Consider the following 44,257-nt stretch of genomic DNA (forward strand, 5'->3'; position numbering starts at 1 on the left):
CGGGGGATTTTGATTTAGTCTTCGGTTTCGGGCACGGCTGTCCAGTCGGCCTCCAGCAGGGAGGCGAGGTTGTCCGCCGTGGAATTACTGAGGGCGTGGACCATGTCCGAGCCCTCCTCCATGGCGTAGACGCTCTCGCTCTCCTCCCCGGTGAGGATGCCGCACAGCAGCTTCAGGGTCTGACCGTCGCCGTAGGTCACATTGAGGGTGAGGGTGTCCGTCCCGGCGAGGCCCATGGCCTCCAGCTCCTCCTGGGCGGACTGGTAGGCCAGGCACTCCGTAAAGCTCAGCTGGGCCAGGGCGGAGAGCAGATCATCCACCGCCTGGCTGTCCTGGGGCAGCTCGGCCCCGTCCAGATACCAGGTGTACTCGGTGACCTCCTCGGTGACCGGGTTGCCCTCCTCGTCGTTCTCGCCGGTCTCGATGGTCTCGGTGCGGGCGCTCTTGGTGAGGGACACCGTCTGCTCCCCCTTGGTGAGGGTCACCGCCTCCACATTCTCCTCCTTCAAAGAGGGGAGCTGCTGGGGCTCGCCCAGCTGGAGCAGGGTGCAGTCGGTTTTGTCAAAGAGGTCCGAGGGAATGGTGTACACCCTTCCTTCCTCCCCCTCCACCATGGCGTAGGTGTAGCTGTCCACCGTGTCGCCCAGCAGGATGGTCACGCTGCCGCTCTCACCCTCCGCCGTCACGGTGCGCTGGGGCTCATCCAGGCCGTAGGAGGACAGCTCCTCGGGCTCGTCAATGACCTTCTGGGCCTCCAGGCTCTCAAAGAGCTGGGCAATGGCGTCCAGGTCGTCCCCGTCCACGGGGAAGGCCCCGTCTCCGTCGTAGGTCCAGGTGTCCGTCCCGTCCCAGGTGAAGGCCAGGGCCTGGCCGTCCTTGTCGAAGGCAATGTGGTTCACGTCGGCGATTTGAGCCAGGTAGGTGTGCTCCGCCTCCTCCTGGGCCTGGTTCCAGCCCTTCAGGGCAAAGTAGCCCCCCAGGCAGACCACCACCAGGACGGCCAGCACCACCAGGGTTCTGGTCTGTTTGTTCATCAGCGGCGCCTCCTTTTCAGCCAGATGGCAAGGCCCAGAATCAGGGTGCCCACCGGCAGCACAATGACAAAGAGGAAGCTGAGGGGGCCGTTAAAGGGAATGGTGTTATAGGTCTCCTCCAGACTCTTGGAGGGGATGGAGAAGGTGCTGGACTGGTCCATGTGGGCGGTGACGGCGTTGACAAAGAGCTGCTCGTTGCCCATGCTGGGGTAGTAGGTGAGGACCGCCTCGTTCACCAGGGCGGCAGAGAAGACGGTCAGGGTGCCCTGGTTGTCCCCCAGGGTGGAGACGGCGCCCAGCAGATACTGTCCCTGGGTCTGCTCCTCCTGGGTGACGGCGTAGGCCTCCTCCGAGGTGGTGAGCACCGTCTCCACGGTGACGTCGTCCCGCAGGGTCTCCAGCTGGACAAAGCCACGGGTGTTGAGGATCATGAACTGGCTGTCAGAGGACAGGCTGCCCGCCAGCGAGCCCACGGTGAAGTTGGGAGCCAGGCTATAATAGCTGTCCTGGCCCTGGAGGCTGCGGTAGCAGCGCTGGGGGTCGGCGATGTAGCCGGAGGCCATGCCCAGGCCCGCCCGCTCCATGAGACCCTCCAGGTTGGGCAGGGCGCCCTTGTCCTGGTCCACCAGCAGCAGGATGTGGCCGCCGCCGGTGACGTAGTCCTCCAGCATCTGGGCCTCCTCGGTGGCCAGGTCGGAGGTGGGGACGTTCACCAGCACCAGGGAGGCGTCCTCGGGGACGGTCCCCTCCATAAGGAGGCTCAGCTCACTGACGGTGAGGTTGGCCTTCTCCAGGTCCTCCGACAGCACAGAGGGCAGGTCGCTCTCCCCGTGGCCGGTGAGGGTGTAGACGGTCTGGGTGCTCTCGCTGGTGACGTAGCTCACCGCGGAGGTGAGCTGGCCCTCGGCATCGAAGGCGCTCTCATAGCTGTACCAGTAGTTGTAGTCCATCTCATAGACGATGAGGTCATTCTGGGAAAGGGTGCGGGAGCGGCCGGTGTCCTCACAGGTGACCACCAGGCTGCCCGACTCGGCCTGGTACTCCGCGGCGGCAGCGGGGCTGGCCACCGGGTCAATGTAGGTGACGGTGAGGTGGTCGCTGAGGGCCTCATAGAGCTCCAGGAACTTGGTGATCCGGCCGTCCATGGAGCTCTCCTCGGCCAGCACCACAATCTCCACATCCTTGTCCAGGGAGGACAGGAAGTCCCGGGAGGTGTCGGTAATGTCATAGAGGCTGTTGTCGGTCAAATCCTTCTCGGTGACCGAGGAGGGCAGCTGGCCCACCATCAGATTGAGGGCCACCACCAGGGCCACCGCCAGAGCGGTGGCTCCCGCCAGATAGCCCCCCCGGGCCCAGGAACGGAAGTGTTTTTTCATGATACGCCTCCTTCTCTCAGGCCCAGCGGCGCTTTTGCAGCGTCTGGACGGTCAAAAACAGGAACAGTCCCGCCATGGACAGGTAGAGCACCACGCCCCCCAGATCAAAGAGGCTGTAATTGACAATATTGTCCATGGGGGCGGTGAAGGAGAAGCCGGCGGCCAGCTCCCCCAGCACGCCGGGGAGGAATTCGGCCACGTTGTCCCACAGGTACAAAATGAGCAGGGTGGCGAAGGTACCCACAGCGGCGATGACCTGGCTCTCGGTGAGGGAGGAGAGGAACAGGCCCACCGCGGCAAAGACGCAGGCCAGCAGGAAGAAGGTAAAGAGGGCGGCGTAGTCGGCCCCCAGGTGGGCGGTGCCGCACATGGCCAGAATCATGGGGCACAGGGCGCTCACCGCCATGGGGACGGCCAGCACGGTGACCATGGCCAGATACTTGCCCCACACGATACCCCAGAGGGTGACGGGGCTGGTGAGCAGCAGCTGGTCAGTGCGGCTGCGGCGCTCCTCGGCCATGCTGCGCATGGTGAGGATGGGCACGGCCAGCAGCAGAACCACCACCTGGCTGTAAAGAGCATAGGAGTAGTGGGTGTAGCCGTAATTGAGATTGTAGGCCATGAAGTAAAAGCCGTTGAAGAACAGCAGCACGGCCATATACACATAGCCGATCATGGAGTGGAAGTAGGCCCCCACCTCCCGGCGGTAAATGGCGCTCATTCTTCCTCTCCTCCTTTCTCCCTGTCCTGGGCCCCTTCGTCGGGCACCTCCTCAGCCGCCTCAGGCTGGTCGTCGGTGAGCCGCAGGAACACGTCCTCCAGGCTCATGGCGTCATAGTGCATGTCCAAAAGGGGCAGATCGGCCCCGGCGCAGGCCCGGAAAATGGCCTCCCGGGGGTCGCTGCCCGGGGTGGGCTCCACCCGGAAGGCGCTCTCCGCCCCGTCGCCCGCCAGGTGGATGACCCGTCCCCCGGGGACGGCCCCCTCCAGCAGGGTCTGGGCCTTCCCCGCCTCGCCCCGCACCGTCACCAGCAGGGCGGAGGCCCCGGTAAGCATGGCGGTGAGTTGGGCGGGGGTGCCGTCGGCCACCTTTTTGCCGTGGTTGATGATGAGCACGTGGTCGCACACCTCCTGCACCTCGGAGAGGATGTGGGAGGAGAGGAGAATGGTGTGGTCCTTGGCCAGCTGGCGGATGAGGGTGCGCATCTCCAGAATCTGCTTGGGGTCCAGGCCCACGGTGGGCTCGTCCAGAATGAGCAGTTTGGGGAAGCCCAGCAGGGCCTGGGCCAGCCCCACCCGCTGCTTATAGCCCTTGGACAGGTGGGCGATGAGCCGGTCGGCCACCGCGGCGGTGTCCGTCATCTCCATCACCCGGTCCACCTGGCTCTCCCACTCCCCCTTGGGGACCCGCTTGAGCCGGGCGCAGAAAAACAGGTATTCCTCCACTCCCATGTCGGGGTAGAGGGGGGCAGCTCGGGCAGATAGCCGATGGACCGCTTGGCCCGCTCCGGGTCCTCGGTCACGCTCACTCCGTCCACCAGCACCTGGCCCGACGTGGGGCCCAGATAACCCGTCATCAAATTCATGGTGGTGGATTTTCCCGCGCCGTTGGGCCCCAAAAAGCCGTAGACCTGACCCGCTTCCACCCGGAAGCTCAAATGGTCCACCGCCAGGTGATTTCCATACCGCTTTACAAGGTCGTTTACCTCAACCAAGGCTCGCGCCTCCTTTTCCAAACATGTTCCGTCCCATCTTACCTCCCGGTGCTGAAGGTAATCTGAATTATTTCTAAATTCTTTGTAAACTTGCCCTTCTACATCTCCAAACGCACCATAGGAAATAGCAATAAAAAAGATGCGCCCTATCCGGGCGCATCTTTTTCTATTCCTCTTTCTCAGAGATATTAAAATCAAAAATATATTCTTCCAGCTCTTCATTCCAATCACCGGAGTCGCCCTCCATAATGATTTGGAATGGAGCCTCTTTAATAGCGGGAAATACAACAACACCCTCTGAAGTTATTCCTGGACGTATATCTGTTTGCAGTTCCGGATAATCTGCCATAAAATTCCACGTATATTCGTATTGCGTTCCGTCCTGAATCAAAAGCATGTTGAATTCATACAAGCTAAACGTACTGCTTCCATTATTGGTCACAGAAATGTATGCCCGTGTTTCCTCTTCTGCCAATTCCACCGTTTGGACGGTTACGGAATACCCCCGTTGTTCAATGGTTTTTGTCGTCGCCTCAGCCACAGCAATGGTCGGCATAACTGCCTCTTTATATGTCAATACCGCAAGTTCATCTGCGCGGATTAAGGGAGCCGTAACCGTTGCTCCCATCATATTTTCGCCTACCAGTACATCCGCAACCGTTCCCTTTACGCGAACATACTGATTATCTTCCACTGTAAAAGAAGGGTCCAGGTAGGCAACAACCGTATTGTTATTAAAATTTTCAGCGTCAGCCCACATCTGGAAATACACGCCGTCCTCGTCATAGTCAACACCGGCAAACACTTGCCCTACAAGTTCCACGGTTCGTCCAATATAGTCTTCCGGAGAGGAGTACATCCTCTTTATTTCATCTTCGGTTAGCGGCGCTATCTGCGGTTCTTCTACGCTTTCACTGGGTCTGCGTGCTGGCTCCTGGCTGCCTGATTCTGTGTTTCCAGAACAGCCTGCTAACAGAATTGCCACTGCGATCGCAAGAAATAGCTTTTTCAATCTTACCATCTCCCTTGTCTATAATTGGGACAGCAAATTTCCTTAATTTTTCCTTGAATTTATTGTACCTGCTTTTATTTTGCGCCGCAACCAAAATTTATTTCGGAATGTCCTATAATCTACACCTTACCAACCGCTCAGGTCGGGTGCGGCGCTTTTCGGTTGCGCGGGGCTGGAAAATCCAGTATAATGAGATGTTAAGGCGCCCCGGAGGGGGCGCGGAGAGAGGAGCTTTTGCCTATGCTGCTGAACATACTGGCGGTTGGCGACGTGGTGGGCGAGGGGGGCCAGGACATTCTGGCCCGCCGGCTCATGGAGCTGCGGGAGGAGACCGGCGCCCACTTCGTGGTGGTCAACGGAGAGAACGCCTCCGGCGTGGGCATCACCCCCGCCCAGGCCCGGCGGATGCTGGACGCGGGGGCGGACGTCATCACCCTGGGCAACCACACCTGGAACCGCATTCAGATCGGGGACTTTCTGGACAAGGAGCCCCGCATTCTCCGTCCCGCCAACTACGCCGGACGGGTCCCCGGCCGGGGAATGGGCATTTACCCCTGCAAGGGGTTCCGCATCGCCGTTTTGAACCTGATGGGCCGGGTGGAGCTAAACCCCAATCTGGACAGCCCCTTCAAGGGGGCAAACCGCCTTCTGCGGGAGGAGGGGTATGACCTGGCGGTGGTGGATTTCCACGCCGAGGCCACCAGCGAGAAGGGGGCCATGGGCTGGTACCTGGACGGCAAGGTCCAGGCCCTGTGGGGCACCCACACCCATGTGCCCACCGCCGACTGCCAGATTCTCCCCAAGGGCACCGGCTTTGTCACCGACCTGGGGATGACCGGCCCCAGCCGGTCCGTGCTGGGCATACGCCCCGAGCACTCCATCAACCTCTTCCTGGGGGGCCTGCCCCGCCGGTACGAGGAGGCGGAGGGCCCCTGCAAGCTCAACGCCTGCCTCTTCACCATCGACACGGACAAAAAGCGCTGCACGGCGGTGCGCCGGGCGGACATCCAGGAATAATCCACCCACTTTTACCCTAGGAAAGGCAGGCTTTGCCCATGCTTCGAATCTTACATGCCGCCGACTTCCATCTGGACAGCCCCTTTGCCGGCCTCACCCCGGAGCAGGCCCAGCGCCGACGGGGGGAGCAGCGGGAGCTGCTGGAGGACCTGGCCGCCCTGGCCCGGGCCGAGCAGGCGGAGCTGGTGCTGCTGCCCGGCGACCTTCTGGACGGGGACCGCTTCTACCCGGAGACCGCCCAGGCCCTCACCCGGGCGCTGGGCTCCATCCCCTGTCCCGTCCTTCTTTCCCCGGGCAACCACGACTTCTTTTCTCCCCAGAGCGTGTACGCCGCCCTCACCTGGCCGGAGAACGTCCACGTCTTTTCCTCCGGAGAGCTGGAGCGCTTCGACCTGCCGGAGTTAAACTGCGCCGTGTGGGGCCGTGCCTTCACCGCCCCCCGGGAGGACACGTCCCCTCTGGCGGGCTTCTCTGCCCCCAGGGACGGAGCGCTCCACATCGGCTGTCTCCACGGGGACACCACGGGCGGCACCGACTACGCCCCCATTTCCCCGGAGGACATGGCCCAGAGCGGCCTTACTTACCTGGCCCTTGGCCACATCCACCAGTACTCCGGCCTTCAGAAGGCGGGGGGCACCTATTGGGCCTACCCGGGCTGTCCCCAGGGCCGGGGCTTTGACGAGACGGGGGAGAAGGGCGTGCTCCTTGTGGACGTGGACGAGGGGTCGGTCAGCACCCGCTTTGTCCCCCTGGCCCGGCGGCGGTACGAGATTCTCTCCGTGGACCTGACCGGGGAGGAGAGCGCCCTCGGGGCCATTGAGGCCGCCCTGCCCCCGAACACCCAGGACCACATCTACCGCATCTTGCTCACCGGAGAGGGGGAGACCCCCGACCTGGCCTCCCTGGAGCGGGCCCTGTCCGGCCGGTTTTACGGCCTCACCCTCCGGGACCACACCCGCCTGCCCCGGGACCTGTGGCGGCGGCGGGAGGAGGACACCCTGACGGGGCTCTTCCTCCGGGAGATGCAGTCCCTCTGTGAGCAGGAGCCGGACAACGAAGTCTATCAGCTGGCGGTGCGCTTTGGCCTGGCCGCCCTGGAGGGAGGGGAGGACGCCGCCCTATGAGAATCAAATCCATGACCGCCACCTTCGGCAAGCTGGAAAAGGCCCGGCTGGAGCTGGGGGAGGGGCTAAACCTCATCGAGGCCCCCAACGAGGGGGGCAAATCCACCTGGTGCGCCTTCTGGCGTGCCATGCTCTACGGCATCGACACCCGGGACCGGGACAAGAAGGGCCATCTGGCGGACAAGAACCGTTATCAGCCCTGGTCGGGCGCCCCCATGGAGGGGGAGGTGGAGCTGGAGTGGCAGGGGAGGGCCGTCACCCTCCGCCGGGGTCCCCGGGGAAACACCCCTTTCGGCTCCTTCTCCGCCGTCTACACCGGGACGGAGGAGCCGGTGCCCGGCCTCACCGCCCAGACCTGCGGGGAGCTTTTAACCGGGGTGGGCCGGGAGGTCTTTGAGCGCTCCGCGTTCATCGGCTCCGGGGGCAATCTCACCGTCACCGCCGCCCCGGAGCTGGAAAAGCGCATCGCCGCCCTGGTGTCCTCGGGGGAGGAGGACGTGTCCTACTCCCAGACGGAGGGGCGGCTCAAAGAGTGGCTCAACCGCCGGAGGGTGAATAAGAGCGTGGGTCTCATTCCCCGGCTCACCCAGGAGCTGGAGGAGGTGGAGGAGGCCCTCGCCCAGGTGGAGGAGACCGCCGGGCAGATTGCCTCCCTGGAGGCCCGCCGCGCCGCCCTGGAGGAGGCGCTGGGCCAGCTGGAGGGGGAGCGGGCCATCCACCAGCGCCTTGCCCGGCGGGACTTGGACCGCCGCTGCGCCCAGGCGGGGGAGGAGCTCCGGAAGGCTCAGGAGCAGCTGGACGCCCTCACCGCCGAGCAGGCCAAGTACGGCCCCATCCCCGATGCCGAGCACCTGAAAAAGGCCCAGGGGGAGCTTCAGTACCTGAAGGTGCTGGACGATGAGATCCGCCAGGGCACCGACGCCCTGAAGGAGGCCGAGGAGGCCTATGTCCAGGCCCAGATTGCCGCCCAGGATGAGCACTTCCAGGGCCTTTCCGCCGAGGAGGCCGTCCAGCAGGTCCAGCGCCAGCTTCACTCCGCCCAGCAGAGCCGGGACAAGGCCCGCCGCTGGAAGGTGACCGGGGGCGCTCTGCTGGCGGGGGCAGTTTTGCTGGTGGTGCTCTATCAGCTTCTCTTCTCCGGCGCCTATCCCAGCTGGGTGGCGTTTCTGGGGCCCTGCGCCGTCCTGCTGTTTCTGTCGGGCCTCTTCTGTCTGTTCCGGGGACGGAAAACCGCCGTTTCGGAGGAGACGGTCTGCGCCCGCTATCACGTCCAGAGCCGGGAGCAGCTGGACCAGCTGCTGCGGGATTACGCCCAGCGCTGTCAGGCCGCCCAGATTGCCGCCCAGCACTCCAAAGAGATTCGGGGCACCCTCAACGACCGGAAGGCGCGGCGGGACAACAGCTGGGCGGATATTACCGCCTTTGTCCGCACCTTCGCCCCGGAGGTGCAAAATGAATTTGGCGTCTCCGCGGCCCTGTCCCGGGCCCTGAACCTGGGACACGAGCTGGCCATGGCCAAGGATCGGGTGGAGGAGCGCCGCCGCCGGCGGGAGGACCTGCTGGCCCAGGGGGGAAAGGACTTTGACACCCTGGAGGCCATCGTACCCCCGGAGCGCTCCCCGGAGCAGACCCTCCGGGCCCTGGAGGAGGTGTCAGGGCGGCTGGAGCAGGTGCGTCAGGCCCTCAACCAGGCCCTGGGCCGTCAGAAGGCGGTGGGCGACCCCGCCGCCCTGGCCGCCCGGAAGGAGGAGCTGCAGGAGGCTCTCCGCCGCCGGGAGGAGGAGTATGACGCCCTCACCCTGGCCATGGACGCCCTGAAACGGGCCAACACCCACCTGCAGGAGCGTTTCTCCCCCGAGCTGAACCGGCTGGCCGGGCAGTATTTAAGCCGCCTCACCGGCCAGCGGTACGCCTCGGTCACCCTCAACCGGGAGCTGGAGGGGGCCGCCGCCCGTGCGGGCGACGTGCTGCCCCGCAGCGCCCTGTACCTGTCCCGGGGCACGGCGGACCAGCTCTATCTGGCGGTGCGGCTGGCGGTGTGCCGGCTGTGCCTGCCCGAAAAGCCGCCCCTGGTGCTGGATGACGCGCTGGCCGCCTTTGACGATGAGCGGCTGGGGCTGGCCCTGGAGCTTCTGGAGGAGCTGGCCGGGGAGCAGCAGGTACTGCTCTTCACCTGCCAGAGCCGGGAGGGTGCCCTTCTGGCGGGCCGTCCCGGGGTCACCCGGCTGGCTCTGCCGGTATAAGAGTTGCATTTCCCGGAAAAAAAGCATATAATGCTCCCATTCCATCATTGGTCCGTCCCCGGTTGGGACGAAGGAGGAGATCCCCTTGTCTGAAGAATTTGAATCCAACATCCCTCCCCAGGAGGAGATTGTCCCGGAGGACGCCGCCCCCGACGGGGAGGAGCGTAAACCCGGCCGGGAGCTTTTCGAGTGGCTCCAGATGATCATGGGCTGCGTCCTGGTGGCGGTGGTGCTCTTTAACTGCTTTGCCCGGCTCACCCGGGTGGACGGCGACTCCATGAACAACACCCTGGAAAACGGCGAGCTCATGCTGGTTTGGTCCCTGGGCTACACCCCCAAGCAGGGGGACATTGTAGTTCTGAACAAGACCACCGCTGATTTCCTGGGTAACCGGGCCATTGTCAAGCGGGTCATTGCCACTGGCGGCCAGACGGTGGACATCGACTACAACACCGGCACCGTCTATGTGGACGGGGAGCCTCTGGACGAGCCTTATATCCGGGAGGAGATGTACCTGCCCTATGTCTCCACCATGCAGCAGACCCACTGGGAGGTGCCGGAGGGGTCCATCTTTGTCATGGGCGACAACCGCAACGCCTCCACCGACAGCCGGGATGACCGGCTGGGCACCATTGATGAGGACTATGTCCTTGGTAAAGTGGTGCTGGGGCTGTGGCCCCTGTCCCGGGTTGGGGCCATGTAAGCGGCCTGCTGCCTCTCTGCGTTTGGAACAAACGATTTTACGCGAAGTCCGGACCTGTTTTGCCGGCCGCCCGTTGGGCGGCCGGTTTTTTGTTGTGACCCATATTAGGTTTGCAGGGACAAAAACGGGATGTGGGGATTTTTCCTGCGGGTGGGGAGGGGATGGTTTCGCCTGCGGGCGAGTAACTTTCTGTACGGACAGAAAGTTACCAAAGAACCGTCAAAGGGGAGAGGGATTTCGATTTCCCCCCTGATAGAAATTCCATCCCCTTGAAACGACCAATCTCGTCCTCGCGGACTTCATATCCTTCGCCTCGTCCTAAAGGACAAGGCTCACTCATTTCGTCGCTCGTCCTCTCCCAATGGAACCCGCTTCGCTGGGCTTCCATTGGGTCCCCATTGCGGCCCCCTATTGGATGTACCCCCCGGGGGCTGGCGGTGCCCTAAACCATTCAGCGGTGAACCGTCCGAGCAGGCAACGAGACCCGCTGACGGGTGCGGCACCGGAATGTGGGTGCGTCTCACAGTGCGTTTCCGCCAATCCGGAGTACTTTCCAGCGGCGAAGCGTCCACCCAAGCCCTTCCGCGAGAGCTGGAAAGCAGGCGCGATACCTCTTGTAGAAGTAGGTGGTCATTCAACCAAACCTTAGCGGCAGCGATTGGCGCACAGACACGCATCCTGGGCTTTTCCCGCGCCGGTTGGGTATGTTCCACTTTCTTGGTGGCTCCCCCGTAAAATATATGGGGGTCCGGGGGCAGGCGGCATAAAAACACGGAGTGTTTTTCGAGACGCCATCCCCCGGTGGCGTTTTGCCTACTTTGCCGACATGGGCAAAGTAGGTCGCCCCGCAGGGCGAAATTTCCCCTACCCCGCCCGCAGGCAAAGCATCCCGTCTATTCCGTCCATCAAGTGAGACAGTCGAACAGGCAAGTCACATTCTCCCGCAGATTTTTCTTGACAAGGCCTCTCCGGTATGGTATTTTGTCATTGGTTAGCAAGCGCTAACTAATGACAACCAACATCTACCGCCTGCCCCTTGGGCAGTTTCTTTTCCCCATATAGTTAGCTATAACTAACTAAAAGGAGGCCTCACCATGGAATCTCATTCTCCCAATTTTGAACGCACCCTGGCCTGGCTGTGCGCTCCCTCCCTGGCGGGCATCAAGCCGGCGGATCTCATCTCCTACCGCCCGGAGGAGGGGGAGCCGGCGGACCTCCCCGCCCGATACGACGCCATGCTGGCCCCCCGGGGCATCCGGGTGCGGGCGCTGTGCCGCTGTCCCCGGGGCTGTCTCCTGCTGGTGTACCGGCCGGAGCGGCTGGAGCGCTCCCTGTCCGACCCCCGGGTGCGGGAGCTGCTGGTGGAGGCGGGCTACCCGGCCCAGGGCGACCTGGAGACCATGCTGTCGGTGCTGTCCGGGCGGCTGGGGCAGGGGGGCCCCTTCCCCCACGAGGTGGGGCTCTTCCTGGGCTATCCCCCGGAGGACGTGGAGGGCTTCTGCCGCAATGGCGGCCGCAACTATAAGCTCAGCGGCCCCTGGAAGGTGTACGGCCATGTGGAGGAGGCCAAGGTCCGGTTTGAGACCTTCCGCCGCTGCCGGGACACCCTGTACCGCCGTGTGGAGGAGGGCCGCACCCTGGCCCAGATCTTCCCGGCGGCCTGACGCCTGTAACCGCTCCGGCGGATTGCAGATATACCACTTCAACAAACCGAATTGGAGGTTCTGATTATGAGTAAAATGGCTGTTATCTACTGGTCCATGTCCGGCAACACGGAGGCCATGGCCAGCGCCATCGCCGAGGGCGCCCGGGGCGCTGGGGCCGAGGTGGACCTGATGCAGGTGAGCGAGGTGTCAGTGGACCAGGCCCTCAGCTATCCGCTGCTGGCTCTGGGCTGCCCGGCCATGGGGGCCGAAGTGCTGGAGGAGTCGGAGTTTGAGCCCTTCTTCGCCCAGCTGGAGGGCCGGCTCAGCGGCAAGAAGGTGGCCCTGTTCGGCTCCTACGGCTGGGGCGACGGCCAGTGGATGCGGGACTGGCAGGCCCGCACCGAGGGGGCCAACGCCAATCTCTACCAGGAGGGCCTCATGGTCAACGAGACCCCGGACGACGCCGCTCTGGAGCAGTGCCGCGCCTTCGGCGCCGGTTTCGCCGCTTTTTGATTTGGATTTTCTCCTCTCTTTGGGTCCGCGCTTTTGCAGCGCGGGCCCCTTTTTATTGCATTTGGGCCCGCTTTGGTGTAAAATAGGGGTACCCTGAATTTGGAAACACGGAAAGGAGCCTCTTTATGGACGATAAGGTAAAGGAACTGATGGACCGAATCCGCGGCACCGCGTCGGTGGCGGCCGACGCCTGCGCCGACACTGCCCGGGTGGCCGGGAAGAAGGCCGGGCAGATGGTGGACGTGGCCAAGCTGAACGTGCAGCTCTTTGACCTGAACGGGGAGTTCAACGACATCCTGCGCCAGCTGGGCCAGGTGATGTACAACACCCACAAGGGCCAGACGCCCGAGGAGGACCCCCTGCCCCAGCTGCTGGCCCAGGCGGACGAGACCGCCGGCAAGATCGCCGACATCAAGGCCCGCATCGCCGACCTGCGTCAGGCCCAGACCTGCCCCGGCTGCGGCGCGCCCTGCGGCAAGGAGGACCAGTTCTGCCGCCGCTGCGGCACCAAGCTTTCCTGAAGGAGCACATTCTATGACCCATACAATGGAACACTACCACCAGAGTGCCGGGGCCATCCGGTCCCGGCTGGGTGGTTTTACGCCTAAAATTGCCCTGATTCTGGGCTCCGGCCTGGGCTTTTTGGGGGACGAGGTGGAAAACCCCATCGCCGTGGACTACAAGGACATCCCCCACTTCAAAACCTCCACCGCCCCCGGCCACAAGGGCCGCCTGGTCTTCGGCACCCTGGAGGGGCAGAATGTGGCGGTGATGCAGGGCCGGATGCACCACTACGAGGGCTACTCCTACGAGGAGGTGGCCTACGCCGTGCGGGTGCTGCGGCTGCTGGGCTGCGACACCCTCATCGTCACCAACGCCGCCGGCTGCGTGCGCACCGACTGGCAGGCGGGGGACCTGATGCTCATCACCGACCACATCAAGATGTTCTCCGAGTCCCCCCTCCGTGGGGAAAACCTGCCCGAGTTCGGTCCCCGCTTCCCCGACGCCTCCCATCTCTACACCCCGCGACTGCGCCAGCTGGCCCATGAGGCCGCCGGCGAGCTGGGCATTCCCCTGCGGGAGGGCGTCTACTTCTACTGCTACGGCCCCCAGTACGAAACCCCGGCGGAGATCCGGGCCGCCCGGATTCTGGGCGGGGACGCGGTGGGCATGTCCACCGCCCCGGAGGTCATTGTGGCCGGCCACTGCGGCATGGAGGTGCTGGGCTTCACCCTGCTCTCCAACATGGCCGCCGGCATTCTGGACCAGCCCCTCAGCGAGCAGGAGGTGCTGGACGCCGCCGAGGCCGCCCGGGAGAAGTTCTCCGGCCTCATTCGGGCCTGCCTGCGGAAGCTGTAACCCTCCCATTTCGCGCCAAAGGAGCTGTTGAATATGATTACCCCCTTTAACCGCGCGGAATTGCTCATCACTTATGACTTCAACCGCCTCAGCCAGGTGCGGGACGCCCTGGCCGGGGCGGGGATTGATTATGCCTACCGCTTCAAGGATCTGGGCAGCCCCACCTTCGGCGGGACCCGAAGCCGCAGCGGTACCTTCGGCATGAACCAGGAAGTACGGACCGAATACAAGCTGTACGTCCACAAAAGGGACCTGGCGCATGCCCAGGCAGTAATACGAGGAGTTTAATATGGCTATTTTATTCCAATCCGTCACCGTTCTTCCCATGGACGGCGAGCGGAAGGTCCTTCGGGACGCCTTTGTGGCGGTGGAGGGGGAGCGCATCACCCACGTGGGCCCCACCCGTCCCGCGGGGGACTTTGAGCGGGTCATCGACTGCGCCGGGCTTGTGATGCTGCCCGGCTTTGTCAATGCCCACACCCACCTGCCCATGACCCTCATGCGGGGGTACGGAGGCGGGTGCGATCTCCACACCTGGCTCAACGACTATATCTTCCCCGCCGAGGCCCGGCTGGACGATAAGTCGGTGGCGGCAGGCACCGCCCTGGGGCTGGCGGAGATGATCGCCTCGGGCGTCACCTGCGTGGCCGACATGTACGACCACTGCGACGCCATCATCGGGGAAATTCTGAAGGCGGGACTCTCGGCTAACATTGCCCGGGGCGTCACCCTCTTTACCGACGACTACTCCTTTGACTCCTTCCCCGGCTGTGTGGAGACCCAGGAGCTCACCCGCCGGTGGAACGGCTACAACAACGGACAGATCAAGGTGGACGCCTGCGTCCACGGGGAGTACACCTCCCGACCCGCCCTGTGGAAGGACATGGGGGCCTGGGCCAGGGAGAACAACCTGGGCATGCACGTCCACGTGTCCGAGACCCGCTCGGAGCACCGGGAGTGTCAGGAGCGCTGGGGCAAGACTCCCATTCAGGTACTGGACGAGTACGGGGTATGGGACTGCGGCCGGGCTCTGGCCGCCCACTGCGTGTATACCACCCCGGAGGACTGGGTTATCATGAAGGAGAAGCACATCTCCTGCGTCCACAACCCCTGGTCCAACCTGAAGCTGGGCTCCGGCGTGGCCCCCATCCCCGCCATGGTGAAGGCTGGGGTCAATGTGGCTCTGGGCACCGACGGCATGTCCTCCCACAACAGCGCCGACTTCTTCTCGGACATCAAGCTGGCCGCCGTTCTTCACAACGGCGTGGGGAAGGACCCCTCCGCCCTCTCCGCCTGGGACGCCCTGGAGATGTCCACCGTCCGCGGAGCCGCCGCCCTGGGCCGGACGGACACCGGAGTCATCGCCCCGGGGAAGATCGCCGACCTCATTCTGGTGGACTTCACCGCCCCCAACCTCACTCCCTGCCATGACGAGGCGGAGAATCTGGTCTTTGCCGCCCACGGCTCCAACGTGGCCATGAATATGTGCCGGGGCCGCGTCATATATGAAAAAGGCGAGTTTTTGACCCTGGACCTGGAGCAGATCCGCGCCCAGGTGAAGGAGTCCGCCCTGCCCCTGGTCTTTGGGGCGTAACCGCCAAATCCGTTTTTTATAGGAGGAGCCCTATGCCCTCATACGGTCATGCCCCCCGCCGGGTGGCAAAACAGAAACAGAATACCTTCTTCGGCGGCGCCGCTGTTCTGGCTGCCGGCATTCTGATTGTCAAGCTCATCGGAATGTTCTATAAAATCCCTCTGGTGTGGGTCATCGGGGACCAGGGCAGCGCCGACTTTTATAACGCCTACAACATCTACGCCGTGCTGCTCACCATCTCCACGGCGGGCCTGCCCGTGGCCGTGTCCAAGCTGGTGAGCGAGGCCAGCGCCACCGGCCGCCACAACCAGGTGCGTCGGGTCTTCCGATTGTCCCTGGCCCTCTTTTTGGTGCTGGGCGTGCTGTCCTTTACGGTGATGTTCTTCCGGGCCGACTGGCTGGCCGGGCTGATGCACGACACCAAGGCCGCCCCGGGCATCCGCGCCCTGGCCCCTGCTGTTATCTGCGTGGGCTGTCTGTCCGCCTTCCGGGGCTACTCCCAGGGCCACAGCAACATGACCCCCACCGCCGTCTCCCAGATCATCGAGGCCCTGTGCAAGCTGGTGGTGGGCCTGGGCCTGGCCTACTGGCTCATCAAGGGGGGCCAGGATGAGAGCGTGGCCGCCGCCGGTGCCATCACCGGCGTCACCGTGGGTACCATCGTGGCCCTGGCCTACATGGTGCTGGCCTTCTTCTCCGGCCGGGGCAACGAGCCCCTCAGCCGGGACGTGCCCGACGCCCCCCGGAGCATTCTCACCGACATCCTGCGCATCGCCATCCCCATTACCATCAGCTCCTCCATGGTGGGCATCGTCACCGTCATTGACTCCTCCCTGGTCCAGGGCCAGCTGCAGCGGGTGCTGCTGGAGAATCAGGACAGCTGGAAGCTGTACACCGACTTCGTGGACTTCTCCACCCTAAAGGAGGCCTTTACCGCCTGGACCGCCTCTCTGCCCTCCGGCGGAGTGGTCACCCTGTCTGCCCTCAGCCAGCAGGTGCAGGAGGAGCTGGCCGCCGGCACCGCCCAGAGCGCCGCTCAGACCCTCTACACCACTCTGGAGGATGTGAGCCGCTCCCTCTACGGCAACTACTCCGGCGCGCTGAACATCTATAACCTGCCCACTTCCCTCATGGCGGCCATCACCTCCGCCGTCATTCCCGCTGTCTCCGCCACCCTGGCCCGGCGGGACCGCCGGGGCACCGCCCGGATCACCGGCTCCGCCCTGCGCATCACTGCCCTTCTGGCCTTCCCCATGGGGGTGGGGCTCTTTGTCCTGGGCGAGCCCATTATGCAGCTGCTCTTTGCGGGCAAGCTGGAGGTGGGTCTGGCCGGTCCTCTGCTGTCCACCCTGGGCCTTGCCACCGTGTTCGTGTGCATGATGCTGGTGTGCAACTCCATCCTCCAGGCCCACGGCTTTGTGAACCTGCCGGTGTTTATCATGGTCATCGGCGGCGCGGTGAAGATTTTTGCCAACTACAACGTGGTGGCTCTGCCCGGCGTAGGCATCTATGGTGCCCCCCTGGGCAACATCCTGTGCTTCGGCCTGTGCCTCATTCTGGACCTGGTGGTCATCTCCCGGGTCATCCCCGGCCGACCCCGGTACCTGCCCATCTTCCTGAAGCCCCTTGCAGCCTCCGCCCTCATGGGCGGCTCCGCCTGGGCGGTGTACGGACTGCTGTCCCGGCTGCTGCGCAAGACGGTGGAGACCGAGGGCGTGGTCACCTACGTCCTCAGCTGGAAGGGCAATGCCATTGCCTCCATGGCGGCCATCGTGGTGGCCATCGGTGTGTACGGCGTACTGGTGGTGGCCCTGCGGTGCCTGTCCCGGGACGATCTGGCCCTGATGCCCAAGGGCGACAAGATTGCCCGGCTGCTCCACCTGGATTAAGGTTGCCATTTCTCCAAAATTTGCCTCTTTTTTCCGGTATGTTTCCCCCGTAACGGGTAAATATTGAAATTTAACTTGATAAGGACGACAAACTGTGGTAGATTTTCATTACGCGAATTCTTACAAGATGGAGGATCTCCTCCGGATCATGGAGCTGCTCCGGGCCCCCGACGGCTGTCCCTGGGACCGGGAGCAGACCCACCAGTCCATCCGGCGCAACATGCTGGAGGAGGCCTATGAGGTGGCCGAGGCCATCGATCAGCAGGACCCCGCCCACCTGAAGGAGGAGCTGGGGGACGTGCTACTCCAGGTGGTCTTCCACGCCCGCATGGCCGAGGAGGCCGGCCAGTTCACCTTTGACGACGTGGTGGACGGCATCTGCAAGAAGCTGGTCTTCCGCCATCCCCATGTGTTCGGCGGGGTGGACGCCCGGGACTCGGACAAGGCCCTCACCACCTGGGAGGAGCAGAAGAAGGCCGAGAAGGGCCAGAAGACCGCCGGGGACACCCTGGACGCGGTGGCCCGGTCCCTGCCCGCCCTGATGCGGGCGGAGAAGCTCCAGGACAAGGCCCGGAAGGCGGGCTTTGACTGGAAGGAGACAGGCCCCGCCCTGGACAAGCTGTCCGAGGAGGTGGGCGAGCTCCGTCAGGCCGTGGAGCAGGGCACCAATCCCCAGGAGGAGCTGGGGGACGTGCTCTTTGCCGCGGTGAAGGTGGGGCGCTTCTTGGGTGTGGACAGCGAGCTGACCCTCCACGCCGCCTGTGAAAAGTTCATCGGCCGCTTCCGGAACATGGAGGCGCTGGCCGGCGGCTCTCTGGAGGGCCTGGACCTGCCCCGGCTGGAGGAGCTGTGGTGCCAGGCCAAGGAGCAGGAGCACGCCCAGACAAGGACTTAAAGTTCCCGCTGTGGGAATTTAAGTATATTCTTTCGACAGTCGCCCCGGCGGCACTGTCCATTTACAGGAGGAAAACAAGCATGAACAAAACCGAGCTCATCGCGGCTGTCGCCGAGAAGGCCGAGCTGTCCAAGAAGGATGCTGAGGCCGCCATTACCGCCACCGTTGACGCCATCACCGAGGCTCTGAAGCAGGGTGAGAAGGTGCAGCTGGTCGGCTTTGGCTCCTTTGAGGTGAAGTCCCGCGCCGCCCGTACCGGCCGCAACCCCAAGACCATGGAGACCATTCAGATCCCCGCCTCCAAGACCCCCGTGTTCAAGGCTGGCAAGGCTCTGAAGGACATCGTGGCCGAGTAAATCAACTTTACCTGACGGGGGCGCTTTTCGGCGCCCCCGTTTTCTCAATTTTCCGAAAAAGGAGCGTACCCTATGCGTCTGGATAAATGGCTGAAAGTCTCCCGCCTCATCAAGCGCCGCACCGTGGCCAACGAGGCCTGCGACAACCAGCGGGTCACCGCCAACGGCCGCCCCGTGCGGGCCAGCTATGAGGTGAAGGAGGGCGACCTGCTGGAGCTGCGCTTCGGCGAGCGCACCGTGAAGGTGGAGGTGCTGGTGGTGGCGGACAACGTGGGCAAAAACGACGCCGCCGCCATGTACCGGGAGGTGCTGTAAGGTGCTCCGGCGTTGTTTGGCCCTGGGGGCGGCCCTGATCCTGATGGCGGGTCTGCTCACCGGCTGTCAGGCCAAGGCCGCGGAGAGCACTGTCTTTGCCATGGACACCGTGATGTCCCTCACCGTCTACGGCGGAAAGGGAGAGGAGGCGGTGGCGGAGGCTACGGAGCTTATCTATGACCTTCAAAACCTGCTGACGGCCACCGACGAGAATAGTCCTCTCTACGCCCTCAACCACGCCGGCGGGGCCTGGACCACGCTGGACGGGGACCTGCTGGCCCTGCTCTCGGACAGCCAGGCGCTGTGTGAGAAAACCGGGGGCGCTCTGGATATCACCGCCTACCCGGCGGTGCAGGCCTGGGGCTTTATCTCCAAGGACTACCGGGTACCCGGCGAGGAAGAGCTTACCGACCTGGCCTCCCGCATTGACTATGCCGCCCTGGAGCTGGACTTGAAGGGCAGCCGGGCCCGCCTGCCCGAGGGCATGGAGGTGGAGCTGGGGGCCGTGGCCAAGGGTTACACCGGCGACCGCCTGGCCCAGCTCATGGCCGAATTGGGGGTAGAGAGTGCCATTTTCAGTCTGGGGGGCAACGTCCAGGCGGTGGGAAGTAAGCCCGACGGCTCCCCCTGGCGGGTGGCCATCCAGGACCCGGACGGCCAGGGGAATCTGGCCATTGTGGAGGTCACCGACAAGGCCGTGGTCACCTCCGGGGGCTACCAGCGGTACTTTGAGCAGGACGGCGTGACTTACTGGCACATTCTGGACCCGGTCACCGCCGCCCCCGCCCGCACGGGGCTTCAGTCGGTCACCGTCATCGGCCCGGAGGGCCTGGTGTGCGACGGACTGTCCACCGCCCTGTTCGTCCTGGGGGAGGAGCAGGGGATGGCGTTCTGGCGGGACCACCCGGAGCTGGGGGTGGAGCTGGTCTTTGTCCGGGAGGACGGCTCGGTGGCCATCACCGCCGGGCTGGAGGACTCCTTCACCCTGGGGGACGGGTTTACGGACCGGGAAGTGCAGGTGCTGTCATGAGCCGCAACGCCAAACTGATTCTCCTGCTGCTGGTGCTGGTGGGGGCGGCCTGCGCTGCCTTTGTGCTGCTGCGCCCGGCAGGGGAGGGGACCGTCGCCCGCATCACCCTGGACGGGAAGCTGGTGGAGGAAATTGACCTGTCCGCCGTCACCGAGCCCTATACCTTTACGGTGGAGGGCCCCGGCGGCTTTACCAACACCATCGAGGTGGAGCCCGGCCGCATCCGGGTGCGGGAGGCAGGCTGTCCGGACCAGGTGTGCGTCAACCAGGGGTATATCTCCGACGGCACCGTACCCATCGTGTGCCTGCCCAACAAGCTGGTCATTGAGATTACGGGGGGAGGGGACAGCCTTGACGCCGCCACCGGCTAAGGGGGCAAGGCGGCTCACCCGCCTGGCTCTGCTCACCGCCATCGCCCTCACCATCTTCCTGGTGGAGGCCCAGCTGCCTCCCCTCACCGCTGTGCCCGGCATCAAGCTGGGCCTTGCCAACATCGTCACCGTGTACGCCATGTTTACCCTGGGGCCCGGGGACGCCCTGCTCATCCTGTGCGCCCGGGTGTTTCTGGGGGCGGTCTTTTCCGGGCAGATGATGACCCTCATCTACTCGGCCGCCGGGGGGCTTTTGAGCTGGTGCGTGCTGCTTTTGCTGCGGCGGCTTCTCACCCGGGAGCAGATCTGGCTGTGCAGCCCGGTGGCAGGCGTGTTCCACAATCTGGGCCAGCTGCTGGCCGCCGCCGGGGTGATGAAGACCTGGGCGGTGCTGGCCTACCTGCCCTATCTGGTGCCCGCGGGCATCCTGGCCGGACTGTTTACCGGCCTGTGTGCCCAGTTTCTCATGGCCCGGCTGGACAAGCTGGGGCCGTGAACCTTTTGTTCCAACATAAAACAGCGTCTGTACCAGGTATGGTACAGACGCTGTTCTTTTGTATCCCGCATTCCGTAGGGGCGGATGTCCTCATCCGCCCGCTTTGCCAGGGCACAAATGGGTGCGTGAGGATTTCGCCTGCGGGCGAGTTCCTTTTGCAGCGGTGCAAAAGGAACCAAAAGACCGCCGGGGGCGGCTCACGGGCATTTACAATGCCCTATCCCGCCTGCCCCCGGACCCCCATTTGTTTTACGGGGGAGCCACCAAGGGGCGAGGTTGTATCCATCCAGCGCGGGAAAAGCCCAGGATTGGTGTCTGTACGCCAACCGCTGCCGCTAAGAGGCGGTTGAATGACCACCCACTTCTACAAGAGGCATCGCGCCTGCCTTTCCGCCCTCGCGGAAGGGCTCAGGCGGACGGCTCCGTCACCGGAACGTGCGCGGTATTAGCAAAAACGTGTCGTAAGACGTACCGGGTTCCGATACTGTGCCCGGCCGCGAGTGTCGGTGCCTGCTCCGTTGCTCCACCGCTGGTCCTTTTAGGGCACCGCCACCCCCCGGGGGTACATCCAATAGGGGGGACCGCAGTCCCCCCTGATTGGTCGTTTCAAGGGGATGGGGTATCTAGGGGAAGGGGGAAATCGAAATCCCCCTTCCCCTAGACAGTTCTTTGGTAACTTTCTGTCTGCACAGAAAGTTACTCGCCCGCAGGCGAAATATCTTTTTTACGTTTCGTTCAGCAACAGACTCCGGCGGGCGGATGAGGACATCCGCCCCTACGGAGTATCTATACCCTATCCTCGGGCCGGTCTGGGACCGGTTCCAACATCCATCGGAATATCCAAGCGGAAATCGGGGCGGCAAACATGCAGTGGCGCATCTTCCTGCCATCCGGTCAGGGATTGCCCCACAGTGTCTGTACCTGCTCCGTTTCCCCCCCCATCCCGGAGAGCTTTGCCACAGGCTGGGTATAGCTCCTGCCCAATCCGTCCCGAACCAGGGCGCTTACCGTCGCATTCCCTCCGGCCGGGTATCTCATCTCCAGTTCGCCCCGGTAGACCGCCCCGCTCACCAGCTCCATGGTCAGGGTATACACCTCGCCGTTTCGGTCCACTGCCTCCAGTTCCAGCTCCATGCCCTCCGTCTGCCGGGCGGCGGTGACGGTAAAGGTATAGCAGATGAGGGCCTCATCCCGCTGCATCAAATAATAGTCCACATCAAACCCAACCACCAGAGGCTGCTCCGGGTCCAGGCTCTCCTCCGCCTCCACCAGCTGCCGCTCCAGCTCTCCGTTCCGCAGCCCCAGCCACACATTCCCGCCCAAGGACAGGGCACACACCAGGGTCAGCACCAGCACCCCCAGCCTCCAGCCTCGTCCGGTGGACGGAGCAGTCTGCCTCTCGGCTGTTTTTTCTCCCCCCTCCACCTGGAGCAGGTCATTGAGACTAACCCCAAACACCCGGCTCATGGCCACCAGTTTGTCCACCTCGGGCACCGCGCCGTCCATCTCCCAGCGGGACACCGCCTGGCGGGATACCCCCAGCTTTTCGCCCAGTCCCTCTTGGGAGAGATTGCGCTGCTTCCGTAATTCCTGAATCCGCTGTCCCAGCGTCATGGCTGCTCTCTCCTTTGCGTTTTTGTGTCCCCAGAATAGCACAAAGGGACGGATGGAGGCTACCATCCGTCCCTGACAGCATGTCAATCAGCAGTTGCGTCCCACTCGTCCCAGGGGAATTCCTCCCCCAGCTCCAGAGCCACCCCCGAGCGGGGGGGCACAGTGAGGGACAAGCCCTCCCACCGGTGCTCCACATGGGCACGGCCCAGCAGCGCCCGGGCAGGGCACCACAGCTCCAGCGTCTTTTCCACCGGCTCCTCCCCGGCGTTGAAGGCGCACAGGATGCGCTCCCCCTCAAACTCCCGCAGGAAGATAAGGAGCGCCCCCTGTCCGGCCAGATACCGGATGGACCCCCGGCGCAGGGCGGGGTGGCTCCCCCGCAGGCCGCCCAGGGCCCGGTACCAGTCCAGCAGTTCCCGGTCCTCGTGGCCCCAGGGGTAGGTCTGGCGGTTGAAGGGGTCCTCGAAGCCCTCCATGCCCGCCTCGTCCCCGTAGTAGACCGTGGGGGAGCCGGGGAAGCAGAAGAGGAGCAGGCTGGCCGCCCGCAGCAGGTCCTTGCCCCTCCGCCGCTGCTTGGGGGAGAGGCGGAAGGAGGCCCGCCAGTCCCGGGACTGGTCCCGGCACTCGCTGCCCGTCCCCAGCAGGGTGAGGATGCGGGGGGTGTCGTGGGTGCCCAGGGAGTTCATGGCGGAGTAGAAGGCGAAGGGGGGATAGTTCTCCTGTATGGTCTCCATGGCCTCCACAAAGTGCTCGCCGCCGCCCCCCAGGAAGAAGGAGAGGATGGCATTGCGGAGGGGATAGTTCATCAGGCCGTCGCAGTGGCCCCCCAGGATGTGCTTGCGGCGCACGCCGTAGGCAATTTTGGTGGAGCCGTCCTCCCACACCTCACCGATGACCACCGCTTCGGGCTTCTCCGCCCGGGCGGCCTCGTGGATGCCGTGGACAAAGTCGTCGGGCAGCTCGTCGGCCACGTCCAGCCGCCAGCCGTCCGCCCCCGCCCGCAGCCAGCGGCGGACCACGCTGTCCGCGCCGCCGAAGATGAAGTTGCGGTAGTCGGGGTTCCCCTCATTGACGGCGGGCAGGGAGTAGATGCCCCACCAGCTCTCGTACTTCTTGGGCCACTCGATGAAGTTGAACCAGGGGCGGTAGGGGGAGTCCCAGCTCTGGCTGGCTCCCACGGTGGGGTAGAAGCCGTCCCCGTTGAAGTAGCGGCTCACGTAGCCGGTGTGGTTAAAGACCCCGTCCAGCATCACCCGCATGCCCCGCTTGTGGGCCTCGTCGCACAGGCGGGTAAAGTCCTCGTTGGTGCCCAACATGGGGTCAATGCGGTCATAGTCGGCGGTGCCGTAGCGGTGGTTCTCGGCGGCTTCGAAGATGGGGTTGAAGTAGAGGGTGTCCACCCCCAGCCCCTTCAGGTAGTCCAGCTTCTCCAGCACGCCCTTGAAGTCCCCGCCGAAGAAGTCCCGGTTGCGGATCTCCCCCTTGTGGTCGGGGCGGTACTCGGGCATCTCCTCCCAGCTCTGGTGGACGGTGCGGCCGCCCACCATGCCGGCGGGGTTGGGGATACGGCTGCGGCGGAAGCGGTCGGGGAAAATCTGGTAGGTGACTCCCTCCCCGAACCAAGTGGGAACGGCCTCCGCGCCGTCATAGACGGTGAGCTGGTGGTGGCCCAGCTCCCGCTTGCGCCCGTCGATGCCCTCCAGCACAAAGGAATACCACACCAGGCCCACATAGTCCCCGGTGTCCAGAGTAGCCCGGAACAGGTCCCGGTCCAGCTCCACGCCCACCCAGGGCATGGGCAGCTTGACCACCTGGCCGTCCCGGCTCTCAAAGCGGGCGGTGAGGGTGGCCCGGGAGAAGCCCTCCGCCCGTGGGGGCCGGAGGGTGAAGGTGACGGCAGTCCCGGAGGGCACCGCCCCGTAGGGGCTTTTATACCGGATGTCGCGGGAATCATAGGTTGGTTGGTACATGGAATCACTCCGCGTTTTCTAGGATAAAAAAGGTCTCAGGGCCCTCAGTGGTACTTGTAGCTGCCGCCGCCGATGAACTCCCGCAGCAGGGAGTCCTTGGGCACCAGGGCGGGATCGATGGGCTCAAAGAACTGGAAGGCGTCAATGAGCTGCAGCAGCTCGTCGTGGCGGTCATTCTCCTCGGGTACGGACTGGAGAATGGGGACGGCGTAATTGCGCATTACAGACACCTCATAGGGCAGGGAGGAGTCGAAAATGATGTCCGCCCGGGTCTTGTAGGGGGAGATATAGAGCTTCTCGCCCCGGCGGACGTTGGCCCACATCTCCAAAGTCTCGGCCACGCCGGTGCCCCGGAAGTTATGGTCCCGGACGGCTCGGCGGGTCAGCCGCATCCAGGTCCCCTTGAAGCGCAGGGTGGAGCCCTCGTTCACATTGGACCGGGCGGAGATATAGAGCTTGGTGGCCTCGGGATGGCGGCCGGCGATGTCGTCGTTGAGGGCGTGGATGCCCTCGAAGATGGCGATCTCGTTTTTCTCCAGCTTCATGGGGGTGCCCAGGGAGTCGTTGCGCATCTGCCGGGCAAACTCAAACTTGGGGATGATGATCTCCTCGCCCCGGGCCAGAGCGGCGAAGTGTTTGTCCAGCAGCTCCATGTCCAGGCACAGGGGGGACTCGTAGTCGATGCTGCCCTCGGGGGTGCGGGGGGCGATCTTGGGGTTCATGGTCTTGAAGTAGTTGTCCATGGCCACCGCCCGGGATTCCACGCCTCGGCGGCGCAGCTCCTCGGCAATCTTCATGGCCGTGGTGGTCTTGCCCGAGCCGGAGGGGCCGGAGAGCAGCACAATGGGGCTCTTGTCCAGGTTGGCCAGAATCTTGTCCGCCGCCAGGGACACCCGCTGGGCGTAGCTCTCGTCGCACTCGGCCAGGAAGGCCTCCACGTCCGTCTGAATCCGTCGGTTGATTTCCTGCAGTTGATAAGCCATAAAAGCTCCTTTCCATCGGGGCCGCCGCGCCCCGGCAGGGGTTTATCGGGGCCGGGCCCCGGCGTAAAACCGGACCAGCTCCTCCTTCTGGGAGAGAACCTTGTCCAGAGAGGCGAGATAGTCCTGGGGATATTTGGGGTTGGGCAGGCGGACAATCTGTCCTTTCTCCGGGTCCACCAGCTTGGTGACGCCCCCGCCGCCGATGGAGACCACGGTGTGCAGCTCCTCCATCATGGCGATGTTGTAGACGCTGTCCAGGCTGGGCAGGGTCCAGCCCACGTTTTCCAGGGAGCCGGACATGTACTTCTGCCGGTAGAGGTAATAGGGGCGGTAGCCCCCGCCCCCCAGGGCGTCCAGGGAGTACTCCAGCATCCGGGCGGTCTCCTCGCCGGAGGGGATGGCCCCACCTTTTTCCATCAGGGTAGATCCCTTTTTCAGGGCCAGAGTGTGGACGGTGATGTTCTCCGGAGCCATGGCCAGCACCCCGTCCAGGGTGCGGCAGAAGCCCTCATAGCTGTCCCGGGGCAGTCCGGCGATGAGGTCCATGTTGATGGAGTCAAAGCCCACCTCCCGGGCCAGGGCGTAGGCCTCCCGGATGTCCTGGGCCGTGTGCCGCCGGCCGATGGCCCGCAGCACCTCATCCTCCAGGGTCTGGGGGTTGATGGACACCCGGCCGATGCCGTGGGCCTTGAGCACCTCCAGCTTTTCCCGGGTAATGGTGTCCGGCCGTCCGGCCTCCACCGTGTATTCCACGCAATTCTCCACGGGCAGATGGGCCTTACAGGCGGCAAGCACCCGGTCCATCTGTCCGGCGGACAGGGTGGTGGGGGTGCCGCCTCCCATGTAGAGGGTGCGCACGGTGAGGCCCGCCTGGTTCAGAGCCTTTCCGGTGGCCTCAATCTCGCTCAGAAGGGCCTCCACATAGGGGTCCACCAGCTTCATGGTCCGGCCCACATCGGCAGAGACGAAAGAGCAGTAGGCGCAGCGGGTGGGGCAGAAGGGGATGCCCACATACACCGACACCGTGCCCGTGCCCAGCACCTGCTGGGCCGCCAGGCTGGCTTTGGCACAGTCCAGGGCCAGCTGGGCCCGGCGGGGGGACACCCGGTACTCCTCTTCCAGCTCTTTTCGAGCCTCTTCGGGGGAGGCGCCCTCCTTCATGGCCCGGGTGGGCAGCTTCACCGGGCGCACGCCGGTGAGGGCGCCCCAGGGGGGCTCGTGGCCCAGCAGGGCGGTGCCCGCCTGGTAGAAGGCCAGCTTCAAGGCGTGCTGCACCACGTGGTAGACCGCGTGGGGGTCCTGGTCAAGATCCGCAGCGGGGAAGGTGCGCTTCCCCTGGGCGGTTTTGCCCTCCCAGGCCACCTGGGCGTTGAGAACGGCGGTGTCTTCCTGTGTCTCCAGGGAGAAGAGAGCGGCAGCGGGCTCTCCCTCCAGTGTACGGGGGAGGTCCTCCGGGTATTCCGGCCGTTCCCCAGGGAAGAGGGTGAGCATCATTTGCTCGGCGGAGTAGCGGTAGCGCTCCGGCTGCCAGGGGGTGGTGGTTTCCTGAAAATAGAGCTTCATGCTTCACCTTCTCAATGGTTTCGGCCTGTGGGCCGGTGGTTCGTGGGGAAAAATCGAAACGATGGATGCCCCCGTCTTATGGCGGCTCACTCGCAGGGGCGGATATGATCTACCCGTCCCATCACGGCATTTTTGTAGGGGCGGATGTCCCATCCGCCCGCTTTGACCGGCTGGATGTGGGGATTTCGCCTGCGGGCGAGTTCCTTTTGCAGCGGTGCAAAAGGAACCAAAAACCCGCCGGGGGCGGCTCACGGGCATTTACAATGCCCTATCCCGCCTCCCCGGGACCCCCCTGATATGTTTACGGGAGAGCCATCAAGAACGCAGCAAATATCCAACCGGCGCGGGAAAAGCCCAGAATGGGTGTCTCAGCGCCAACCGCTGCCGCTAAGAAGCGGTTGAATAATCACCTACTTCTACAAGGGACATCGCGCCTAACTTTCTCCCCTCGCGGGAGGGCTCCGGTGGACGGTTCCGTCGCCGGGACGTGCGCGGGATTGCCGGAACGGTGCGGTGAAACACCCCCGCGTTCCGGTACTGCACCCGGCTGCGGGTTTCGTCGCCTGCTTCGGTGGTTTTCCGCTGAACCTTCCAAGGCCCCACCAGCCCCCGGGGGGGTACATCCAATAGGGGGGACCGCAGTCCCCCCCTGTGTTGGTCGTTTTAAGGAGGGGGGATTTCAAAGGGGGGAGGGAAATCGAAATCCCTCCCACCTTTGACAGTTCTTTGGTGACTTTCTGTCTGCACAGAAAGTCACTCGCCCGGGGGCGAAACATTTTTTCCCGTGGTTTACTTATGCGAGCAGCCGTAAAAGCCGCACCCATTAAAAATCCAGCACACGAAATAACAAATGTTTCTCTTAGTGCGCCATAGCCTCCCGCAGGAAGGGATTGCTTCTCCGCTCCCGCTCCAGGGTAGAGGTCACATCGTGGCCGGGGCAGACGTGGTAGTCTCCCTCCAGCTCACCCAGCCGCTTCAGGGAAGCCATAATCTCCGCATAGCTGCCGCCGGGCAGGTCGGTGCGTCCGCAGGACCCGGCAAAGAGGGTGTCGCCGCAGAAGAGCACGTCGCTCACCTTCAGAACCACGCTGCCCTTGGAGTGGCCGGGAGTGTGGAGCACCTCAATGGTGAGGGCGCCCAGGGTAAGCTTGTCCCCCTCATCATAAAGAAGCAGGTCCTCCACCTGTCCGGCCAGGGGGAAGAGCTGAGAGCCCGCCCCGTTGGCGTCGGCCTCATGGATATAGATTTTAGCCTTGGGCAAGGCGCGGTGGAGCTCCGGCACACCGGTGGTGTGGTCGTAGTGTCCGTGGGTGAGGAGAATATACTCCACCTCCACCTTGTTCTCCTCCAGCGCCTTTAAAATCCGCCCGGCCTCGTCGCCGGGGTCAATGACCGCGGCCTTGCCGGTGGTGTCGTCCTCCAGAATGTAGCAGTTGGTGCCGATGGGCCCCACCTGCATGACCTTAACCTTCATACAATCAAAACCCCTTGTTTCAGAGTGAAGAGTGAAGAGTTGAGAGTGGAGAGAGCAAAGACGGACATCTCCACTTTTCACGCTTCACTCTCAACTCTGTAAAAATGCTTATTTTGCCTCGGTGTCAAACAGGATGGTCACCGGGCCGTCGTTCACCGAGGCCACCTTCATGTCGGCGCCGAACTGGCCGTGCTCCACCTGGAAGCCCCGCTGGCGGCACCGGTCCAGGAACCGCTCGTAGAGGGGGATGGCCAGGTCGGGCTTGGCCGCCCGGGAGAAGCCGGGGCGGCGGGAGGAGGTATCGGCGTAGAGGGTAAACTGGCTGATGACCAGCATGGCCCCGCCCACCTGCTCCAGGCTCAGGTTCATCTTTCCGTTCTCGTCCTCAAAGACCCGCAGATTGCAGATTTTCTCCGCCAGCTTGTCGCAGATCTCTTCGGTGTCCTCCGGGCCCACGCCCAGCAAAATCAAATATCCTTTTTCAATGGCGCCCTCCACCGCTCCGTCAATGGTGACGGAGGCGGAGGACACACGGGTCACAACCGCCCGCATGGTTTCACATCCTTTGATTTCTTCTTATCGCCCCGCGGGCTCATTCTGCATTCTGCATTCTGCCTTCTGCATTACTTACCTGACGCTCTGGCCACCTGATACACGCCCTGAATGTTGTTGAGCTTGTTGATGACCGTGCTCAGCTCGTCCTTGTTCTTGACCTCCACCACCATGTTGACGGTGGCGTAGCCGTCGGGCTGGGAGCGGGCAGAGAGGGCGGACACCTTCACCTTGGCGGAGGAGAGGGCCATGGCCACATCCAGGGTCAGGCCGTCCCGATCCTTGGCGGAGAGCTCCAGGGCCGTCTTGTAATGGGGCAGGCTGCTGTTCACCCAGGACACCTTCACCCAGCGGTCGGCCTCCTCGGGCTTGCGCTTGTCGGGGGCGGCGTTGGGGCAGTCGGCCCGGTGGACGGACACGCCGTAGCCCCGGGTAATGAAGCCGATGACCGGGTCGCCGGGAACGGGGGTGCAGCACTTGGCGAACTTCACCAGGCAGTTGCCCAAGCCCTCCACGATGATGCCCGAATCGGTGTGCTTATTGGAGCCCTTCAGCTGTCCGGCCTCCACGGGGGCGCTCATGCCGGGGACGATGACGCTCTCGGCGGTTGTCTTGGCGGCGGCGGCCGCCTTCTCCGCCTGGAGTCGGCCCAGACGCAGCAGCTCATCCTTCACCCGGGCCACCGCCTTGGTGGCGGTGGTGCCGCCGTAGCCGATGGTGGCATACAGCTCATCCAGGGTGCCGAAGCGCACCTTGCGCAGGATGTGGGGCAGGACCTCCTCGCCGGTGATGGCGGACATGGGGATCTTGGCGTGCTTCAGCTCGGCCTCGAAGGCGGCACGGCCGGTGGCGATGTTCTCCTCCCGGCGCTCCTTCTTGAACCACTGGCGGATCTTGTTCCGGGCCTCGTTGGACTTGCAGATCTTCAGCCAGTCCCGGCTGGGGCCCTTGGCCGCCTTGGAGGTGATGACCTCCACGATCTCACCATTTTGCAGCTGGTAGTCGTAGGGAACCATCCGGCCGTTCACCCGGGCGCCCACCATGGTGTTGCCCACGGCGGAGTGGATGTTGTAGGCAAAGTCGATGGGGGTGGCGCCGGCGGGCAGGTTCACCACGTCGCCGTTGGGGGTGAAGACAAAGACCTCGTCGGCAAAGAGGTCCACCTTCAGGGTGCGGACAAACTCCTCCGCGTCGGTGTCCTGCTGGTTTTCCAGCAGCTTGCGCACCCACTCAAACTCGTGCTCGGTGCCCAGGTTCTTGTTGGCCAGGCCCTGCTTATACTTCCAGTGGGCCGCCACGCCGTACTCCGCGGTCTGGTGCATCTCCCAGGTGCGGATCTGCACCTCGAAGGGGATGCCCTCCCGGCCGATGACGGTGGTGTGGAGGGACTGGTACATGTTGGGCTTGGGGGTGCCGATATAGTCCTTGAACCGGCCCAGCACCGGCTTGAACATGTCGTGAATACAGCCTAAGACGTTGTAGCACTCGGGGATGTCGTCCACAATCACCCGGAAGGCGTACAGGTCGTAGATCTCGTCCAGAGTCTTGTTCTGGGTGAACATCTTGCGGTAGATGGAGTAGGTGTGCTTCACCCGGCCGTAGACCGTGCAGTGGATACCCTCCTGGCGAAGGCGCTGCTGGATGCGGTGCTGGATGCCCGCCAGGAACTCCTCGTGGGCGGAGGAGCGTACCGCCAGCTCATCCTCAATCTCCTTGTAGCCCACCGGGTCCAGATACCGCAGAGCCAGGTCTTCCAGCTCCCACTTCAGCTTCTGCATACCTAAGCGGTGGGCGATGGGGGCATAGATCTCCATGGTCTCCAGGCTCTTCTCCCGCTGCTTCCGGGGGGACTGGTACTCCATGGTGCGCATGTTGTGCAGCCGGTCACAGATTTTAATGAGAATCACCCGGATGTCTTGGGCCATAGCCATGAGCATCTTGCGGAGGTTCTCCATCTGCTCCTCTTCCTTGGTGACGTACTGCACCCTGGTCAGCTTGGTGACGCCCTCCACCAGGTCAGCCACCGTCTCGCCGAACTTTTTGGCGATCTCCTGGTGGGTGGAGGCGGTGTCCTCGATGCAGTCATGGAGCAGGGCAGCGATCACGCTGTCCACATCCAGCCCCAGGTCGGCCACGATCTCGGCCACCGCCAGGGGGTGGATGATATAGGGCTCGCCGCTTTTGCGCAGCTGGCCGTTGTGGGCGGCGTCGGCGTAGGTGAATGCGTCGTACAGCCGCTTGGTATCCAGATTGGGGGTGTAAGCGGCCACCTTGTCCTCCAGGGCATGATAGCGCTCCAAAATGGGATCCATAAAATCACCCTCTCAGTTCGATCGGAGTTATGAGATAGGGAGGTAGGAGGATTCGCTCTCCGCTCCCCGTAAGTTCATTCTGCAATGTTTCCCCGCGAGGCCATTCTGCATTCTGCATTATCCCTCGCCCAGGGCCTCCCGCAGGCGGCAGAGGATTTCTGAGGCCTGCAAATCCACCTTTTTCTCCACACGGTTGATGGTGATGCGGATGCGGCCGGTGTTCTGGGCCAGGGAGATGAGGCCCCGCTCCTCCATGACCTCCAGGCACAGCATGGTGCGGGTGGGAATCTCCCGCTGGCCCGCCGAGCGGGCCACCCCCCGTGCAATGCGGGGGAGGGTGTCCTCCACGGGGACGCCGGGGGCGCTGTGGCGCTCCAGATAGCGCCACAAATCCACAAACTCCCACCGCTCGGGGAGCAGGAACCGGGCCTCCTGGGGGGTGAGGGGCTCCTGACGGCGGAATTTTTCATAAATGGCCCGCTCCATCTGGGCCCTGGACAGGGCCAGACGCAGGTCCACCACCTGGAGCTGCAGGTCACGCCGGCCGCGGAATTCGTTAATTTGGGGATAGAAGGCCACATCCACCCGGCAGTCGGGGTACAGGCCCAGCTGACTGCCGTCGGCGGAGAACCAGATGGCCTCCAGCACCGTGCCCCGGGACTCCAGCCGCAGCTTCAAATGCCGCCCCTGGCCCACCTGGCACAGGGACTGGACCCTTGCCCCCTGGAGGACCAGCAGAGGCCGGGGATTTCCGGTGCCCCAGGGCTCCAGACGCTCCAGGCTCTCCACCGCCTCCGCGGTGAGCACCCGGGCTTCCACCGCCGCGTCGGCCTCCAGCTGGGAGACGTACTCCTCCTCCCGGCCCGCCAGCAGCCCCCGCAGGGCCTGGGCCAGAGCGGGGATGTTCTCTTCCCGCACGGTGAAACCGGCGGCCAAGGCGTGGCCTCCGAAGTTTTCCAGCAGGGGGGCGCAGGCCTCCAGCAATTCAAAGAGGTTGACCCCGCCCCAGGACCGGCAGGAGCCCTTGCCCATCCCCTTGTCCAGGCAGATCATGAAGGCGGGGCAGCCGTAGCGCTCGGTGAGGCGGGAGGCCACGATGCCCACCACGCCCTGGTGCCAGTGCTCGTCGGCCAGGACGATAGCCCCGGACTGGGGGCTCCGGTCCAGGCGGCGGACGCACTGCTGGAAGATGTCTCCCTCAATGGCCTGGCGCTCCCGGTTGAGCTGACACAGCTCCTGGGCCAGCTCCCGGGCGCGGGCCCGGTCCCGGGTGAGCAGCAGCTCCACCGCCTCCATGGCCCGACCCATCCGCCCGGAGGCGTTGAGCCGGGGGGCCAGGGTGTAGCCCACAAAGACGGAGTTCACCGCCCGCTCGTCGTTGGCGGCGCTGTGGATGAGCTCGGCAAAGCCCAGCCGCCGGGGGGGATTGAGGGCGCTGAGGCCCCGGCTGACAATGCGCCGGTTCTCCCCGGTCATGGGCATCACGTCGGCCACCGTGCCTACCGCGGCCAGGTCGCAGAAGCGGGCAAAAATCTCCTCCGCCCGGTCCTCTCCGGCCACCGCCATGGCCAGCTTCAACGCCACGCCCACTCCGGCCAGACCCTTGAAGGGGTAGGGGCAGTCGGGGCGGCAGGGGTCCACCACCGCCGCGGCGGCGGGGATGGCCTCCTTGCAGGTGTGGTGGTCGGTGATGATGACTTCCATACCCAGGGACCGGGCCACTTCCGTCTCTTCCAGGGCGGTGATGCCGCAGTCCACGGTAATGATGAGGGAGACTCCCTGGGCCGCCAGGGCGGCCACCGCCTCCCGGTTGACGCCGTAGCCCTCCTCCAGGCGGCAGGGGATGTAGGGCAGGACCTCCAGGCCCTCCCCCCGGAGAAATTCCGTGAGCAGACAGGTGGAGGTAATGCCGTCCACGTCGTAGTCGCCGTAGACCGCCACCCGCTCGCCCCGGCGGATGGCCAGGCGCACCCGCTCCACCGCCTTGTCCATGTCCGCCATGAGCAGGGGGTCGCACAGGGGCTCCCACTCCGGGGCGAAGAGGTGGGCGGCTTCCGTGGCCGAGGTCACGCCCCGGGCGGCAAGCACCGCGCTCAGCAGGGAGGACAGGCCGGCCTCCTCCAGAGCCTGCCGGGCCTCCGGCGTGCCCTGGGAAACCTTCCAGCGCTGGTATTTCATTGTCCTGCCGCCCCCTTTCTGAACCAGCCCTTCCCCCGAGGGGGTAGACTGGGGCAGTATCAACTTATAGTATAGCATATTTGCAGGTCTTCCTTCAAGTGAAAATCCACCCCCTGCCGCCGCCTGGAGGGGACGCCTGGGGTGCTCCATAGGGACGCACCATGTGCGCCTGACATACCGAGTCTCATAGTTGTGTGGGGAGATTTCGCCTGCGGGCGAGTTCCTTTTGCAGCGGTGCAAAAGGAACCAAAAGACCGCCGGGGGCGGCTCACGGGCATTTACAATGCCCTATCCCGCCTGCCCCCGGACCCCCATTTTTTACGAAGGAGCCATCAAAAACGCAGGAAATAGCTTACCGGCGCGGGAAAAGCCCAGGATTGGTGTCTGTATGCCAACCGCTGCCGCTAAGGTTTGGTTGAATGACCACCTACTTCTACAAGAGGCATCGCGCCTGCCTTTCTGCCCTCGCGGAAGGGCTCAGGTGGACGGCTCCGTTACCGGGACGTGCGCGGTATTAGCGAAAACGTGCTGTAAGTCGCACCGTGTTCCGGTGCCGCACCCGGCTGCAGGTTTCGTCGCCTGCTCCGCCAATTTTCCGCTGGACCTTCCAGGGCACTGCCAGCCCCCGGGGGGTACATCCAATAGGGGGGGCGAAACCATCCCCTTCTCCCGTCCTGCCCGCAGGCAAAACTCCCCCCCAATCTCCTTCATCCCCCTCAGCACTTGCCCCAACCAAGGATTCGTGATAAAATATTTTCCACATTTTTGGGTGGATACACCCCTCTGCGGGCATCCACACTCCAACCATCAGTAAGGACGGAAACCCCAATGGACACCTATTTTGCCGGACAATTTGACATCGCCGTCATCGGCGCGGGGCACGCAGGCATCGAGGCCGCCCTGGCCGCCGCCCGCATGGGCCTTCGCACCCTGTGCTTCACCGTCAACCTGGACGCGGTGGGCAACATGCCTTGTAACCCTGCCATCGGCGGCACAGGCAAGGGCCACCTGGTGCGGGAACTGGACGCCCTGGGCGGCGAGATGGGCAAGGCCGCCGACAAGGCCTGCATCCAGTACCGGCTTCTGAACCGGGGCAAGGGCCCGGCGGTCTGGTCCCTCCGGGCCCAGGCGGACCGCCGCACCTACCAGCGGGTGATGAAGGCCACCCTGGAGAACCAGGACAACCTGTGGGTGAAGCAGGCGGAGGTGGTGGAAATCCGCACCGAGAACGGGGCGGTGTCCGCCGTGGTCACCCACACTGGGGCCCTCTACCAGGTGCGGGCCGCCGTGGTGGCCACAGGCACCTATCTGGGTGGCCGCACCATTGTGGGCGAGGTGGTCCGGGACTCCGGCCCCGACGGCCTGGCCGCCGCCCTGCCGCTCACTCAGTGTCTGGTGGACCTGGGCCTCTCCATCCGCCGCTTCAAGACGGGCACGCCTCCCCGAGTCCACGCCCGCAGCGTGGACTTCTCCAAGATGGAGCTCCAGGAGGGGGACGAGGACGGCCTTCGCTTCTCCTTCCAAACGGAGGTACCCCCGGAGAACCGTGCGGTGTGCTACCTCACCTACACCAATGAGAAGACCCATGAGATTATAAGGGCCAACCTGGACCGCTCCCCCCTGTACGACGGCACCATCGAGGGGGTGGGCCCCCGGTACTGCCCCTCCATTGAGACGAAAATTGTCCGCTTCCCGGACAAGGAGCGCCACCAGCTCTTCGTGGAGCCCATGGGTCTGGACACCCGGGAGCTCTATATCCAGGGCTTTTCCTCCTCTCTGCCCGAGGACGTGCAGATCGAGATGCTCCACACCATCCCCGGCCTGGAGCACGCCGAGATGACCCGGGCGGCCTACGCCATTGAGTACGACTGCGTGGACCCCACCCAGCTGCTGCCCACCCTGGAGTGCAAGGAGATTCCCGGTCTCTACGGTGCGGGGCAGTTTAACGGCTCCTCCGGCTATGAGGAGGCCGCCGTCCAGGGCTTTGTGGCCGGTGTAAACGCGGCTTTGAAGCTGCTGGGCAAGCCCCCCTTTATCCTCCGCCGGGACCAGGGGTACATCGGGGTGCTCATCGACGACCTGGTGACCAAGGGCACCAACGAACCCTACCGCATGATGACCTCCCGCACGGAGTACCGCCTCCTCCACCGCCAGGACAATGCCGACCGGCGGCTCACCCCCCTGGGGTATGAGCTGGGACTGGTGTCCCGGGAGACCTATAAGAGGGTGGAGGAGAAGTACCGGGCGGTGGACCGGGAGGTGAGCCGTCTGGAGCACACGGGCACGCCCCCCACACCGGAGCTGGACAAGCTGCTGGAGGAGCGGGGAGAGCCCCGGGTGAAGGACGGGGCCCGGCTGGCGGATCTGCTCCGCCGCCCCCGGCTGAGCTATGAGGATTTGGCCCCCTTTGACCCCCAGCGGCCCGATCTGGACCCCGCTGTGGTGCGGGAGGCGGAGATTACCATCAAGTACGCCGGCTACATTGACCGGCAGCTTCGGCAGGTGGAGGAGATGCGCCGCCTGGAGGAGCGCCCTCTGCCCGATGATGTGGATTACCTGTCCCTCACGGGCATCCGCCTGGAGGCGCGGCAGAAGCTCCAGGAGATTCGCCCCCTGAACCTGGGCCAGGCTAGCCGGGTGTCCGGCGTCTCCCCGGCAGACGTGGCGGTACTCATGGTCTACCTCAAACAACGCGAGCTTTCTTGAAAGAAAGCTCGGCAAAGAACTTTCTGCGAAGCTCCGCTTCGCCTCTGCGCCCGCCTGACAGATTTGCAATGGGACACAGGTGACGGCCCGCCTGGCAGCGCTCCGCAGGGGCGGATATGATCCGCCCATCATTTCAGTGGTTCCGCTAAGGCGGAACGTCGAATCCCTTCACTCTCCACTCTTCACTCTCCACTCTTCACTCTCTGTTCCGGTTATTTCCCGGGACAATCCACATACTACCCAAAACCCGTTGGGGCGGCCCCGCCGCCCTGTGGAGGCAGTACTCATGAAGCTCTCACAAGTAAAAGGAAACACCTGGGTGGCGGAGGGGATGGAGCTCATTCCCTTCTACAAGCTGGACGAGCACCGGTGCATCCTGCTGGACACCGGCCTGCTCAGCGAGCGGGAGGAGCTGGAAGGGGCCCTGCTGGACCAGGGCCTGACCCCGGCGGGCATCCTGTGCTCCCATGCCCACGTGGACCACTGCGGCAACAGCGGCTACTTCCAGCAGAAGTACCGCATCCCCGTGGCCCTCACCGCCCCCGAGGCAGCCATGTGTCAGAACGTCCTCACCCTCAAGTGCTATTTTCTCACCCTGTCCCCGGACACGGTGGAGCGGGAATCGGCCTGTATGATTCACACACCGGATGTGATTCTCCCCCCGGAGGACGGCCCCTTCTCCTTCGCCGGGGCGGAGTTTACCCTCATCCACACCCCCGGCCACTCGGCGGGCCATGTGTGCACCGTCACACCGGACGGGGTGTGCTACCTGGCCGACGCGGTGCTGAGCCACGAGCTGCTGGGGGCCAAGCTGCCCTACAACCTGTCCCAGGCCATGGCCATGGACAGCCGGGAGAAGCTGCGTGGCCTGCCCTACGACACCTACATCATGGCTCACCACGGGGTGTGCACGGGTGAGGAGCTGCCCCATCTCCTGGACGCGAACCAGTCTCTCATCCGCACCCGGGCGGAGGAGATCCGCGCCCTCATTCCCCGGCCCATGACCCTCAGCCAGATTGATGCCGCCGTGTGCGCCTACTACCAGCTCTTCACCCACAAGCCCAACCGGGCCCTGCGTTTTGAGCGCAACATCCGCTTTTTTGTGGAGTACCTGGTGGACCGCGGGCTCTTGGAAGTGCGCTGCCGGGGCGGCGTGGCCCTCTACGGCCCTCCTTCCTCCCAAGCTGCGGCCCAATGAGTGCCGCATGATATAACCACATTCAGAATTGAAAGGAGCCTTTCCCATGAAAACCGTCATCTCCACCTCCAACGCCCCTTCCGCCATCGGGCCCTATTCCCAGGCCATCAAGGCGGGCAACCTGCTCTTCGTCTCCGGCCAGATCCCTCTGGATCCCGCCACCGGCGACCTCATCCTCGAGGAGACCATCCAGGCCCAGACCACCCAGGCCCTGAAGAACCTCTCCGCCATCCTGGAGGAGGCAGGCGCCACTCTGGAGAATGTGGTCAAGACCACCGTGTTCCTCAAGGACATGGAGGACTTTGCGGCCATGAACCAGGTGTACAAGACCTTCTTCCCCTCCGACTGCCCCGCCCGCTCGGCGGTGCAGGTGGGCCGTCTGCCCAAGGACGTGCGGGTGGAGATCGAGGCCATCGCCGCCCTGTAACTCCGGCCTATCTTGTGTCCGCCCCCTTGGGCGGCCCCTATATGGGCGAAATCCGGCCTGGAATCGGGATTTTTTCCAAAAAAGCTTGCATTTCCTCTGCTTTTATGGTATCCTTGTTTCTGCGTCCGGATTACCGCCGGAGCTTTTTGTGATTTTTCGCCCGCTGCGGGCTTTGAAAGGAACGATTTTACCATGCTGAAGCTCATTGTGACCATCATTCAGGTGCTTTGCGGCCTGGTCCTCATTGCCGTCGTTATGCTCCAGTCGGGCAAGAGCGCCGGTCTGTCCGGTGCCATCTCCGGTGCGGCCGATACCTTCCTGTCCAAGAACAAGGCCAAGTCCGTGGACGCCAAGCTGGCCAAGATGACCAAGTGGGTGGCCATCGCCTTTATGCTGCTCACCCTGTCTCTGTGCATCATTCACTAAGGCAAACCGAAACAAAATGAAAGCGTGCGCTCTGAGAGAGCGCACGCTTTTTTTACTTATCGGGCAGGGGAGGGGAGACGCTCACACCTCCTGCAGGCGGTTGGTGCGAATGCGGGCACGGATGTACAGCTCCAGCTGCTCCACCGTTCCCTGAATCCCCAGCTTGGAGCTGTTGATGCACAGATCGTAGCTCCGGGAGTCGCCCCACTTTCCCTTGCAGTACTGGTTGTGGTAGTGCTTGCGCCGCTTGTCCCGGCGGACCATCAGCTCCAGGGCCTCCTCCTCGGAGATGGCGCCCCGGGCCATAGTCCGCTCTTTTTTGAACCACTGGTCCGCCAGCACAAAGATGGAGATCCGTCCGGGATAGTCCTTCAGCACCTCCTCGGCGCACCGGCCCACCACCAGGAAGGAGTCCCCTGCGGCAGCCCGGTCCCGGAGATACTGGAACTGCATCTCGGCAATCACGTCCTCCGGCGCATTGCTGAAGCCGTTCACCGTGCGGTAAAACACCCGGGTTCTGGGCGACTCGTCGTACCGCTCCATGCGCTCGGGATTGAGCCCCTTCTCCTCGGCAATGTGCCGGAGCATGTTCTCCTCCAGCAGAGGCAGGGAGAACCGCTCGGCCAGCCGCCGGGCAATCTCATGACCACCGCTTCCGAATTCCCGTCCCAGAGTGATAATCAGTTGTTCCGACATATGACTTCCCCCTTTTCAACAAATCAGCGGCACGCCGCCTTAGAAGTAACGCACGAACATAAAGAGCATGGAAATGAGAATCACGATCACCGTGGCCGGGGCCATGATCTTGCAGTACTTGCCCCAGCTGATGGGGTGGCCGCTCTTGGCGGCGATGGAGGTGCCCACCACGTTGGCGGAGGCGCCGATGGGAGTGGCGTTGCCGCCGATGTCGGTGCCCATGGCCAGGGCCCAGGCCAGGGTGTCCATGTGGATGCCCTGGACTTCCGCCAGGCTGCGGATGACGGGGATCATGGTGGCGGCAAAGGGAATGTTGTCAATAAAGGCGCTGGCCACGGCCGAGCCCCAGATGATAATGGCAATCACCATCAGGGGATTGCCGCCGCTGGCCTTGCTGATGAGGCCCGCCAGAATTTCCAGCACGCCGGTCTGCTCCAGGCCGCTGACCACCACGAAGAGGCCCACGAAGAAGAGCAAGGTCTTGTAGTCCACCCGCCGCAGCAGGCTTCCGGCCCGCTTTCCTGCCGTCAGCAAGGTGGCCAGGGCGGCCAGCACGCCGATGCAGGAGACGGTGAGATGGGTCTGGGCGTGGGTCACCAGCAGCACCACCGCAAAGAAGAAAATCACACAGCTGGTGACAAAAGCCTGGCGGTTGACGATCGCCTCTTTGGGGTCGGGGTAGTGATCGGGCCGTACCGCGCCGGAGGCGGGCTTCAGCTCCTTGTGGAAGCAGAAGTAGAAGTAAATCAGCACAAAGATCAGGGAGATTCCCGCCATTACACCGGTGTTGGTGATGAAATCCGCGAAGGAGTAGCCCAGGGAGGTGCCAATGATGATGTTGGGCGGGTCACCGCACATGGTGGCCGAGCCGCCCAGGTTGGCACAGAAAATTTCCGAGAGAATGAGGGGCACCGGATCCAGCTTCAGTATCCGGGCCAGTTCCACCGTGACGGCAGCCAGGAACATAATGACGGTGATGCTGTCAATAAACATGGCAAGGCCTGCGGACATCACCATAAAGGTCATAAAGATGGGCACCGTGCGGTAGTGAACCGCCTTGGCGATGGTCATGCACAGCCAGCGGAAAAAGCCGCTGTCCCCCATGCCCTCCACCATGATCATCATGCCGGCAATGAAGGTAATGGTCTCCCAGTTGATACCGGTGGAGCTGGACCCGCCGCCCGCCTGGTACCAGAAGCTGGTGTGGGTAAAGCTGTGGAGACTCAGGGCCTCCAGCACCGCTTCTTTGCTGTTCATAATGAGCCCGAACACCACCACCAGGGTAAGCAGGGCGCACCCCAGGGTGACAATGTGCCGCTCAATCCGCTCGGACACAATCAGGACGAACATGACAATAAAAATGACCAATGCCGCAATCTGCGCGCTCATGTATCTCGCCTTCCTTCCCAAACCCGGCACCCGGTGGATTTTGTCCGTCGGGTACCAAACGCTTCGGTAATTATACCCCCCTTCTCACGCCCCAGGCAAGCCAAGGACCGCCCTTTTGCCGTTTAGATTCCGCTAATTTTTTATGTATTTATTTATTTTATCCTATTTTTATTACTTATTTTTGTTTATAATGCACAGTTTCTTGGCGGGGAGCCCTCCGTCCGAGGGCCCCGCTTCCGGGTCCCTTTCCGTAATGCAAGGGGGGCGGGCCCATCCTATGGGCCCGCCCCTTGTCCAAGGAATCCGGCGGCACAAAAATGAAACATTCTGTGCTGCCCTATGAGTACTTTCCTTTTTATGTGTACTGATAAAAGAGCGATGCAAATCCCCCTGAGTGCACAAGGCAGGCTCCCTCACGCCTCGCCAATCCCCGGGACAACAGATCGCACATGCCCCAGGCAGTTTTGGCTGTGTAGATGCGCTCCAGGAAAATACCTTCCCTTTGAGCCAGGCGTCGGATCATTTCCTCCGACTCCTTTGTCGGAATTCCCCAGCCCTCGCCCCGGTATGCCTCATGGATGGTCATAACGGAGTCCACCGGCACGTCCGGAACCAGCCCCGTGTACTCCTTTAGCCCCTGGAAAAGCTTGTCCAAAATAGCCTCCAGTGTCTTCTTGGTATTTTCCACTGTAATGACGTGCACGTGGAACGGTCCGCCCAGTAGGGCCGTCCCAAACACTACCCCTGCGGCTAATCCTCCGTTCCCTCCGGGCACAAACAGGTCTCGGATGGGCACTTCCGTCTTTTCTCTCACCAGTTCCAGGGGAAGATGGAAATAGCCTATCGCCCCGTGCACACTGGTTGCCCCGTTTTCTACCACATAGGGCTTCCTGCCCTCTCTGCGCAGCCGATCCGCCAGTTCCTCCACATAGCGGTCCCGCTCCTGTTCCGGAATGGACCCAATATAGTGCTCCTCCACGCCGGAGAGGTGGTTGAGGAGCATATTGCCGGCCAGATGCTCAGGCTTTGGATTGTTGTGCACCAGAATGCACGACACTCCCAGCCGACAGCAGGCGGAGGCAGCAATGGAGCACAGGTTGGAGTTCTCCTGCCCCGAGGCAATCACCACATCACACCCCCGGTCCAGGGCCTCCCCCAGCAAATACTCCAGGGGACGCACCTTGTTGCCGCCTGGCCCCACTCCGTTCAGATCATCCCGTTTGATGAAAACGGGACCGGTCTTCTGCTCCTCTTCCAACCGATACAGCCGCTGCACAGGCGTGGCAAATCCACAAAGCTGCCTTCTGGGAAAGGCAGACAATGCCGCCTCCAGTTCTTTTTCCGTCATGCTCTCACTCCTCAGATGGGCTTTCCGGTCTGTTTGTCATACTTCTTGCACTTCAGGGTCAAATGTACCGCCTCATCACTACGGAAAACACCAAATCCGATGTAGGCAGTGACCACCGCCAGCACAGGCGAGAGAATGGCCAGCAGATTAAAGGGCAGATACTGCATAACCGACACACCGAACAGCCCGGTATAAAGGATGGCCGACGCATCCCAGGGAACAATGGAGCCAAGGACGGTACCGGTGCATTCCAGTGTCCGGGACATGACACATGGGTTGACGTCCATATCGTCAAAGGCATCCCGGAAGGCAATGGCAGGCAGACTGAGGGTACAGGACTGTCCCGCACCGCCGAACATCAGTGCAACGCCCGTCACCGTAAGAGACAACACCAGGCCGCCCACAGACTTGACCACCTTGCACAGGCTGTCCATCAGTCGGTGCAGCACACCGGTCCGCTCAAAAATACCGGAGAACATGCCCGCACCAATACACAGGAAAATGGTCTCCGCCATTCCCAGGGCACCGCCTCGGGAGAGCAATTCATCCACATCCGCGTTTCCCGTGTTGCTCACAAAGCCGCTGATGGCCGCGGTAATCACATCGTTAAGAGAAGCGCCCTGGAAAACCATGGCCCAAATACAGCCCAGCACCAGGCCGCCTGCAAACACAGGGATGGTAGGCTTCTTCATGGCAGAAAGCACCAGCACAAAGAGAAGGGGCACCAGCATGAGCACACCCACATTACAGGAGCCCAGCAGGCTGTCCGAGAGCACCTTCACTGCCGATAAATCCGCCTCACCGCTGCCATAACGCAGGCCCAGCACGGTATAAACCACAATGGCAATGATGGAGGCAGGCATGGTCACATACAGCAGGGACATAATGTGGTCAAACAGCTTGACGCCCGAGGTAGCGGAGGCAAGCAGCGTGGTATCCGAGAGGGGAGACAGCTTGTCACCCACCAGTGCGCCGGAGATAATCGCGCCGGCAGCCATTTCCACAGGCACCCCCAGGCCCTGGGCGATGCCAATGAGGGCAATGCCCATGGTCCCCGCCGTACCCCAGGAGGTTCCGGTGACAATGGAAGTAATGATGCAGATAATGAATGCCACAGGCAGGAACAGCTTGGGATTAATCAGGTTTACGCCGTAGTACAGCATCGTCTGAACACTGCCGGCCGAAATCCAGACACCAATCAGCATGCCGATCAGGATCATGACAATTACGGTCTGGTTTACCCGGCCGATTCCCTTCATGGCCGACTCTTCCAGCTCCTCCCAGGAGTAGCCCAGGAAGATACCGAACACCCCTTCTACGCAGATGGCCGCCGTCAGACCCAGCATAATACTGACCCCGAGAAAAATAAGAATCAACAGTACAATTAACGGGGCAAAAAATCCAAACAGTGCCAGGCCAGCCGTAAGTTCCCTCTTTTTCCTCATGTCAATATCCCCCTTACGTAATATAAATTTCAGCCGCTTTGATCCTCCTGCCGTTCCTCAGCAATGGGCAATAACTTCAATCTCACACAGCACTCCCTTGGGCAGTTCCCGCACCGCTACACAGGAGCGAGCGGGCTTTTGAGTAAAATAGGTCTCATACACCGCGTTGAACTGGGCAAAGTGCCCCATGTCCGCTAAAAAGCATGTAGTCTTTACCACCTGCTCCAGACCGCTTCCCCCTTCGCTCAGCACTGCAGCCACATTTCTGCAGGCCTGATGGGCCTGAGCCTCAATACCCTGAGGAATGGCGCCGGTGGCCGGATCCACCGGAATCTGTCCGGAAGTAAAAATCAGATTTCCCAGGCGGATGCCCTGAGAGTAGGGACCAATGGCGGCAGGTGCCTTATCTGTATGGATTGCGTTCATGAAATCGCTCCCTTTCTCTTTAGCCGGCTAGTGTACTGTTATTATAATAATAAAATTTAATTTAGTCAATAGCATTTTATTCATTCATGAAACTTTTTTTCACTCAGCCGTTGCGGCTGGAAAATTTTTTCGTTATAATGGAAAAAAAGCGTTCTTGAATACGCAGGAAGGACTCGGAATGGTGTCGGAAGAATTGACATTGACAAAAACAGACCGGGCAATTCTGGCCTCCTATGAGACCATGCTGGATGGGCTGGCCCTCTATCTGGGAGACAGCTATGAGTTTGTGCTCCACAGTCTGGAGGACCTGAGCCACTCGGTCATCAAAATTATCAACGGCCATTACACCCAGCGTACCGTGGGCGCCCCCATCACCGACCTGGCGCTCACCATGCTCCACAACATTCAGGAGAAGCAGACCCCCCAGTCTCTGGTCTACTTGAACCGCCGGGACGGACATACCCTGAAGTCCACCACCATTCCGGTGGTGGGAGAGGGAGGGCGGATCATCGGTCTGGTATGCATGAATTTCCAGTGTGATGTACCCCTGTCCCAGTTTATCTCCGGACTGTTTCCGCAGACGCCCGCCGTCCTCCCCGCCAAGGAAACGGAGAGCTTCAACGCAGACATTGAGGACGTCATCTCCGTGGCCATGGAGAAGGCCCGGGAGGCGGTCTACGCCGATCCCCAGATTTCCTCCACCAACCGGAACAAGGAGATTGTCCGCCTGCTCTACGAGCAGGGCGTGTTCAACATTAAGGACGCGGTCATCCGGGTGGCGGACAGTCTGGGCATCTCCAAGAATACCGTCTATCTTCACCTGCGCAACCTGAAGCACGACTGAGCAGCAAAAAAGCGGGCC

The 44,257-nt window shown here is 62.9% G+C and carries 41 protein-coding genes; 22 read left to right on the plus strand and 19 right to left on the minus strand.

Features of this window, described 5'->3' with window-relative positions; translation table 11 throughout:
• Nucleotides 1-14: 14 nt before the first annotated feature.
• From DWX58_RS05035 to DWX58_RS05055, 6 genes are all read right to left on the minus strand, one after another.
• Nucleotides 15-1,034, minus strand: a complete 1,020-nt coding sequence (locus DWX58_RS05035) for a DUF4340 domain-containing protein (protein WP_118641869.1) — start codon at nt 1,032-1,034, stop codon at nt 15-17.
• Complete coding sequence (locus tag DWX58_RS05040) at nt 1,034-2,410, minus strand: GldG family protein (protein WP_118641870.1); 1,377 nt, start codon at nt 2,408-2,410, stop codon at nt 1,034-1,036. The genes DWX58_RS05035 and DWX58_RS05040 overlap by 1 nt, the downstream gene beginning before the upstream one ends.
• Before the next feature lie 16 nt (nt 2,411-2,426).
• A complete protein-coding gene (locus DWX58_RS05045; RefSeq protein WP_118641871.1) occupies nt 2,427-3,131 on the minus strand; it encodes an ABC transporter permease subunit in 705 nt (234 codons plus the stop codon).
• Complete coding sequence (locus DWX58_RS05050; protein WP_347559149.1) at nt 3,128-3,862, minus strand: ABC transporter ATP-binding protein; 735 nt, start codon at nt 3,860-3,862, stop codon at nt 3,128-3,130. Before DWX58_RS05050 ends, DWX58_RS05045 begins: the two co-directional genes overlap by 4 nt.
• On the minus strand, nt 3,778-4,125 hold the full coding sequence (locus DWX58_RS15955; protein ID WP_347559150.1) for an ATP-binding cassette domain-containing protein: 348 nt from the start codon (nt 4,123-4,125) through the stop codon (nt 3,778-3,780). Before DWX58_RS15955 ends, DWX58_RS05050 begins: the two co-directional genes overlap by 85 nt.
• 166 nt (nt 4,126-4,291) lie before the next feature.
• The gene (locus DWX58_RS05055) at nt 4,292-5,137 is read right to left on the minus strand and encodes a hypothetical protein (protein ID WP_118641872.1); all 846 of its coding nucleotides are present in this window, start codon (nt 5,135-5,137) and stop codon (nt 4,292-4,294) included.
• A gap of 240 nt (nt 5,138-5,377) precedes the next feature.
• On the opposite strand from DWX58_RS05055, the gene DWX58_RS05060 reads away from it, so the two are divergent.
• The 17 genes from DWX58_RS05060 (at nt 5,378) to DWX58_RS05140 (ending at nt 20,688) form a co-directional block, all read left to right on the plus strand.
• Nucleotides 5,378-6,154, plus strand: coding sequence for a TIGR00282 family metallophosphoesterase (locus DWX58_RS05060; protein WP_118641873.1), 777 nt, complete (start codon nt 5,378-5,380; stop codon nt 6,152-6,154).
• A 38-nt stretch (nt 6,155-6,192) separates the two neighbouring features.
• Nucleotides 6,193-7,278: a DNA repair exonuclease gene (locus DWX58_RS05065; protein WP_118641990.1), complete on the plus strand. Its 1,086-nt coding sequence runs from the start codon at nt 6,193-6,195 to the stop codon at nt 7,276-7,278.
• Complete coding sequence (locus DWX58_RS15845) at nt 7,275-9,521, plus strand: AAA family ATPase (protein ID WP_118641874.1); 2,247 nt, start codon at nt 7,275-7,277, stop codon at nt 9,519-9,521. The genes DWX58_RS05065 and DWX58_RS15845 overlap by 4 nt, the downstream gene beginning before the upstream one ends.
• Nucleotides 9,522-9,606: 85 nt before the next feature.
• Nucleotides 9,607-10,224: a signal peptidase I gene (gene lepB, locus DWX58_RS05075; protein WP_243093261.1), complete on the plus strand. Its 618-nt coding sequence runs from the start codon at nt 9,607-9,609 to the stop codon at nt 10,222-10,224.
• A gap of 1,094 nt (nt 10,225-11,318) precedes the next feature.
• On the plus strand, nt 11,319-11,888 hold the full coding sequence (locus DWX58_RS05080) for a DUF3793 family protein (RefSeq protein WP_118641875.1): 570 nt from the start codon (nt 11,319-11,321) through the stop codon (nt 11,886-11,888).
• Nucleotides 11,889-11,954: 66 nt separating this feature from the next.
• Entirely contained in the window at nt 11,955-12,383 is a 429-nt protein-coding gene (locus DWX58_RS05085) for a flavodoxin (protein WP_118641876.1), read from the plus strand.
• Between the two features lie 125 nt (nt 12,384-12,508).
• The gene (locus DWX58_RS05090) at nt 12,509-12,904 is read left to right on the plus strand and encodes a zinc ribbon domain-containing protein (protein ID WP_118641877.1); all 396 of its coding nucleotides are present in this window, start codon (nt 12,509-12,511) and stop codon (nt 12,902-12,904) included.
• A gap of 13 nt (nt 12,905-12,917) precedes the next feature.
• Nucleotides 12,918-13,742 carry a purine-nucleoside phosphorylase gene (locus tag DWX58_RS05095; RefSeq protein WP_199648682.1) on the plus strand — a complete coding sequence of 275 codons (825 nt, stop codon included), beginning with the start codon at nt 12,918-12,920 and terminating at the stop codon, nt 13,740-13,742.
• 33 nt (nt 13,743-13,775) lie between these two features.
• Nucleotides 13,776-14,030 (plus strand): hypothetical protein, encoded by a 255-nt coding sequence (locus tag DWX58_RS05100; RefSeq protein ID WP_118641878.1) that lies wholly within the window; start codon nt 13,776-13,778, stop codon nt 14,028-14,030.
• A gap of 1 nt (nt 14,031) precedes the next feature.
• Complete coding sequence (locus DWX58_RS05105) at nt 14,032-15,336, plus strand: amidohydrolase (RefSeq protein WP_118641879.1); 1,305 nt, start codon at nt 14,032-14,034, stop codon at nt 15,334-15,336.
• Between the two features lie 32 nt (nt 15,337-15,368).
• Nucleotides 15,369-17,225 carry a polysaccharide biosynthesis protein gene (locus tag DWX58_RS05110; protein ID WP_118641880.1) on the plus strand — a complete coding sequence of 619 codons (1,857 nt, stop codon included), beginning with the start codon at nt 15,369-15,371 and terminating at the stop codon, nt 17,223-17,225.
• A gap of 94 nt (nt 17,226-17,319) precedes the next feature.
• Nucleotides 17,320-18,120, plus strand: coding sequence for a nucleoside triphosphate pyrophosphohydrolase (gene mazG / locus DWX58_RS05115; protein WP_118641881.1), 801 nt, complete (start codon nt 17,320-17,322; stop codon nt 18,118-18,120).
• An 80-nt stretch (nt 18,121-18,200) separates the two neighbouring features.
• Nucleotides 18,201-18,476 carry an HU family DNA-binding protein gene (locus DWX58_RS05120; RefSeq protein WP_118641882.1) on the plus strand — a complete coding sequence of 92 codons (276 nt, stop codon included), beginning with the start codon at nt 18,201-18,203 and terminating at the stop codon, nt 18,474-18,476.
• 72 nt (nt 18,477-18,548) lie between these two features.
• Complete coding sequence (locus DWX58_RS05125; RefSeq protein WP_118641883.1) at nt 18,549-18,791, plus strand: RNA-binding S4 domain-containing protein; 243 nt, start codon at nt 18,549-18,551, stop codon at nt 18,789-18,791.
• 1 nt (nt 18,792) lies between these two features.
• Entirely contained in the window at nt 18,793-19,821 is a 1,029-nt protein-coding gene (locus DWX58_RS05130; protein WP_243093262.1) for an FAD:protein FMN transferase, read from the plus strand.
• Entirely contained in the window at nt 19,818-20,192 is a 375-nt protein-coding gene (locus DWX58_RS05135) for a NusG domain II-containing protein (protein WP_118641884.1), read from the plus strand. The genes DWX58_RS05130 and DWX58_RS05135 overlap by 4 nt, the downstream gene beginning before the upstream one ends.
• Nucleotides 20,173-20,688: a Gx transporter family protein gene (locus DWX58_RS05140; protein ID WP_118641885.1), complete on the plus strand. Its 516-nt coding sequence runs from the start codon at nt 20,173-20,175 to the stop codon at nt 20,686-20,688. Before DWX58_RS05135 ends, DWX58_RS05140 begins: the two co-directional genes overlap by 20 nt.
• A gap of 894 nt (nt 20,689-21,582) precedes the next feature.
• On the opposite strand, the gene DWX58_RS05145 is transcribed toward DWX58_RS05140, so the two are convergent.
• From DWX58_RS05145 to recJ, 8 genes are all read right to left on the minus strand, one after another.
• The gene (locus tag DWX58_RS05145; RefSeq protein WP_118641886.1) at nt 21,583-22,302 is read right to left on the minus strand and encodes a helix-turn-helix transcriptional regulator; all 720 of its coding nucleotides are present in this window, start codon (nt 22,300-22,302) and stop codon (nt 21,583-21,585) included.
• Between the two features lie 83 nt (nt 22,303-22,385).
• Complete coding sequence (locus tag DWX58_RS05150) at nt 22,386-24,272, minus strand: glycoside hydrolase family 13 protein (protein WP_118641887.1); 1,887 nt, start codon at nt 24,270-24,272, stop codon at nt 22,386-22,388.
• A 44-nt stretch (nt 24,273-24,316) separates the two neighbouring features.
• Nucleotides 24,317-25,255, minus strand: coding sequence for a nucleoside kinase (locus DWX58_RS05155; RefSeq protein WP_118641888.1), 939 nt, complete (start codon nt 25,253-25,255; stop codon nt 24,317-24,319).
• Between the two features lie 42 nt (nt 25,256-25,297).
• Nucleotides 25,298-26,818, minus strand: coding sequence for a coproporphyrinogen dehydrogenase HemZ (gene hemZ, locus DWX58_RS05160; RefSeq protein WP_118641889.1), 1,521 nt, complete (start codon nt 26,816-26,818; stop codon nt 25,298-25,300).
• An 859-nt stretch (nt 26,819-27,677) separates the two neighbouring features.
• Entirely contained in the window at nt 27,678-28,292 is a 615-nt protein-coding gene (locus DWX58_RS05165) for an MBL fold metallo-hydrolase (RefSeq protein ID WP_118641890.1), read from the minus strand.
• 108 nt (nt 28,293-28,400) lie between these two features.
• A complete protein-coding gene (dtd, locus tag DWX58_RS05170) occupies nt 28,401-28,844 on the minus strand; it encodes a D-aminoacyl-tRNA deacylase (RefSeq protein ID WP_118641891.1) in 444 nt (147 codons plus the stop codon).
• A gap of 71 nt (nt 28,845-28,915) precedes the next feature.
• A complete protein-coding gene (locus DWX58_RS05175; protein WP_118641892.1) occupies nt 28,916-31,156 on the minus strand; it encodes a bifunctional (p)ppGpp synthetase/guanosine-3',5'-bis(diphosphate) 3'-pyrophosphohydrolase in 2,241 nt (746 codons plus the stop codon).
• Nucleotides 31,157-31,273: 117 nt separating this feature from the next.
• On the minus strand, nt 31,274-33,412 hold the full coding sequence (gene recJ / locus DWX58_RS05180; RefSeq protein ID WP_243093263.1) for a single-stranded-DNA-specific exonuclease RecJ: 2,139 nt from the start codon (nt 33,410-33,412) through the stop codon (nt 31,274-31,276).
• A gap of 750 nt (nt 33,413-34,162) precedes the next feature.
• On the opposite strand from recJ, the gene mnmG reads away from it, so the two are divergent.
• The 4 genes from mnmG to secG all read left to right on the plus strand — a co-directional run bounded on the left by mnmG (nt 34,163) and on the right by secG (nt 38,091).
• Nucleotides 34,163-36,040 carry a tRNA uridine-5-carboxymethylaminomethyl(34) synthesis enzyme MnmG gene (gene mnmG, locus DWX58_RS05185; protein WP_118641894.1) on the plus strand — a complete coding sequence of 626 codons (1,878 nt, stop codon included), beginning with the start codon at nt 34,163-34,165 and terminating at the stop codon, nt 36,038-36,040.
• A 286-nt stretch (nt 36,041-36,326) separates the two neighbouring features.
• The gene (locus DWX58_RS05190) at nt 36,327-37,238 is read left to right on the plus strand and encodes an MBL fold metallo-hydrolase (RefSeq protein ID WP_118641895.1); all 912 of its coding nucleotides are present in this window, start codon (nt 36,327-36,329) and stop codon (nt 37,236-37,238) included.
• A 46-nt stretch (nt 37,239-37,284) separates the two neighbouring features.
• A complete protein-coding gene (locus tag DWX58_RS05195) occupies nt 37,285-37,665 on the plus strand; it encodes a RidA family protein (RefSeq protein ID WP_118641896.1) in 381 nt (126 codons plus the stop codon).
• Between the two features lie 192 nt (nt 37,666-37,857).
• Nucleotides 37,858-38,091 (plus strand): preprotein translocase subunit SecG, encoded by a 234-nt coding sequence (gene secG, locus DWX58_RS05200; protein WP_118641897.1) that lies wholly within the window; start codon nt 37,858-37,860, stop codon nt 38,089-38,091.
• 81 nt (nt 38,092-38,172) lie between these two features.
• Here secG and DWX58_RS05205 read toward each other — a convergent pair whose 3' ends face one another.
• The 5 genes from DWX58_RS05205 to DWX58_RS05225 form a co-directional block, all read right to left on the minus strand.
• Nucleotides 38,173-38,787: a cytidylate kinase-like family protein gene (locus DWX58_RS05205; protein WP_118641898.1), complete on the minus strand. Its 615-nt coding sequence runs from the start codon at nt 38,785-38,787 to the stop codon at nt 38,173-38,175.
• 39 nt (nt 38,788-38,826) lie between these two features.
• On the minus strand, nt 38,827-40,176 hold the full coding sequence (locus DWX58_RS05210; RefSeq protein ID WP_118641899.1) for an SLC13 family permease: 1,350 nt from the start codon (nt 40,174-40,176) through the stop codon (nt 38,827-38,829).
• A 355-nt stretch (nt 40,177-40,531) separates the two neighbouring features.
• Nucleotides 40,532-41,524 carry a pyridoxal-phosphate dependent enzyme gene (locus DWX58_RS05215; protein WP_118641900.1) on the minus strand — a complete coding sequence of 331 codons (993 nt, stop codon included), beginning with the start codon at nt 41,522-41,524 and terminating at the stop codon, nt 40,532-40,534.
• A gap of 11 nt (nt 41,525-41,535) precedes the next feature.
• Nucleotides 41,536-42,969: a Na+/H+ antiporter NhaC gene (gene nhaC / locus DWX58_RS05220; protein WP_118641901.1), complete on the minus strand. Its 1,434-nt coding sequence runs from the start codon at nt 42,967-42,969 to the stop codon at nt 41,536-41,538.
• A gap of 57 nt (nt 42,970-43,026) precedes the next feature.
• A complete protein-coding gene (locus DWX58_RS05225) occupies nt 43,027-43,395 on the minus strand; it encodes a RidA family protein (RefSeq protein WP_118641902.1) in 369 nt (122 codons plus the stop codon).
• A 178-nt stretch (nt 43,396-43,573) separates the two neighbouring features.
• Between DWX58_RS05225 and DWX58_RS05230 the strand changes: the two genes are divergently transcribed.
• Complete coding sequence (locus DWX58_RS05230; RefSeq protein ID WP_199648684.1) at nt 43,574-44,239, plus strand: PAS domain-containing protein; 666 nt, start codon at nt 43,574-43,576, stop codon at nt 44,237-44,239.
• Nucleotides 44,240-44,257 lie beyond the last annotated feature (18 nt).

It is taken from the genome of Pseudoflavonifractor sp. AF19-9AC, from assembly GCF_003478995.1.
Taxonomy (GTDB): domain Bacteria; phylum Bacillota; class Clostridia; order Oscillospirales; family Oscillospiraceae; genus Lawsonibacter.

Coding starts and splice junctions, on each gene's coding strand:
- DWX58_RS05035 (WP_118641869.1), bottom strand. CDS start 1,034: ATGAACAAACAGACCAGAACCCTGGTGGTGCTGGCCGTCCTGGTGGTG.
- DWX58_RS05040 (WP_118641870.1), bottom strand. CDS start 2,410: ATGAAAAAACACTTCCGTTCCTGGGCCCGGGGGGGCTATCTGGCGGGA.
- DWX58_RS05045 (WP_118641871.1), bottom strand. CDS start 3,131: ATGAGCGCCATTTACCGCCGGGAGGTGGGGGCCTACTTCCACTCCATG.
- DWX58_RS05050 (WP_347559149.1), bottom strand. CDS start 3,862: ATGGGAGTGGAGGAATACCTGTTTTTCTGCGCCCGGCTCAAGCGGGTC.
- DWX58_RS05060 (WP_118641873.1), top strand. CDS start 5,378: ATGCTGCTGAACATACTGGCGGTTGGCGACGTGGTGGGCGAGGGGGGC.
- DWX58_RS05065 (WP_118641990.1), top strand. CDS start 6,193: ATGCTTCGAATCTTACATGCCGCCGACTTCCATCTGGACAGCCCCTTT.
- DWX58_RS15845 (WP_118641874.1), top strand. CDS start 7,275: ATGAGAATCAAATCCATGACCGCCACCTTCGGCAAGCTGGAAAAGGCC.
- DWX58_RS05080 (WP_118641875.1), top strand. CDS start 11,319: ATGGAATCTCATTCTCCCAATTTTGAACGCACCCTGGCCTGGCTGTGC.
- DWX58_RS05085 (WP_118641876.1), top strand. CDS start 11,955: ATGAGTAAAATGGCTGTTATCTACTGGTCCATGTCCGGCAACACGGAG.
- DWX58_RS05090 (WP_118641877.1), top strand. CDS start 12,509: ATGGACGATAAGGTAAAGGAACTGATGGACCGAATCCGCGGCACCGCG.
- DWX58_RS05095 (WP_199648682.1), top strand. CDS start 12,918: ATGACCCATACAATGGAACACTACCACCAGAGTGCCGGGGCCATCCGG.
- DWX58_RS05100 (WP_118641878.1), top strand. CDS start 13,776: ATGATTACCCCCTTTAACCGCGCGGAATTGCTCATCACTTATGACTTC.
- DWX58_RS05105 (WP_118641879.1), top strand. CDS start 14,032: ATGGCTATTTTATTCCAATCCGTCACCGTTCTTCCCATGGACGGCGAG.
- DWX58_RS05110 (WP_118641880.1), top strand. CDS start 15,369: ATGCCCTCATACGGTCATGCCCCCCGCCGGGTGGCAAAACAGAAACAG.
- DWX58_RS05120 (WP_118641882.1), top strand. CDS start 18,201: ATGAACAAAACCGAGCTCATCGCGGCTGTCGCCGAGAAGGCCGAGCTG.
- DWX58_RS05125 (WP_118641883.1), top strand. CDS start 18,549: ATGCGTCTGGATAAATGGCTGAAAGTCTCCCGCCTCATCAAGCGCCGC.
- DWX58_RS05135 (WP_118641884.1), top strand. CDS start 19,818: ATGAGCCGCAACGCCAAACTGATTCTCCTGCTGCTGGTGCTGGTGGGG.
- DWX58_RS05145 (WP_118641886.1), bottom strand. CDS start 22,302: ATGACGCTGGGACAGCGGATTCAGGAATTACGGAAGCAGCGCAATCTC.
- DWX58_RS05150 (WP_118641887.1), bottom strand. CDS start 24,272: ATGTACCAACCAACCTATGATTCCCGCGACATCCGGTATAAAAGCCCC.
- DWX58_RS05155 (WP_118641888.1), bottom strand. CDS start 25,255: ATGGCTTATCAACTGCAGGAAATCAACCGACGGATTCAGACGGACGTG.
- hemZ (WP_118641889.1), bottom strand. CDS start 26,818: ATGAAGCTCTATTTTCAGGAAACCACCACCCCCTGGCAGCCGGAGCGC.
- DWX58_RS05165 (WP_118641890.1), bottom strand. CDS start 28,292: ATGAAGGTTAAGGTCATGCAGGTGGGGCCCATCGGCACCAACTGCTAC.
- dtd (WP_118641891.1), bottom strand. CDS start 28,844: ATGCGGGCGGTTGTGACCCGTGTGTCCTCCGCCTCCGTCACCATTGAC.
- DWX58_RS05175 (WP_118641892.1), bottom strand. CDS start 31,156: ATGGATCCCATTTTGGAGCGCTATCATGCCCTGGAGGACAAGGTGGCC.
- recJ (WP_243093263.1), bottom strand. CDS start 33,412: ATGCTATACTATAAGTTGATACTGCCCCAGTCTACCCCCTCGGGGGAA.
- mnmG (WP_118641894.1), top strand. CDS start 34,163: ATGGACACCTATTTTGCCGGACAATTTGACATCGCCGTCATCGGCGCG.
- DWX58_RS05190 (WP_118641895.1), top strand. CDS start 36,327: ATGAAGCTCTCACAAGTAAAAGGAAACACCTGGGTGGCGGAGGGGATG.
- DWX58_RS05195 (WP_118641896.1), top strand. CDS start 37,285: ATGAAAACCGTCATCTCCACCTCCAACGCCCCTTCCGCCATCGGGCCC.
- secG (WP_118641897.1), top strand. CDS start 37,858: ATGCTGAAGCTCATTGTGACCATCATTCAGGTGCTTTGCGGCCTGGTC.
- DWX58_RS05205 (WP_118641898.1), bottom strand. CDS start 38,787: ATGTCGGAACAACTGATTATCACTCTGGGACGGGAATTCGGAAGCGGT.
- DWX58_RS05210 (WP_118641899.1), bottom strand. CDS start 40,176: ATGAGCGCGCAGATTGCGGCATTGGTCATTTTTATTGTCATGTTCGTC.
- DWX58_RS05215 (WP_118641900.1), bottom strand. CDS start 41,524: ATGACGGAAAAAGAACTGGAGGCGGCATTGTCTGCCTTTCCCAGAAGG.
- nhaC (WP_118641901.1), bottom strand. CDS start 42,969: ATGAGGAAAAAGAGGGAACTTACGGCTGGCCTGGCACTGTTTGGATTT.
- DWX58_RS05225 (WP_118641902.1), bottom strand. CDS start 43,395: ATGAACGCAATCCATACAGATAAGGCACCTGCCGCCATTGGTCCCTAC.
- DWX58_RS05230 (WP_199648684.1), top strand. CDS start 43,574: ATGGTGTCGGAAGAATTGACATTGACAAAAACAGACCGGGCAATTCTG.